Origin of the sequence: Paracoccus haeundaensis (assembly GCF_006239215.1) — a bacterium.
GTDB lineage: Bacteria > Pseudomonadota > Alphaproteobacteria > Rhodobacterales > Rhodobacteraceae > Paracoccus > Paracoccus marcusii.
On the sequence record NZ_VDDC01000036.1, the window covers coordinates 1 to 40941 of the forward strand.

Here is a 40941-nt window from a genome sequence, read left to right on the forward strand (position 1 = left end):
CATAACACCCGCACAGAAACTGAAAATGGCTGCGTGAGTTCTACGACCAAACCCCGTTAAAACGGGGAGGATTACCCATTCGCCAGCACTAGTTGTGACAAGAGGTGTACAGCAAGCATAGAGCAGGCGCAGCGAAAGTCGGCTTTCCGTTCTCCGTATCGGCCTTTGAGGTGACGGGTACACGAGTCCTGCAACTGCAGCGGACTTCCGGAAGGTCCCGCACAAATGACGGATGGGGGCTATCGTGAACCGCCCGCTATGCGAATCCTTTCGGTCGTTCGCTGTAGGTGCAGCGTTACTGGCCCTCTGTTCCTAGGGATCGCTGCAAACGGTGGAATGCAGTTTGTAATTTGTGCAGCATAGTCGCTACTTTATCAATTTAAGAGCGGACACTTGCTCCGCTAAGTCATTCGCAATCCGACAATACGCAGCAAAGACGTCGGACCCCGTCGAGACTACCCCTAGTTCCTCAGAAACGCATCGAGCACATACACCCCTGCCTCGCTCAATGCAGTGGCGCTTGTGCGATATGGTGACTGCTCCGAGTTCAGCTCCCCGTAGATTGCGGACAATTCGACATAGCGGTCATGGTTGATCCGGTTCGACGCTGGCAGAGCCGATATGTCCACAATCGCGATGTTGGCAGCGCGGGCGGCTCTTTCCACCCTGGGATCGGCGACGTCCAGCGCGCCAACCCGGGCCCGGTGGCTGGAGAGCCGAGATGACAAATCCAAGGCTCGATCGTCCTGCGAGACCAGAAGGGTCATCGTTCGGGCCATCGGACCGATCACGGCGATCTGCGCCCGGAAAACATCGGGGTCAATGTCCGGGGCCGCCATGACGACAGACAACTGGTCCAGAACATCATCTTGTCCTTCCAGCTTTAATTGTCGCAGAGCCTCCATGGTCAGTAGCCCCCCCATCGAATGTGCAACGACCTGGACTGGGGCGCCCTCGGCGTCGTCGACCAGCGCGGACAGCGTTCGCGCCAGCCCGTCACGCGAGAAAGCCACCGCATCTTTGTCAGCCAGATAAGCAAAAGGGGACCCCGCAGACGGCCACGAAAACAGCACCGGCACTCCATCAGCCCGGGAATCGACGGAAAGCTGCACCAATCGATAGAGTGCCTCGGGGAAGTTGTGATTGAAGCCGTGAACAAAGACGACAACACCTGATCCCTTGCGCGGGTCATTGGACACCGCTGTTCGGAATTCGTCTTCCCTCATGATAGTGCTGTCCACCGTGGCAAAACTGGTGGCCGGGTCAGTCTGATCTCGTGGCCACTCTATCCGCCCCGTTTTATGTCCGGGGGGTGTCGAGACCGAGAAGGCGGCATAGCTGGCACCAAGTGATGGGACATATCCAAAGTCTGTACTGCCTGCCGTACGGGGGGCACGCGTGGTTGCGACGTAGACCTGCGTGATCTTTGCATCTTCAACTATCGCCGAGGTCGGGCGAAGCACCTCGTTCGTTGGACGTGCGCCGCAGGCGGAAACTGTCAGAATTAACAGTGCAACAGCGACGGATCGCATCTGATGTCCGGGAACAGAACGAAAAGGTCTATTGGACCATCCTATCATTCTGGCAACTCCTCTTTGGCATTGCGACGGCTGTCGACACCCCTGCTACCCGTGCTTATTGACAGGAACACTCAACGAGATGTCTCCCTTCGCGCTAAGTGCTTTCTGCCTAAACCCTAACATCCTCGATAAATTCTGGCGGGGACATCCGCGTGTCATGATGACGCACGACGGCGGCAGAAATACGAGATTTTTCTTGTATGAAACTGACGCAACCTAAGGTTACCTTTTCGTGAAGAGGGCTCGATGATCTCGCCGGGCTTGCGGTCACAACGACAAAGGGTGCGCGATGTGCTTTGCCTGTTTTGAGGGTGTCAACGAGCCGGGAACACAGAGTTTTTGTCACTGCGGACGACCAGAGACGCAGACGGCGATGCGCCGGATCGAGGCCGACATATCTCGTCGACAGATGATCGGCGGCATGGCGGCCGTGGTTGGGATGTTCGCGGGTTTCGGCCTTGCACCGCGGGAGCTTCGCGCCCAGACCCCGGCCCGCCCTCTGCTACTGACCAACCTCAGGTTGTTCGATGGAGAGACCTTGTCGATGCGCCAGGGTGTCGACATCCTGATCGAAGGCGGGCGCATCGCCGGGCTTCCGGCGGCCGGTCAGGGCCCTGAGGACGCCGAACGCATTGATTGCGGCGGGCGCAGTGTGATCCCCGGACTGATCGATGCGCATTGGCATGCCACGCTGGCATCGGTCAGTCAGGTCGTTGCCTTGACGCAGGATATCGGGCTGGTCCATCTGCTGGCCGGCCAGCAGGCCGGTGCCACGCTACAGCGCGGTTTCACCACCGTGCGTGATGTGGGCGGACCTGCCTTTGGCCTGAAGGCCGCAATTGACCGGGGTGTGGTCGAAGGCCCCCGCATCTTCCCGTCGGGCGCAATGATTTCTCAGACCTCAGGGCATGGCGATTTCCGCTTTCCCAACCAACTGCCGCTGATGCCGTCGGACAAGGCGGATTACGCCATGCAGAACGGCATGACGGCCATCGCCGACGGGCCCGCCGATGTGCTGCGCCGGACGCGCGAACAGCTGATGAAAGGTGCTAGCCAGATCAAGATCATGGCGGGCGGCGGGGTCGCATCTCCCTCTGATCCAATCGACTCCACGCAGTTCCTGGAAGAGGAGATGCGCGCGGCCGTCCAGGCGGCGGACGACTGGAACACATATGTCTGCGCCCATGTCTATACCTCGCGCGGAATTCAGCGCTGCATCCGCGCCGGCGTGAAGTCCATCGAACACGGTCAGCTGGCTGACGAGGAGACAGTCCGAATGATGGCCGATAACGGCGTCTGGTGGTCGCTGCAGCCCTTCCTAGCCGACGAGGATTCGAACCAGTACGCCGATCCCGCAGCAATTGCCGCCCAGAAGATGGTGGCCGAGGGCACGATGCGTGCATTTGACCTCGCGCGGACGCACAGCGTGAACTGGGCCTTCGGCAGCGACGTGCTGTTCGGCGGCGCGGAAAAGCAGGGGCGGCATCTGACCAAACTCGCGCGCTTCATGTCGCCGCTGGAGGCGCTGCATCGTGCAACCGGCGCGGCGGGGCAGCTGCTGGCCATGTCGGGACCACGTGCCCCCTATGACGGGCGCCTTGGCGTGATCGCGCCCGGAGCCTTTGCCGACCTGCTGGTCGTCGAAGGCGATCCGGAGGCTAGCCTCGACTGGCTGGAGGACACCGGCAATCTGCGGCTGATCGTCAAGAACGGCCGCATCCACAAGAACAGCCTGTGAAAGGAAGATGACGATGCGTTTGACCAAGCTGCTGGCGGCGATGGCCGTGATCGTTCTGCCTGTCCTGCCCGCCGCCGCGCAGGACAGTGCCTGGCAGGGCCAGGCGACGGCCTATGTCTGGGGCGCGGGCCTCGGCGGCGATGTCACGCCCTTCACCGGCGCCCCAACCGTCGAGGTCGACAAGTCCCTGTCGGACGTCCTCGACAATCTGGACGGCGCCTTCTTCCTGTCTGGCTATGCCCGCCGCGACCGCTTCGTGTTGATGGGTGACCTCAGTATCGCGTCGGCCAGCGAAGAGGGGATGGTGCCGCCAGGCATTCCGGCGCGCGCCAAGATCCGCCAAAGCTCGCTGACCCTGCTGGGTGGCTACAGGGCAGTCGATCTGCAGGAAATGCACATGGACGTCCTGGCGGGCGCACGACTGTGGCAGATCGAAGGGACAGCCGACGTCTTTGGTGGCGCGGTCACGCGCAGCGGCGACAAGTCCTTTGCTGACCCGGTCGTGGCCGTTCGTGTGAACTACACCCTGTCGCCGCGCTGGAGCGCCCTATTTTATGCCGATTATGGTGGATTTGACGTCGGAGGCTCACATGACACCAGCCAGATCGTCGCTACTGCCAACTATCAAGTAACCGATCAGCTTTATCTTTCCGGCGGCTATCGGCAGCTGAATGTGGATTATCGTGATGGCGGTACCCGGATCGACATGACGATGGCGGGGCCGATCATTGGAGCAACCTTGCGGTTCTAGGTTCCCGCGACCGCTAGCGTCTGATGTTGCGCGGTTAGCGACGGAGGCTGAGTTGCTGCGATAGGCCGAGCGCTCATGCTGCGACTGCATTAGCTGCAGGTGGCATGAGTGTCGTCTATAGGCTCTTCGCGTTGATGCTGCCTGGCAGTCGAGAAGCTGCTTTTCAGAGATATGGTGATCGCGGGCACCGCGATCGCTGATTTAACGGACAGCCGCGCCTCCGCTTCGCTCTGGCACTGCTGGCGATCTTTCATTTTTTTTCCGCCTGCCATCCGGCCGGCAATCCGAACACGGGCTCTGGTGCCGCTGCGCGTCAGCCTCCACGGAGAAATCCGGTTCCTCCCACCCGCGGGGCGCGCGGGTCCCTCCCAATTTCACCGCTCCGGCCCCGTGTGTCAGATCACCGTCCGGCCGCAGGTCGGGCTGCGCCCACCCTGCTTTGCCCTTCGAATGACATCAGGTCATCCAAAGTGAAACGTAGGGATGGCTTCGCCACTGGCGGAACAGGAAGGAGCGGGCGGGGAAGCTGGCCCACCAAAAAGGCATAGCCGTGATACAAACGGCAATTTTGCTTGGTATTCACGAAAGGAAAAATGGTGCACCCGGAGCGATTCGAACGCCCGACCCCCAGATTCGTAGTCTGGTGCTCTATCCAGCTGAGCTACGGGTGCAACATGCGGTGGGAATTAGCGGCCACGCCGGGGGGATGCAAGGGCGAAAAGACAAAAAGATGACTCCTTTTTGGCAAATCGTCCGTTATCGTGCCGCAGCATCGGCGCGGGCAGACAGATCGGCCATCCCGCGGGGGATGTGGATGCAGAACTGGCTGCCCTCGGCATCGCTGCGCAGCAGGATCAGCCGGCCCCCGTGCCCACGCACCAGATCGGCCGCGATCGTCAGGCCCAAGCCCGTGCCGCCGCGGCGCGTGCTGCCCGTGAAGGGCTTGAACAGGTACTCGCGGGCCTTGTCCGGCAGGCCCGGTCCCGAATCGCAGACCTTGATCCACCAATCGCTCTCTGCCTCGCCGGCGCCGATCTCGACCGTGCCAGGGCCGCCGGTCGCCTCGATCGCCTGGCGGGCATTGCGGGCCAGGTTGGCCAGCACCCGGTACAGCTGGTCGCGATCGGCGCGGATCACCAAGCTGGGGGGAATGTCGGTCAGGAACTCGACCCGCCCTGCCGCCTCCCCTGCCAGGGTCTCGGCCTCGATCACCTCGGCAGCCAGCTGCGCCAGGTTGAAGCGTGACAGCGTCGGCGCAGGCTCCTCGGCCTTGCCGAAGGCCAGCGTCGTCTCGCACAGGTTCACGGCGCGGGTGATCGAATTGACCAGCTTGGGCGCGGCGCGACGAACCTTGGGGTCGGCGCTGTCCTCCAGACGGTCGGCAAAGATCTGCGCCGTGGTCAGGATGTTGCGCAGGTCGTGGCTGATCTTTGCGATCGCTTGACCCAGCTGTGCCATGCGCTCCTTCTGCTTGAGGGAGGACGTCACGGTCTGCTGCATCGACTGCAGGGCGGTCTCGGCCTCGCGCAGTTCCGCTAGGCGCGCGTCTGGGATGATGATGTGACGGCTGTCCTCGGGCGCGCTGGCATAGGCGGACATGTGGGTGATCACGCGACGAATCGGCACCAGGATCATCCGTTGGGCGGCTGTGAACAGCAGCACTGCCGTCAGGATCGAGAACGCGGCCGACACCGCCAGCAGGCGCAGGCCGTAGTCGATCATCGCCTGACGCAGCGGCGCGGTTTCCATGGTGATCTCAATCAGCTGGCCTGCCTGGTTCACCGGTGCGCCGATGACGCGGATCACACGATTCTGTCGGTCGGCCAGCGCCCGCAGCGAATCGCCGATCGTGTGTAGCACGCCTTCGGACCGCAGATCATACGTCGCGGCGATCGGGCCCGGGATGGGCGACGACAGGACCAGCTGGCGCACGTCGTTGCGCCGCAGCACGACGTTGAACACGCCGGCCGTCTGCAGCAGCTCGGCCTCCAGATCCAGAGCGATCGATTCGTCGGTGGCGAGCAGGGCCAGACTGGCGATCTGCGCCCGTTCCAGCCGGCTCTCCAGATAGTCCAGCCGAAAGCCCGCCAAGGATGGCAGCAGGATGAACAGCTCTGCCAGGATGACGAACATGGTTGTCAGCGCGGCGAATCGGCCAGAGATCGTGTTCAGTCGCATCGTGTCCGGGTTATGGTGTCGCGGGCCGGACTTGTCAGCCAAGCGATTGCGGGTTTGCACATCAAACGAATGTGATCGTGACCCGGTTCCCGGACCGATTGGCCCGTGATTTACCGGTTTGGATGGTTGACGTGGGCCTGCGGGTCCACTATCCAGCGGGCTTCGAACAACCGGCGTCGTGGCGCAGGGCAGTCTTCTGCAATCTGCCCCGTCCCGATCCGCCCCGCAAGAACCGACCCGGAGACTGATCATGAAGCGCACCTTCCAACCGTCGAACCTCGTTCGTGCGCGCCGTCACGGCTTCCGCGCCCGCATGGCCACCAAAGGCGGCCGTCTGGTGCTGAACCGCCGCCGCGCCAAGGGCCGCAAGCGTCTGTCGGCCTGATCATTCGTGATCCTGCCGGCGGTCACGACCGCCACGTAAAGGCTTTCGACATGCCGCCTCTGCCCCATCCTGCTGAAGTTCAGCCAAGGGATGTCGGCACGGCGGCATTTCGCATGCCGCCCGTCCTGCAGAAACGCGCCGATTTCCTGGCCGCCGCCCGTGCGCGGCGTCAGGGAATGCCGGGCTTCCTGCTGCAGGCCCGCAGGCGGGACGATGACGGCCCGGCACGGATCGGATTCACCTGCTCCAAGAAGATCGGCAATGCCGTGGCCCGCAACCGCGCCAAGCGGCGCCTGCGCGAGGTCGCCCGCCTTGGGCTGGGCGATCTGGGCCAGGCCGGATGGGACTATGTCCTGGTCGGTCGCCCCGAAGCGACCATCGGCCGACCCTTTGCCGATCTGCAGGGCGATTTCGCCCGCGCCATGGCCAAGATCCACGCATGAGCCCGCTGGCGCGCCTTGTCGCGCTGCCGGTGCGCGGCTATCGGCTGCTGGCCTCTCCTTGGGTCGGGCATGGCTGCCGGTTCCAGCCGACCTGTTCGGCCTATGCGCTGGATGCGCTGGCCCGCCACGGCGCCCTGCGCGGCAGCTGGCTGGCCCTGCGGCGCATCGGGCGCTGTCATCCCTGGGGCGGGCACGGCTATGACCCGGTGCCCGGCGCCGATCCCGACCATGAAAGGGCCCGCGATGCTGGACGACGCTGACACCACCGAGATCCACCCCCTGTTCGCGGGCGCCCCCCAGGGGACCGAGTTCCGCAAGCTGCGCAAGCGGCTGGTCCGCGAGACCCGCGCCGCGATCGAGGATTACGCGATGGTCCGCCCCGGCGACCGTTGGCTGGTGTGCCTGTCGGGCGGCAAGGACAGCTATACCCTGCTGGCGATCCTGCACGAGCTGCAGTGGCGCGGGCTGCTGCCGGTCGAGCTGCTGGCCTGCAACCTGGACCAGGGACAGCCCAACTTTCCGGCCACGGTGCTGCCCGAGTTCCTCAAGGCGCGCGGCGTGCCGCACCGGATCGAATACCAGGACACCTATTCCATCGTGAAGGAGAAGGTCCCGGCCGGCCGCACCTATTGCGCGCTGTGTTCGCGTCTGCGCCGCGGGAACCTGTACCGCATCGCGCGCGAGGAGGGCTGTTCCGCCGTCGTGCTGGGCCATCACCGCGACGACATGCTGGAGACGTTCTTCATGAACCTGTTCCATGGCGGCCGCCTGGCCACCATGCCGCCGAAGCTGTTGAACGAGGATGGCGACCTGACCGTCCTGCGCCCGCTGGCCTATGTGGCCGAGGACGATTGCGACCGCTTTTCGCGGGCGATGAACTATCCCATCATCCCCTGCGATCTGTGCGGAAGCCAGGAAGGGCTGCAGCGCGTCCAGGTGAAACGCATGCTGGACGAATGGGAGGCGCGGACGCCCGGACGACGGCAGGTGATGTTCCGGTCGCTGATGAATGTCCGGCCGTCGCACCTGCTGGATACTGAACTATTCGATTTTTCCGCGATTTTCCCGCCCGAACAGGGTGATAAGCCCGCCCTTCCCCCGATCCTGCGCGATCCGGCCGGGGAACATTAACGGTACGACAAGCAATTTGATCTATTCCTGACCCCGGTGATTCCGTGAAAGGTCCGGTATGTCAAAGAATGCGAACCGCTTGTTCTCGCCCCTCCGCAGGCTGCTTGGCGGCGCCAAGCGGGGTCAGGACCTGTCCCGCAGCCTGCTGCTGATGCGGCTGGAGAACACCGAAGCCCTGGGCAACATCCTGGACAAGGCAGCGATGGGGCACCTGATGGTGCAGCTGTCGATGACCTTGGGTGGCGCGGTGCGTCCCTATGATCCGGTGCAGGTGCTGGCGCCCGGCCTGTTCGCCTTCGTGCTGCGCGACCGGACCGACCGCGACGCGCTGCAGGTCGCGCGCAGGCTGCACCAGCAGGGACAGACGCCTGTCGCCCTGTCGGGCCAGCAGGTCACCCCGGTGATGACCGGCGTTCTGATCCACGCCACGACCCCCGACCTGCCCTCGATCACCGCGCTGGTCGACAATGCCCGCCAGCGGATGAACCTGGTCGAGGATTGCGCCTTGGGCCAGCTGCGCCTCTATCCCTACGACCCTGCCCTGTCCGGGCCGGGCCTGATCGCGACCGTCAGCGACGCGGTGGTCGCGGCGCAGATGGAGGCATGGTTCCAGCCGCAGGTGTGCTGCAATTCCGGCCAGATCACCGGGTTCGAGGCGCTGGCCCGCTGGAACCACCCGACCCGCGGCATCCTCGCCCCGGGGGTGTTCCTGCCGCACATGTCGCCTGCCGATCACAACACCCTGACACTGTTCATGCTGGCGCAGTCCATGGCCGCGCTGAAGACCTGGGACAAGGCCGGGTTCGACGTGCCGACCGTGTCGATCAACATCTCGAACTGCGAACTGTCGGACCGCGGTTTTGCGGACTGCCTGCTGTGGGAGCTGGATCGCCACGAGATCTCTCCACGCCGCCTGGTGGTCGAGGTACTGGAAAGCGTCGGCCCCGTCACCAGCAGCGGAGAGACCCGCGAGAACCTGCGCAAGCTGGCCGAGGCAGGCTGCCAGATCGACCTGGACGATTTCGGCACCGGCTATGCCAGCCTGGACGCGATCCGACAGTTCGGGATCAATCGCATCAAGATCGACCGCAGTTTCGTCACGGCCTGCGACATCGACAACGGCCAACAGCGGATGATCCTGGCGATCCTGGCCCTGGCCGAGCGGTTGGGCATCGCGGCCCTGGCCGAAGGGGTTGAAACCCGCGAGGAATACGCGTTCCTGGCGCAGATGGGCTGCGACGAAGTCCAGGGCTATGCTATTGCCCGGCCCATGCCGCTGACGAAAAGCCTGGCCTTCCTGGCCAGCCACGCGGACGCCGCGGCGCGCCTTCCCACGATCGGCCTGCGCGGCTGACACCCGCCCCATGGACCCGCGCCCCGCGGTCGCACGCGCGGGGCGTTTCGGCGAATTCCCTTGCATTCCTGCGTCAAATGGCAAATCCGCTTGACCTTTGGGGGTGCGTTCTGTTGAACCGCCCAGACTGACGCGATGACGGTGGTGACGGAATGGAAGACAACAACCGCAATTTGATCCTGGCAACGGTCCTGTCGTTTCTGGTGATCCTGGTATGGTATACGGTCTTCGCCCCCGAACCCGTCTCCGACCAGCCCTCGGGGCAGCCGCTGACGGAACAGGTCGTGGGCGACCAGCCGCTGGCCACCCCCGGAACGGGAGCGGCCACGACGGCCCCCGCCGACCTGGCGGCCGAGCCGGATGCCGTAGAACCCGCCGGCCGGGTCGCGATCCAGTCGTCGGCGCTGTCGGGGTCCATCTCGCTGGCCGGTGGTCGCATCGACGACCTTCTGCTGACCCGCTATCAGGAAACCCGCGACGAGGGGTCTCCGGACGTGCGGCTGCTGACGCCGTCCAGCGCGACGGCCGATGACAGCATCCCCGTCGACAGCGCCCAGTACAAACCCTATTATGCCGTCTATGGCTGGACCCCCGGTCCGGGCGTGGATGCAAGCTTGGTTCCGAACCCCGCGACCGTCTGGACGCTGGAATCGGGCGAGACGCTGTCCCCTGGTCAGCCGGTGACGCTGGCATGGGACAACGGCGCGGGCCAGATCTTCCGCCGGACCTTCGCGCTGGACGACAACTACCTGTTCACCGTCGGCCAGAGCCTGCAGAACAACGGCGATGCCGCGTTCTCGGCCGCGCCCTACGGCATCATCGCGCGCCATGGCCGCCCCGACACCCAGAACAACTTCATCCTGCACGAGGGCGTGGTCGGCATGGTCGACGGCACCCTGGTCGAGATGAAATACGACGACGTCGCCGAACTGGACCCGATCGACCGCGAAGGCCGGGCCGAGGTCTATAACGTCACCGGCAACGGCTGGATCGGCTTCACCGACAAGTACTGGATGTCTTCGCTGGCCCCCGCGCCCGGCCAGGCCTTCACCGCGGTCGTGAAATACGCCGACGGCGCCGACATCTATCAGACCGAGGCCCGCTTCCCGATGCAGACGGTGGAGCCCGGCACCCAGCTGAGCGCGGACAGCTACCTGTTCGCCGGCGCCAAGGTCTGGGAGGTCATCCGCGGCTATGAGGAGACCCCCGGCATCCAGCGCTTCGTCGATTCGATCGACTGGGGCTGGTTCTATTTCCTGACCAAGCCGATCTTCCAGCTGCTGCACTGGCTGCACGGCATCATCGGCAACATGGGCTGGGCGATCATCGCGCTGACCTTCGTGCTGAAGACGCTGGTCTTCCCGCTGGCCCGCAAGTCCTACATCTCGATGGCGAAGATGAAGGAACTGCAGCCGCAGATGGAAGAGATCAAGAACCGCACCGGCGACGACCGGATGAAGTTCCAGAAGGAAGTGATGGAGCTGTATAAGCGGGAAAAGGTGAACCCGGCCGCGGGCTGCCTGCCGATCCTGCTGCAGATCCCGATCTTCTTCTCGCTCTACAAGGTGATCTTCGTCACTATCGAACTGCGCCATGCGCCGTGGTTCGGCTGGATCCAGGATCTGTCCGCGCCCGACCCGTCCAGCCTGCTGAACCTCTATGGCCTGCTGCCCTACGGCGTCCCGGCGCAGGGGACCTTGCTGCACTCCGTCACGCTGCCCGCGCTGGCGATCGCCCTGGGCATCAGCATGTGGATGCAGCAGCGTCTGAACCCGGCCCCCACGGACGCCGCGCAGAAGATGATCTTTGCTTGGATGCCGTGGATCTTCATGTTCATGCTGGGCGGCTTCGCCTCGGGTCTGGTGCTGTACTGGATCACCAACAACGTGATCACGATCCTGCAGCAGTACACGATCATGTCGATGCACGGCCACCGTCCGGACCTGTTCGGCAACATCAAGTCGTCGATGCCCACGCGCAAGCGTCCCGGCAACAAGCCCGGCGCAGGAAAGTGACCGCGCATCTGGCCCTGATCCGCCGCCATCCGATCAAGTCGGTCGGCGGAGAGGGGCTGGAGCAGGTCACCCTGCAGGCCGGCCGTCGCCTGCCCGGCGATCGTGAATGGGCGGTGCTGACGGAGGCCGGGGAACGCCACGCCTTGGCCCGCCAGACCGACGGGCAGCCGGATCGCTGGCTGCCCAAATCCTGTTTCCTGCGCGGCGTCGTCTCGGCCGATCTGCAGGCCATCGTCGGCGGGTGGCGGGATGGCATGCTGCACCTGTCCCATCCGCGCGCTGGCACGCTGGTGCTGGACCCTGCCACGCAGGGACAGCAGTTGATCGACTGGTTGCGCCCTCTTTGGCCGACCGATGCCCCTGCCCCCACCCGGCTGGTGCATGGTGCGGCCGTCTGGACCGACCAGAAGCGGCCCCTTGTGTCCATCCTGTCCCTGTCCAGCCTCGCCCATCTGGAAGCCCAGTGCGGCCAGGCCTTCGGCACGCATCGGTGGCGCGGCAACCTGTGGGTCGATGGTTGGGCGCCCTTTGCGGAACGCGACCTGATCGGCCGCACCATCCGCATCGGCGCGGCAGAACTGCGGGTTACCGACCATGTCGGCCGCTGCGACGCCACCAGCGCGGATACCGACAGCGGGACGCGCGACATCGACATGGTCCAGACGCTGGACCGGCTTTACGGCCACACCGATTTCGGCATCTTCGCCGAGGTTGTCACCGGCGGTCCGGTCCGCCTGCAAGATCAGGTCCACGCATGAAAGTCGCCTTTCCCACCGCCCCCGATCCCGAAGCCTCCAAGGCAGAGCAGGCTCGCCTGCTGTTCGCGGGGCCGGTCGATTTCGTCAAGGGCGTCGTCCACATGGACGGCCTGCCGCCACCGAACCGTCCCGAAGTCTGCTTTGCGGGCCGATCGAACGTGGGCAAGTCCAGCCTGATCAACGCGTTGACCGGCCGCAAGGGGCTGGCCCGCGCGTCGAACACGCCGGGCCGCACGCAAGAGATCAACTATTTCGCCCTGGGCGAGCACTCCTATCTGGTCGACCTTCCGGGCTATGGCTTTGCCAAGGCCCCCGTTGCCGTCGTCGCGAAATGGCAGGCGCTGCTGAAATCCTACCTGGCCGGGCGTCAGACCCTACGCCGCGCGTTCTGCCTGATCGATTCGCGCCATGGCGTGAAGGATGTCGACCACGAGATCATGACCCTGCTGGACCGGTCCGCGGTGCCGTTCCAGGTGGTGATGACCAAGACCGACAAGCTGGGCCCGAACGCCCTGGCCCCGGTCCTGGATCAGGTGCGCGAAGCGTTGCAGAAACACCCTGCCGCCTATCCGGAACTGGTCGTCACCAGCTCCGAAAAGAACCAGGGCATCGCCACGCTGCGCGCGATCATCGCCGGGCTGGACTGATCGGCGCATGCGTCCTAGGGTCCGCCCCGTCAGATCGGGGCCCCAAGGATGAGAACACAGAACATGAACCGTGACTGGATCGCCACCGCACGCACCCTATCCGAAGCTCTGCCCTACCTGCAGCGCTATTCCGGGGCGGTCGTCGTGGTCAAGTTCGGCGGAAACGCCATGGGCGACGACGAGGCGATGGCCGAATTCGCCCGCGACGTCGTGCTGATGAAGCAGGTCGGCATGAACCCGGTCGTCTGCCATGGTGGCGGGCCGATGATCAACGATCTGCTGGGTCGCCTTGGCATCGAGAGCCGCTTTGTCCGCGGCAAGCGCGTCACCACCAAGGAGACCGTCGAGGTGGTCGAAATGGTGCTGTCCGGCCTGGTCAACAAGCGCATCGTTCAGGCGATCAATGACGCAGGGGGCCGCGCAGTCGGCATCTCGGGCAAGGACGACGACATGATGGTGTGCGAGGCCGACGACCCGGAACTGGGTTTCGTCGGTCGCCCGGTCGAGATGAACGTCCAGATCATTCGCGACCTGTACACCGCCGGGATGATCCCGGTCATCGCCCCCGTCGCCACCGGCATGGAGGATAACGAGACCTTCAACGTCAACGGCGACACCGCGGCGGGGGCCATCGCCGGCGCGCTCAAGGCCGACCGCCTGCTGCTTTTGACCGATGTCGCGGGCGTCAAGGACGCGACCGGCCAGGTGGTCACGCAGCTGCATCCCGACCAGGTCCGTGCGATGATCGCCGACGGCCAGATCGCCGGCGGCATGATCCCCAAGACCGAGACCGCGCTGAAGGCGTTGGACGACGGGGTGCGTGCGGTGGTGATCCTGGACGGACGCGTGCCCAACGCCTGCCTGCTGGAGCTGTTCACCGAACACGGCGCCGGATCGCTGATCCGGACCACCGAACCGCGCGTGACCCCGCGCGGCCTGCGTCAGGTCGCCAGCAGCCTGTGATCGGGGCATGGCGAAGGGCGCTTGCCCCTTCGCCAGCGCCTGTGGCAGGCTGCCGAAACCGACAGCATGGCACAAAGAGGCAGCATTTTCATGACCCCACTTGGACACAGACGCCTGATCCTGACGCGTCATGCGAAATCGGCCTGGGACGATCCCACCCTGGACGATCACGACCGGCCGCTGAACGACCGCGGCCGCCGGTCCGCGCGCGCCCTGGGCGACTGGCTGGCCAGCCGCGGGTATGAACCCGAGGAGGTCCTGTGTTCGTCCTCGGCCCGCACACAGGAAACCTGGGCCGTCATCGCCGGTGCCCCCCTCGAGGTACGGCCGCTGATGCGGATCGAGCCAGGCCTGTATCAGGCGGGCGCGGAAAAGATGATGGCGGTGCTCAAGACGGCGACGATGCCGACGGTGATGATGTTGGGCCACAACCCGGGCATTTCGGAATTCGCATCGATACTGCCCGCGCGCCTGCCGATGGACCCGGATTTCCGCCGCTATCCGACCGGCGCGACGCTGGTGGTGGATTTCCAGATCGACAGCTGGGCTGATCTGCAGCGGGGTCAGGGCAGCGTGATGGATTTCGTGCGCCTGGACGGGCGCATCTGAGGATGTCCGGCGGGGGCGCCGCGCCCCCGCCGTCGATCAATGACCCAGGATCTGGCTGAGAAACAGCTTGGTCCGCTCGGATTTCGGGTTGTTGAAGAAGTCGGTGGGGTTGTTCTGCTCGACGATCTGACCCTGATCCATGAAAATCACCCGGTTCGCCACGGCCTGCGCAAAGCCCATCTCGTGGGTGACGCAGATCATGGTCATCCCCTCCTCGGCCAGCTCGATCATAGTGTCCAGGACCTCCTTGATCATCTCGGGGTCCAGGGCGCTGGTCGGCTCGTCGAACAGCATGATCTTGGGCTGCATGCACAGCGACCGGGCGATGGCCACGCGCTGCTGCTGGCCGCCCGACAGCTGGCCCGGATATTTCCCGGCCTGTTCGGGGATCTTGACCTTTTCCAGGAACCGCATCGCGGTCGCTTCGGCCTGCTTGCGCGGTACCTTGCGCACCCAGATGGGCGCCAGGGTGCAGTTCTCCAGCACGGTCAGGTGCGGAAACAGGTTGAAGTGCTGAAAGACCATGCCGACTTCGGAACGGACCTTGTCGATGTTCTTGATGTCGCTGGTCAGTTCGACCCCGTCGACGACGATATGGCCCGCCTGATGCTCCTCCAGCCGGTTGATACAGCGGATCAAGGTGGATTTCCCCGACCCCGACGGACCGGCAATGACGATCCGTTCCCCCTTGTGCACGGTCAGGTCGATATCGCGCAGGACGTGGAACGTGCCGTACCACTTGTTCATGTTGCGGATGTCGATGGCGACCTCGTCGCTGACGGTCATCTGGCTGCGGTCGATGCGGCGTTCGATGTGTTCCATAACCAGGGTCCTTACCTGTGGTCGCGTTGCAGGCGGCGTTCCAGATACATCGAGTATCGCGACATGCCGAAGCAGATGAGAAAGAAGATGGCGCCGACGAAGATGAACGGCTCCCAATAGATGCCCTTCCATTCGACATTGGCGCGCACCGCGTCCGACATGGATTTCAGCGGATCATAGAGCCCCACGAAGGTCACCAGCGTCGTGTCCTTGAACATGCCGATGAAGGTCGACACGATCCCCGGGATCGAGATCTTCAGCGCCTGCGGCAGCACGATCAGGCGCTGCGCTTTCCAGTAGTCCAGGCCCAGGGCATCAGCGGCCTCGTACTGCCCCTTGGGCAGTGCGGCCAGACCGCCGCGGATCACCTCGGCCATGTAGGCGGCGGCGAAGATGGTCACCATGATGATGACGCGCAGGATGATGTCGAAATTGGTGCCTGGCGGCAGGAAGTAATTCAGCAGCAGCGAAGCCACGAACAGCAGCGTGATCAGCGGCACGCCGCGGATGAACTCGATGAAGATCACCGCCAGCGACTTGATCAGGAACATGTCCGACTGACGCGCCAGCGCCAGAACGATGCCCAGGGGCAGTGACAGCGCGATGCCCGCCACGCCGATGGTCAGCGACAGCAGGAAGCCGCCGAAACGGTCCGACCGCACCGCGTCGATCGACAGCGGCAGCAGCGCCTCGGCATCGCGGGCCGCGTCGCCTGCCAGCACCAGCCAGAACAACACCGTCACCAGGATCGCCACGACCGTCGCCAGCATCGGCGACACGCGCGACAGCGCCCGCCAGGCAAGCCAGCCCAGCAGGGGCCCGACCAGCACGAAGATCGGCCCCCACAGGGTGCCGCCCCACAGGAACCATACGCCCAGCAGCGGATAGACCAGCGAGAAGGGCAGCATCCAGCTGATGTTGCGCTCTGATGCGACCAGTCCCGCGACAAGCACCGCGGCCGCAAAGATCAGCCAGCCCGCCGGTGCGCCCAGCACGACCATCGCCCACAGCGTGACGACGGCGGTGATGCCCAGCACCACGCGGCGGATCGACAGCGAGGCCGAGAACAGCACCGGCGCCAGCGCGACCATCAGCAGGCCGAAGGTCATCGTGGGCCGCCAGTACAGCTCGACCGGATAGAAGCCGAAGACGTACTGGTTCCAGCGTTCGCGGATCACCGCGAAACAGGCGCCGCGGGCGTCTTCGCCCCAGGTGGCCGCGATGATCGCGCGGCATTCGTTCAGGCTGGAGGCGTTCCAGACCGAATGGGCGAACCAGTCCCAGAAGGTCGAGACCAGGAACCAGATGATCAGCGCCCCCAGAAGGGTCAGCACCGTGTTGACCGGCCCCGAGAAGAGGTTCGTCCGCAGCCAGCGGATAGCCCCCGATTCGCGGACCGGCGGCGCGGCCGAGGGCAGCATGGTGTCGCGCACGAAGGGCACGGTCTGGGCGTGGGTGTCGCTCATCTCACCGCTCCTTCAGTTTGACGCGGGCGTTGAAGACGTTCATCCCCGCGGAAATGATCAGGCTGAGGGCCAGATAGGTCAGCATCATCAGCACGATGGCCTCCAGCTCGCGGCCGGTCTGGTTCAGCGTCGTCCCCCCCAGGGTGCCGCGCAGGTCCATGTAACCCACGGCGATCGCCAGCGAGCTGTTCTTGGTCAGGTTCAGGTACTGAGAGATCAGCGGCGGAATGATCACGCGCAGCGCCTGCGGCAGGATCACCAGGCTCATGGTGCGGTTCGGGCGCAGGCCCAGGGCGAATGCCGCCTCGGACTGGCCGCGGCTGACGGCCAGAATGCCGGCGCGCACGATCTCGGCGATGAAGGCGGCGGTGTACAGCGTCAGCGCCAGCCACAGCGCGACCAGCGAGTTCGACACGTTCAGCCCACCGGTGAAGTTGAAGCCCTGCAGCGTGGGCGGCTCCAGATGCAGGCCGAAATACCAGATCAGCAGCAGCGACGGCACGATCATCACCGCCAGCGACATCCACCAGGTGGTGGGCCGGCTGCCGGTGCGGTCCTGCACGTCCTGCGCCCAGGACGCGATCATGCGGCGTGCGAACCACCCCCCGACCAGCACCACGACAAAGGCGATGGTGGCCCAGTTGAAGGTGATGCGCGCGCCCAGGTCCAGGCTGCCCGGATCGTTCGTCATCGCCAGCGTGGGCAGCGCGGTATAGCGGTTCGTCAGCGCTACGTGGTCAAAGAGGATCATCCCCGATGTCGCGGCCTCGCCCCGGAAGGCGTTGGGCGGCGGCAGGATCTCGGTGAAGATCGCATAGACGATCAGGATCCACAGCAGCAGCGGCATGTTGCGGAAGATCTCGACAAAGACGGTCATCAGCCGGGCGAACAGCCAGTTCTTGGACAGACGCGCCACGCCCACGATCACGCCCAGGACCGTCGCCGCGATGCAGCCCAGCACCGCCACGATCAGCGTGTTCAGCAGGCCCACGACCGATGCGCGCAGGTGCGAATCGTCGGCGGTATAGGGGATCGGGGTCTGCGGGATGTCATATCCCGCGCGCTGGAACAGGAACCCGAAATCGAAGCTTTTGCCCATCAGGGCCAGGTTGCGGATCGTGTTGTCGACCAGCCACCAGGCGGCGGCCATGACCAGAATGAACACGATGACCTGAAATGTCAGGGACCGATACCGCTGGTCGTTGACCAGCATGCTCAGCCGGAACGGCGGCGTCGCCGTTGCCCGGATGTCCGTCATCTTTCTTACCCCTGTCGCCTGCCATCGGCTTTGCGCCGTTTTTCGCTTGGGCAGGATTATCTTTGATGGAGGGTCGGGGCCGGGCCCGTCATGGGTCCGACCCCCGGTCGTGTCAGCCGATCAGCGGAACGGCGGTGCGTAGAGCAGGCCGCCCTGGGTCCACTGCGCGTTCAGGCCGCGGGCCAAGCCGATCGGGGTCTGCTCGCCGATGTTGGCGGCAAAGATCTCGCCATAGTTGCCGCCCGCCAGGATGGCGCGACGCGCCCATTCGGCGTCCAGGCCCATCATCGCGCCCAGCTCGTCCGTGGTGCCCAGAAGGCGCTGGACCTCGGGGTTCTCGGACGACCGGACCAGCTCCTCGATGTTGCGCGAGGTCACGCCGTATTCCTCGGCGGCGATCAGCGCGTTCAGTGTCCAGCGGGCAATGTCGCCCCAGTTGCTGTCGCCATGGCGCACGGCCGGCCCAAGCGGTTCCTTGGAGATGATCTCGGGCAGGATGATGTGGGTTTCCGGGTCGGCAAAGGCCGCACGGGTGGCCGCAAGGCCCGACGCGTCGGTGGTATAGGCGTCGCAGGCGCCGGCCATGTACTGCTGCTCGCCCTCGGCATTGCTGTCGATGTTGACCGGCGTGTAGGTCATGTTGTTGGCGCGGAAATAGTCGGCCAGGTTCAGCTCGGTCGTAGTGCCGGTCTGGATGCAGATCGTCGCGCCGTCCAGTTCCTTGGCCGAGGTGACGCCCAGATCGGACCGGACCATGAAGCCCTGGCCGTCGTAATAGTTCACCCCGATGAAATCCAGCTTCAGGTCGGTATCGCGCGAATAGGTCCAGGTCGAGTTGCGGGCCAGGACGTCCACCTCGCCCGACGACAGCGCGGTAAAGCGCGTCTGGCCGGTGGTCGGCACGAACTTGACCTTGGCGGGATCGCCCAGGACGGCTGCGGCCAGCGCGCGGCAGAACGCGACGTCAAAGCCGGTCCAGTTGCCGCTGGCGTCGGGCGCCGCGAATCCGACCAGGCCGGTGTTGACGCCGCAGTTCAGCTCGCCGCGCTCCTTGACTTGGGCCAGCGTCGACCCCTCCTGGGCCATGCCCATGCCTGCCAGCAGGGTCGCCGCGGCCGCCGTCCCCAGGAAAACCGATTTTTTCATAGTTACCTCTGTGTTGGAGCGCCCGCGGCCGATCGGTCCGCGAACGCTGATGCGGACCCTTCGGGGGGTCCTTGTCGGCATAGCACGACAGCGGCTGCCGTCCTATTAGGCGGTATTGTGCCGATACAAGTTGCCGCGTCAAGAACCCCGTCCGGTCGCGCAAGCGCTTTCAACCCCGGCGGGACAGGCTCCACAGCCGTTCTGCCGAAAGTATGGACAGGCGCCGGCCCTCGGCCGCCTCGGCCGCCTCTTCGTCCGCGCCCCATCGTTCGGCTTGGAAATCCTCGTCGATGCGGGACAGGCGGTGCGCCTCGGCTCCGTCGATGCGACCCTCGATCACCGCCAAGCCCAGGATCAGCGATCCTGGAATCGTGACCAGATCGTGCAGCGCGGTCAGCCCCCATTGGTCCTGCGCCCGTACCCGCGCATGCAGGCGGTCCAGCGCACCCTGGTCCTGATCGATGGGAATCACCCCCTGTGTGACCCGCAGCGGCGCGTCCAGATGCCGGGCAGACCAGTCGATCAGCGGATCCCATTCGCGCGCCTGCAGGTCGATCAGCGACTGCGGATCGGTTGCCCGATAGGACAGCAGATCGGTGCCACCATAATTTGCAAGCATGGCCGCGACCGCATCGAATTGCGGGGCCACCTTCTCTACGGCAGAGTTCACGGCGCGGGTCAGCGGCATGGTCTGCGGCGCGATCACCTCGCCCTGGGCCAGCCATTCGTCGGCCACGGCGCGGGCCAGCGCCTCGGTCGGCAGGACCAGCGCATGCTTTCCGGGCGTCCGCAGGACGCGGCTGTCCAGCATGATCTCGAACCCGCCATCCGCGGGTCGCAGGTCCGCATCGGTCCAGAACCTGCGCGCCTTCCATTCGCTCATGCCGCCCACTCCTCGATGGCCGTTGTCAGTCCGGTGAAATCGTCCAGGATCCGGATCGCCCCGGCATCCTGCAGCGCATGCGCGGGGTGATAGCCCCAGCTGACGCCGAAACCGGCCAGCCCGGCCGCCCGCGCCATCTCCATGTCAAAGCTGGTATCGCCGACCATGACGGCGCGCCCGGCCCCGGTCCCCGTCTCGGCCAGGGCCGCGTGCAGCATCGAGGGATGTGGCTTGGAGGGATGCCCGTCCGCCGTCTGCAGGCTAAGGAACCGCCCCTGCAGACCGTGCGCCGCGATCATCGCATCCAGGCCCCGGCGCGACTTGCCCGTCGCCACCCCCAGCAGCAGGTCGTCGCGGTCGGCCAGCCGGTCCAGGCATTCCATCGCGCCCGGATACAGCGGCGCGGCACTGTCCAGCCGCGCGCGCATAAAGCTTTCCTTGTAGCCCGCCACGATCCGCGCCTGCATGTCCGCATCAACGTCGGGCGCCAGCTGGGCGACCGCCACGGGCAGCGACAGCCCGACGATGGACAGGACCTGCGATTTCGGCAGCGGCGTCAGGCCGACCTGGTCGAAGGCAAAGCCCATCGCGTGGGTGATGTGGTTCTGGCTGTCGACCAGCGTACCGTCGACGTCAAAGACGACCAGCCTCATGCATCATCCGCAAACGGATCGTCGGGCACGTCGTTCTCGTGCCAGCCGACGGATTTCCAGGTCCTGCCCATATGGTCGGGCAAGGGCGCGGTGATGGTCATGCGTTTCTTGGTGATCGGATGATCGAAGGTGATCGAGCGCGCGTGCAAGTGCAGCTTCTTGCTGATCTCTCCGCCCAGCTGGGCGCCCCAGCCATCGCCCAGATTCTCTTGCCCCGATCCGCCGTACTTGCCGTCGCCCACGATGGGATGGCCCAGTTCGGCCATATGCGCACGCAGCTGATGGGTGCGGCCCGTGATCGGCACCAGCGCGCACCAGCTGGCCCGCGTGGCCAGCGCGTCCAGCACGGCGTAATCGGTCGTGGCGCGTTTCGCGCCCTCGGTCGCGTCGATGTCGCGGGGGTGGACGGCGATCATCTTCTCGTTGTCGCCGCCCCGGCCCTGCCCGCCCTTGACCAGGCCATAGCGGATCGTGCCCATCCGCGGATGCGGCACGCCCGCGACCGCCGCCCAATAGATCTTGCGCGTGGTGCGCGACCGGAACGCCTCGGACAGGGCCCGCGCCACGCGGTCGGTCCGCGCCAACAGCAGAACGCCCGACGTGTCCTTGTCCAGCCGGTGCACCAGCTTGGGACGCTCCTTGAACCCGAACAGCAGCGCGGTGGTCAGGCCGTCGACATGACGCCCCCCCAGCCCGCTGCCGCCCTGGCTGGGCAGACCCGGCGGCTTGTTCAGCGCGATGATATGCTCGTCCTTCCACAGGACGGCGGCCTGGATCATCTCGGCATCGCTGTCGGTCACGCGCGGCCCAAGCGGGCGTTCGGACCGTTCGGCCGCGGGGCCGGGTTCGGGCAGCGGCGGCACGCGGACCTCCTGGCCCGGCGCGATGCGGGTGGCGGCCTTTACACGCCCCCCGTCGATGCGCAGCTCTCCCTTGCGGCACATCTTCTCGATGGCCACCTGCGACAGCTGCGGAAAGCGCTTCTTCAGCCAACGATCCAGCCGCATCTCTGCGTCGTCGTCGCCGACAATGATGGTCTGCACGGCACTCATGCCCAAATCCCTCGTCCCAAGGCCAGTCCGGCCATCACGGCCGCCAGCGACAGCAGGACCGAAAGCCCCACATAGGCCAGCGCCATGACGCCCTGACCCCGTTCCCACAACGTCAGCACATCCAGCGAAAAGGCCGAAAACGTCGTGAATCCCCCCAGCACGCCGGTCAGCAGGAACGGCGCCCAGGTATTGCCCAGCCTGTGCGCCAGCAATGCGGCCAGCAGCCCCATCGCAAAGCTGCCCGCCACATTGACCAGCAGCGTCGCCGACCATGCCAGCGGCATGACGCGATAGATGGCATAGCGGCAGGTCGCCCCGAGGGCCCCGCCAATGGCGACTTGCAGAAAGGGGTTCATGCGCGCGTCTGTGTGGCCCCGCGCGCGCAAAGTCAACCGCCGCGCTTCAGGCGCTGGCTGACGAACCAGTCCAGGCGGCGTTTCAGCTCGCGTTCAAACCCGCGTTCGACGGGCGTGTAGAGGACCGGGCGCTTCAGCCCGTCGGGGAAATAGTTCTGGCCGCTGAACCCGTCCTCGGCATCGTGGTCATAGGCATAGCCCCCGCCGTATCCCTGCTCCTTCATCATCTTGGTGGGCGCGTTCAGGATATGGGCGGGGGGCATCAAGCTGCCGGTGCGCCGGGCCTCGGCCCGCGCGTTCTTGTAGGCCGCGTATCCAGCATTCGATTTCGGCGCCAGCGCCAGATAGATGACCGCCTGGCCAAGGGCCAGTTCCCCCTCGGGCGAACCAAGCCGCTCGTACAGCGCCCAGGCATCCAGGCAGTGCCGGGCGGCGGCAGGATCGGCCAGGCCGATATCCTCGATCGCCATGCGCGTGATACGCCGCGCCAGATAGCGCGGGTCCTCTCCACCCTCCAGCATGCGCGCCAGCCAATACAGCGCGGCGTCCGGGTCACTGCCCCGCACCGACTTGTGCAGGGCCGAGATCAGGTTGAAATGCTCCTCGCCCGACTTGTCGTACTTGGGCGCTCGCTTGTTCAGACGTTTCGCCAGGGCGTCGGGATCGACCTTGCCCTCGACCTTCCAGGCGGCCACCTGCTCGATCAGGTTCAGCGCGGCACGACCGTCGCCATCGGCCATCTCCAGCAGGGTGTCGCGCGCCTGCGCCGTCAGGGGCAGCTTGCGTCCCAGCTCGCGTTCCGCGCGTTGCGCCAGCAGTTCCAGATCCGCCAGCGTCAGACGCTCCAGCACGACGACCTGGGCCCGCGACATGACCGCGGCGTTCAGCTCAAAGGACGGGTTCTCTGTCGTGGCGCCGACCAGAAGGATCGTGCCGTCCTCCATATGCGGCAGAAAGCTGTCCTGCTGCGCCTTGTTGAACCGGTGGATCTCGTCGACGAACAGCAGCGTGGCGCGACCCTGGCTGCGCCGCAGGCGGGCGGCGTCAAAGACCTTCCGCAGGTCTGGCACACCGGTAAAGATGGCGCTGATCTGCACGAATGCCAGATCGGTCTCGTCCGCCAGCAGGCGGGCGATGGTCGTCTTGCCGACGCCCGGCGGGCCCCACAGGATCAGCGACGACAGGCTGCCCGATGCCAGCATGCTGCCAAGCGGCCCGTCGGGGCTTAGCACCTTCGCCTGACCGATGACCTCGGACAGGCGGGCGGGTCGGATGCGGTCGGCCAGTGGCCTTGCCCCCGTCCCGGACGGGGGGTCTGCCTGCGGTGCGGTATCGAACAGATCTGCCATGACGCGCCCATTCTAGGCATGTCCGGGCCGGCGCGACAGCCCTGTTCGCAGGGCCATCGACGGTCAGTGCATCTTGGTGGCCAGGTCGATCGCCACGCACTGGAACTCGCCGTCGTCGATGAACAGCGGACGCCCCAGGGCGACGGCGGACAGGCCGCAGCGGCCGTACCAGCGCGGCCAGTTCGACCCGGTCAGCGCGATCAGCTTGGTCGCGCCCATGTCACGGGCCGATCCGGTCATCGCCTCGACCATCGTGAAGTGCACCTTGCGCCGGTACATCTGTGGGATGGAGTGGCTGACGAACACGCGCGAACATTCCCACACATGCGGGTCGACGGGCGCCTTCTCGAACAGCAGGTCCTGGGGAATGCTGCCGCCCAGGATCCCCTCCTGCGCGTCGCGGATCATGTAGGAATAGATGCCACAGCGCGCGGTCGTCGGGGTCAGGCGGATTCCGGCCAGAACCTCGGTCCGGTCATGGATGGCGATCCAGCGGCTTTGTGGGGTGTCGTACTGGTCGAACTCCATATCCTCGGATTCGGGCAAATCCCAGTTCTTCTGGATAATGAAGCTCTGCTTGCGGGCGCGAAACAGGTTGGCAAACAATTCGCCGTGGTTGTGAAGATTTGAAAAAGAAAGTGTTGTCGTCTGCATCTGATACTCCTGGGGTGTGAGGGCACCCTTCCTCGCCTCGCGGACCCCTTGGGCGACACATCTACAGCAAACGGTATTCCTTGGCCCTCTGCAGCGCCTCGGCGGTCGTCCGCGCCTTCAGGCGTTCCCGGACAGAAATCAACCTTGCCTTGAACGCGCTTTCGGTAATGCCAAGCTTGGCAGCCGCTGCTGCATGACGATCCCCCTCCGCAATGCATCGAAGGGCTTCTTTCTGAGCCTTTGTCAGGCTCGCAGGCGGCTCGGTCATGTCGTGAAGCCGCCGTACCGTGGTCGAGATCTCCTCGATCTCGGCATCGGAAAGTTCGCGATCAGCGCGCGCGAAGGACGCGATGGTGCGCGATGCGATCGGACCGTGGGACACGGTCAGACCGAAGATCAGCCCGTGATCTGCGGCATCCTTGAGGATGTTGAACGGGTCTGGGATCGGCAGCGCGGACCACCGGCAGGCGCCGGTCGTCGAGAACCCCCAGGCGATTGTCGGATCGCGCAGGGCATAGCCGTTCTGGGAATAGAATTCCGACCATTTTTCGTCATAGGTCTGAAACTGCATCAGCGGTGCAGCGAAACGGATATGCAGCCCCACGAAATAGCCAGACAGGGCATGCTTGCCCAGCTTTCGGAGATCTGCATTTATGTCTGCACGAGATGACATGGCTTTTTGGATATGTTGAAATGATTGAGGTCAAGGTTCAAACAAGTTGTGACCCATCGAAGTTTCGATTTGGTTAACGTCCTCGGCTTCGCGATAAAATACATCACCCTCCCTCGCGGAATCGGCGCTACGCTCACCAACATTCCGTCCGTGGATGATACATACGCGAAGCCACTCGCGGAAGGTGAAGAATTTTTCGTTCCTCTACGTCAACGCGTTTTGGCTGTGCTAAATTAGCAAACCCCGCCGCAATCTCTTGCGACGGGGTTTAAATCACTGGCCCATCCGGGCTGCGCGATCAGTCTTCGGCAGTGAATTCCGATTCCAGGCGCGCACGGTCGGTGGCACCCTTGGCGCTGGTGTCGCGGTCGACCAGTTCGATGATCGCCATCGGCGCCATGTCGCCATAGCGGAAACCGGCCTTCATGATGCGGACATAGCCGCCCTGACGGTCCTTGTAACGCTCACCCAGAACGTCGAACAGCTTGGCGACATGCATGTCCTGCTTCAGCTGGGCGTTCGCCTGGCGGCGGGCGTGCAGATCGCCGCGCTTGGCCAGCGTGATCAGCTTTTCGACGATCGGACGCAGTTCCTTGGCTTTCGGCAGGGTGGTCTTGATCTGCTCGTGCTCGATGAGCGAGCCAGACATGTTGGCGAACAGCGCCTTGCGGTGTTCGTGGGTACGGTTGAGGCGGCGATAGCCACGGGCGTGACGCATGATGATCTCCTACAGCGTGTTTTGCTTTGTCCGGCGGCCCATGCGTGCGGGCCGCTCTCCTTGGGGCAGATGCCCGGTGGTCAGCGGGGGTCACCCCCCGCCGTGATCTCAGAACTGGTCGTCGAAACGCTTGGCCAGATCCTCGATGTTTTCCGGCGGCCAGTCGACCACGTCCATGCCCAGATGCAGGCCCATGCCCGACAGCACTTCCTTGATCTCGTTCAAGGACTTGCGGCCGAAGTTCGGGGTCCGCAGCATCTCTGCCTCGGTCTTCTGGATCAGGTCGCCGATATAGACGATGTTGTCGTTCTTCAGGCAGTTCGCCGAGCGGACCGACAGCTCCAGCTCGTCGACCTTCTTCAGCAGGCGCGGATCGAATTCCAGGCCATCGTCGCTGTCCTGGCGGTTCGCGGCTTCCGGCTCGTCGAAGTTCACGAACACCGACAGCTGGTCCTGCACGATGCGCGCGGCATAGGCCACGGCGTCTTCCGGCGTCAGCGACCCGTCCGTCTCGATCTTCATCGTCAGCTTGTCATAGTCGAGCACCTGGCCCTCACGGGTCGGCTGGACCTCATAGCTGACGCGCTTGACCGGAGAAAAGATCGCGTCGATCGGGATCAGGCCGATGGGCGCATCCTCGGGGCGGTTCTTGTCGGCGGCAACATAGCCCTTGCCCGTCTGCACGGTCAGTTCCATGTTCAGCTCGGCGCCGTCATCCAAGTGGCAGATGACGTGGTCGCGGTTCAGCACGGTGATGCCGGCCGTCTCCTGGATGTCGCTGGCCTTGACCTCGCCCGGACCCTTTGCGGACAGCGTCAGGCGCTTGGGGCCCTCGACGTCCATCTTCAGCGTGACGCCCTTCAGGTTCAGCACGATGTCGGTCACGTCCTCGCGGACGCCGGCGACGCTGCTGAACTCGTGCAGGACGTTGTCGATCTGCACGGCCGTGATGGCACCGCCCTGCAGCGACGACATCAGCACCCGGCGCAGCGCGTTGCCAAGCGTCAGGCCGAAGCCCCGCTCCAGCGGCTCGGCGACCAGGGTGGCCGTGCGGGTCGCGTCGGCGCCCGGCTTGACGACCAGCTGGGTCGGCTTGATCAGTTCGGCCCAATTCTTGTGGATCATGGATTTTCCTCCATACTTGCTTCCTGCCCATGACCGTGGCCGGAAACGCCCGAGGTGAAATGCGAAAGTCCGGCCCATGCGCGGACGCACGGGCCGGTCAATGATGATCCAGGATCAGACGCGACGGCGCTTGGGCGGGCGGCAGCCGTTATGCGCGATCGGCGTCACGTCACGGATGGCCGTGATGTTGAAGCCGGCAGCGGCCAGCGCGCGCAGAGCCGATTCGCGGCCCGAACCGGGGCCCTGGACTTCGACGTCCAACGTGCGGACGCCATGTTCCTGCGCCTTGCGGCCGGCATCTTCGGCAGCCATCTGGGCGGCGTAGGGGGTCGATTTGCGCGAACCCTTGAAGCCCATCGTGCCGGCCGAGGACCAGGCGATGGCGTTGCCCTGGACGTCCGAGATCAGGATCTTGGTGTTGTTGAAGCTGGAGTTCACATGCGCAACGCCGGTGGCGATGTTCTTGCGTTCCTTGCGCTTCATGCGGGTCTTGTCACGTGCCATGTCGCTTGCCCCTTATTTCTTCTTGCCGGCGATCGGCTTGGCCGGGCCCTTGCGGGTGCGCGCATTGGTATGCGTGCGCTGACCGCGGACCGGAAGGCCGCGACGGTGGCGAAGACCGCGATACGAGCCCAGGTCCATCATGCGCTTGATGTTCATCTGGACTTCGCGGCGCAGGTCGCCCTCGACGGTCAGGTTGGCATCGATGTATTCGCGGATGGCCAGGACTTCTGCGTCCGACAGATCGTTGATGCGGCGCGACGTGTCGATGCCGGTCGCTTCACAGATCTGAGCGGCGTACAGGTCGCCGATGCCGTGGATATAGGTCAGAGCGATGGGGACGCGTTTCCCCGTCGGAATGTTGACGCCAGCAATACGAGCCACGCGTTTTCCTTTTCAGTTGCGGTTCCGTAACGCCGGAACCTTTTTTCACAACGCAAGGCCCGAAAGCTGTGCCTCCGGGCCAAATCGATGGTCCACCCGCGATCCGGGTGATTCTCTTGCGAGATGACGTGAACTAGCGGCAGATCGCCGCGTCGTCAAGCAGGCAGCTTTGCCGCGATCTGGGCGGCGACCTGCTCCATCGGTGCCATGCCGTCGACGGTCTGCAGGTTGCCCTTGGCGTAGTAGTATCCCAAGAGCGGCGCGGTCTTCTTGTAGTATTCGCGCAGGCGGTCCGCAAAGACCTCGGGGGTGTCGTCGCGGCGCACCGGCTGGCCGGCGGCACGCGATTCCTCGGCGCGCTTGACGATCCGTCCGACCAGGGCCTCGTCGTCGACCTGCAGTTCGATCACCGCGTCCAGTGCCATGCCGGATTCGGCCAGAAGGCGCCCCAGGGCATCCGCCTGCGCCAGCGTCCGGGGGAAGCCGTCGAAGATGAAGCCCTTGCCGCCCTTCTCAAGCTGCTCGCGGATCAGGCCGATGACGATCTCGTCCGTGACCAGTTCGCCCCGGTCCATGACCTCGGCGACGCGACGGCCCATCTCGGTCCCCGACGACCGGGCGGCACGTAGCATGTCCCCGGTGGACAGCTGGACAAGGCCCTTGTCGGCCACAAGGCGGCCGGCTTGGGTTCCTTTGCCGGCACCCGGCGGCCCCAACAGGATGATGTTGATGGTCATGGCGTCTGTCCCCCTCAGGTGGCCATTGATGCGGCCTTGTCGTGTCGTCGGTACGGTCGCGCCCTCAGCGGCGCGACGGCAGGCGGCGCGGCTTGGCGGAACCCGGCTTGCGCTTGCCGCGCAGCTGGGATTTCTCGATCAGCCCCTCGTACTGGTGCGCCAGCAGATGGCTCTGAACCTGGTTGATCGTGTCCATCGTCACCGACACCACGATCAGGACCGAGGTTCCGCCCAGATAGACCGGGATCGAGAACTGGTCGCGCAGGATCTCTGGCATCAGGCAGACCAGCGCCAGATAGGCAGAGCCGATCACCAACAGGCGGTTCACCACGTAATCCAGATAGTCTTGGGTCCGCTTGCCCGGACGGATGCCCGGAATGAAGCCGCCCTGGTTCTTCAGATTCTCGGCCACGTCATCGGTCTTGAACGAGACGTTCTGCGTGTAGAAATACGTGAAGAACACGATCATCGCCGCGAAGAACAGCAGGTACAGCGGCTGGCCGGGCCCGAAATAGGCCAGGATCACCGACATGATCGGACCAGTCTCGTTTCCGGAAAAGGTCGAGATGGTGATCGGCAGCAGCAGCAGCGAGCTGGCGAAGATCGCCGGGATCACGCCCGCGGGATTGACCTTGACCGGCAGGTGGCTGGTCTGACCGTCATAGACCTTCATGCCGACCTGGCGCCGGGGATACTGGATGCGGATCTTGCGCAGCGCGCGTTCCATGAACACCACGAAGGCGATGATCGCCACCAGCATCACGATCACGAACAGGATCACCGGGGTCGAGATGGCGCCCGTTCGGCCCTGCTGGAAGAAGGTGGCCAGCGCGGCCGGGATTTCGGCCAGGATGCCCACGAAAATGATCAGCGAGATGCCGTTGCCGACGCCGCGTGCGGTGATCTGTTCGCCCAGCCACATCAGGAACATGGTTCCGCCGACCAGGGTGATGACCACCGATGCCTGGAAGAACAGGCCGGGTTCATGCGCCAAGCCGCCTGCCTCCAGGCTGCGTGCCAGGCCGTATGCTTGGAACAGCGCCAGCGCTACGGTGCCGTAGCGGGTGTACTGGTTGATCTTCTTGCGGCCGGTCTCGCCTTCCTTCTTCAGCTGCTCCAGCGACGGGACCATCGAGGTCAGCAGCTGCACGATGATCGAGGCCGAAATGTAGGGCATGATGCCCAGGGCAAAGACACCCATCCGGCCAAGCGCGCCGCCGGTGAACATGGACAGCATGCCGCCGATGCCCGTCGAGGCCTGCTCCATGAAGTTGCGCAGCGCCGCGCCGTCGATGCCGGGCACCGGAATATAGGTGCCGATGCGGTACATGATCAGCACGCCGATCGTGAACCAGATCCGCTGGCGAAGTTCCGTGGCCTTGCCGAGCTGCCCCCAGGAGAGGTTCGCGGCCATCTGTTCTGCGGCTGACGCCATGCTGTTTATGTCCCGTGTCATGACAGCGCCGCCGACCCGTTTTCGCGGGGACCGGCGGCGCCTGAAAACCTAGATGCTATCTATGGGGCAGGAAAGCCCCCTTCAACAGCTTATTCGGCCGCCGCGTCGCGCGCTGCCGGCAGGTTGACCTTGCCGCCCGCCTTCTCGACCGCGTCGATCGCGGCTTTCGAGGCACCGGTGACGGTGATGGTCATGCCCGACTTCAGCTCGCCGGTGGCCAGCAGACGGATGCCGTCCAGCTTGCGGCGGACCAGACCCGATGCGACCAGCGCGTCTTCGGTCAGCTCTGCCTTGCCGTCGATCTTGCCCGCATCGATGAAGCCCTGGATCTGGCCCAGGTTCACGACGGCGAACGACTTTGCGTTCGGCTTGCTGAAGCCACGCTTGGGCAGGCGGCGGTACAGCGGCATCTGGCCGCCTTCGTATCCGCCCAGGGCAACGCCCGAACGCGACTTCTGGCCCTTGATACCCCGGCCGGCGGTCTTGCCCTTGCCCGAGCCCGGACCACGCGCAACGCGCTTCTTCGAGCGGTTCGCGCCATCATTGTCGCGGATTTCATGCAGTTTCATGTCGCTTCTCCTTGCCGGACACTCCCTCGAAGCGAAACAGGGGGCCACGGCTTTTCTTGCTTGTTGAATCACTGTGCCATTGAGCACCGGGGCCCTATACGCGCAATGCCCGCATCTTTCAAGCGATCCCGCCACAGGGGCGTTGCCAATCACGCCCGACACCATCTTGTGTCTTGAGTGGCGCGCCCCCCTGCCCCACGCATGGGCCATCCCCGATACTACCGGAAGTTGCCATGCCCCGCCTTGCCCTGATCCCCGTCCTCGCCCTGCTCTCCGCCCTGCCGGTCGCGCCCGTCGCCGCGCAGGAGGCAGAGCCGACCTTCTGCACCGCCCGTATCAACGACCGCGATGTCGTCATGGGCTATGACAAGGCCGAGGCGCGGCTGTCGGACACCTATTCGCGCCGCGAACAGCTGGCCACCCGCATCGGGCGCCACGACTGCCCCAGCTATGTCGTCCTGCGCAGCCTGACGCCCGAACTGACGGACGAGGAACGCCTGCCCTTCTGCCTCCGCTTCGACAAGGCCAGCGAATCGGTGATGGGCTATGACCTGGGGGCGCGGGATGCCTGGGGCGTGTGCCACAGCCAGACCCGCGCTGTCTGCCGCCGCGTGAACCAGACGACCGCCGCCGCGGGGGCATTGTCGGGTGCCGCGGCCAGACGGTCCGTGCAGGGGCTGCAGGCGCTGCCCGATGCGTCCGGGGCCGTGATCCTCAGCGGCGCGGGCACGGCGGTGTCCGGGGCCCTGGCCTCGCTTGGCGGTGCGGCGGCGGCGGTCGCGGCCTCTCCGGTGCTGCTGACCGGGGCTGCGGTATCGGTCGTGGCGGTGGGCGGCACGCTCTATGCCTGCCGCGAATAGCCCTGAAACGCAAAACGCCCCGCAATCGCGGGGCGTTTCACTATCCTGACCGTGGGGATCAGGCCTTTTCTTCGATGATCGCCACCAGGTGCGGGATCTTGTTGACCATGCCGCGCACGGAGGGGGTATCCTCCAGCTCGCGGGTGCGGTTCATCTTGTTCAGGCCCAGGCCCTTCAGGGTGGCCAGCTGGTCCTTGGGGCGGCGGATCGGCGATCCGATCTGCTTGACGACGATGGTTGCCATGCGTCTCGCTCCTTACGCTTCGACAGCGGCGTCAGCCGGCTTGTCGTTCGAGGGCAGGATGTCGGCCACTTTCTTGCCGCGACGGGTCGCGACGCTGCGGGGGCTCGACTCTTTCTTCAGACCGTCCAGGGTGGCGCGGATCATGTTGTAGGGGTTCTGCGATCCCTGCGACTTGGCCACGACGTCCTGCACGCCCAGCATCTCGAAAACGGCGCGCATCGGGCCGCCTGCGATGATGCCGGTACCGGCGACGGCCGTGCGCATGATGACCTTGCCGGCGCCATGACGACCTTCGATGTCGTGGTGCAGGGTACGGCCGTCACGCAGAGGGACGCGGATCAGGCCGCGCTTGGCCTGCTCGGTCGCCTTGCGGATCGCCTCGGGGACCTCTTTGGCCTTGCCCTTGCCGAAACCGACGCGGCCGCGCTGGTCACCGACGACGACGAGTGCCGCAAAGCCAAAGCGCTTGCCGCCCTTGACCGTCTTGGACACGCGGTTGATGGCAACCAGGCGGTCCTGGAATTCCGGGTTCTCTTCGCGGTCGTTGCGACCGCCCCGGCGGTTGTTGTCACGTTCTGCCATGAGGCATTCCTTGTACGCGGGCGCGCGCGGCGCCGGTTGTGTCGATCCCGGTGAACGGATGTTCCCGGATCATCGGGACGGCGCCGCCACTGGGGCAAGCGCCGTCCGCAGGATCAGAACTTCAGACCACCTTCACGGGCGGCGTCGGCCAGAGCCTTGACCTTGCCGTGGAAGATGAAGCCGCCGCGATCGAACACGACTTCTTCCACGCCAGCGGCTTTCGCACGCTCGGCGATGGTCGAACCGATCTTGGCCGCAGCCTCGACGTTGTTCTTGCCGATCAGGCCCAGGTCCTTTTCCAGCGTGCTGGCCGAAGCCAGGGTCACGCCCTTCAGGTCGTCGATCACCTGCACGAAGATGTTCTTCGAGGACCGGTGGATCGACATCCGCGGACGGCCGTTCGACATCGCCCGCAGCTTGTTCCGAACGCGCAGGCGGCGCTTCTGGAACAGCTCTTGCTTTTTCAGTGCCATTTCATGCGCCCCTTACTTCTTCTTGCCTTCCTTGCGGAACACGAACTCGCCCTTGTAGCGGATACCCTTGCCCTTGTAGGGCTCGGGCTTGCGCCACTCGCGGATGTTCGCTGCGACCTGGCCAACAAGCTGCTGGTCAATGCCTTCCACAACGATTTCGGTCTGCTTCGGAGACGACACCGTGACGCCTTCCGGCACCTCGAAGATCACGTCATGCGAGTAGCCCAGAGCCAACTTCAGGTCCTTGCCCTGCATGTTGGCGCGGTAACCCACACCCTGGATCTCCAGCTCCTTCTTGAACCCGGTGGACACGCCCACGGTCAGGTTCTCGATCATCGAGCGGGTCATCCCCCACTGCTGGCGCGCACGCTTGGACGTTCCGCGCGGCTTGACCGCGACGGAGCCGTCTTCCAGCACCAGATCCACATCATCGGTCGCCGTGAAATGACGGGTGCCCTTCGGCCCCTTCACTTCGATGGTCTGACCCTTGATCTCGGCCGTCACGCCCTTGGGCAGTTCGACCGGCTTCTTACCAATACGAGACATTCTGCCCTCCTTAGAACACGGTGCAGAGGACTTCGCCGCCAACATTGGCATTGCGAGCCGCTGCATCCGACATGACGCCCTTGGGAGTCGAGACGATCGAGACGCCCAGACCCTGACGGACCTGCGGGATTTCCTTGGACCCGGCATAGACCCGGCGACCCGGCTTCGACACGCGCGACAGTTCCCGGATGACCGGGGTTCCGTCGTGGTACTTCAGCCCGATTTCCAGCTCTTTGTGGCCCTCGGTGGTGGTCACTTCCTCGTAGCCGCGGATGTAACCTTCGTTCTTCAGCACGTCCAGAACCCAGGCACGCAGCTTGGAGGCGGGGGTGCGGACGGTCGATTTGCCGCGCATCTGCGCATTGCGGATGCGGGTCAGCATATCGCCGAGAGGATCGTTCATCATGGTATGTGCCCCCTTACCAGCTGGACTTGACCAGGCCGGGGATCTGACCGTGCGAGCCGAGCTCGCGCAGCATGATCCGCGACAGTTTCAGTTTGCGGTAATACGCATGCGGACGACCGGTCAGTTGGCACCGGTTGTGCAGGCGCGTCGCCGACGAGTTGCGCGGCAGTTCGGCCAGCTTCAGCGTGGCCTTGAACCGCTCTTCCATCGGGCGGGACTGGTCCTTGATGACCTCGTTCAGTTCAGCACGCTTTGCAGCGTATTGCTTGACCAGACGTGCGCGCTTGTTCTCGCGCTCGATCATGGATTTCTTTGCCATATCTTCTTTCCCTCCGCGATCAGCTGGTGAACGGCATGTTGAAATGCTTCAACAGCGACTTCGCTTCCGCGTCGGTCGTCGCGGTGGTGCAGATGATGATGTCCATCCCCAGAACTTCGTCGACCTTGTCGAAGTTGATTTCCGGGAAAACGATGTGCTCTTTCAGGCCCATCGCATAGTTGCCGCGGCCGTCGAACGACGTCGGCTTCACGCCGCGGAAGTCGCGGACGCGGGGCAGCGCGATGTTGATCAGGCGGTCCAGGAATTCGTACATGCGGTCGCCGCGCAGGGTAACCTTGCAGCCAAGCGGCATCTCCTCACGCACGCGGAAGCCGGCGATCGACTTCTTGGCATAGGTGATGATGGCCTTCTGACCGGCGATCAGCGACAGCTCGTCGGCCGCCTGCTTGACCTTCTTGGTGTCCTTGACGGCTTCGCCGACACCCATGTTCAGGACGATCTTGTCCAGACGCGGGATCTGCATGTCGTTCTTGTAGCTGAACTCTTCCTTCAGCGCGGCCTTGATGGTGTCGGTGAACACCGCGCGCAGGCGGGGCGTGTACTTGGCGTCGTCCAGCATCAGATCACGTCTCCCGTGGTCTTGGCAAAGCGGACCTTGCCGCCGTCTTCCATGCGGAAGCCGACGCGGGTTGCCTTGCCGTTCTTGTCCATCAGCGACAGGTTCGACAGGTCGATCGGCATGGCCTTCGACACGCGGCCGCCCTGGCTGTTCTGGGACTGCTTGGTGTGGCGGATGGCGACGTTCACGCCGTCCACGATGGCCTTGTTGTCCTTGGGCATGACAGCGGTGATCTCACCCTGCTTGCCCTTGTCCTTGCCGGCCAGCACGACGACCTTGTCGCCCTTCTTCAGCTTGGCAGCCATCACAGCACCTCCGGTGCAAGCGAGATGATCTTCATGAAGTTCTTCGCACGCAGCTCGCGCACGACCGGCCCGAAGATACGGGTGCCGACCGGTTCGCCCTGGTTGTTCAGGATGACGGCTGCATTGCGGTCGAAGCGGATCGAGGTTCCGTCTTCGCGATTCACTTCCTTGGCGGTGCGAACGACGACGGCCTTGCGGACGTCACCCTTCTTCACCCGGCCCCGGGGGATGGCTTCCTTCACGGACACGACAATGATGTCGCCCACCGACGCATAGCGACGGTGCGAACCACCCAGGACCTTGATGCACTGAACCCGGCGAGCGCCCGAGTTATCAGCAACATCCAGATTGGTCTGCATCTGGATCATTTGGTTTCTCCCGACCTTTGGGGACCGCCGACTGCGGCCCCAGGGTTTCGATCATTTCTGATCTGTAATGATGGACTTCAGGCGTTGACCGCTTCGTCCGTCAGGACAGTCCAGCGTTTCGTCTTCGAGATCGGGGCGCATTCGACGATGCGAACGGTGTCCCCGATCTTGAACTGGTTCTGCGCGTCATGCGCGCGGTATTTCTTCGACGAGCGCACGATCTTGTGCAGCACGGGATGCTTGAAGCGGCGCTCGACCAGGACGGTGATCGTCTGTTCGTTCTTGTCGCTGGTGACGCGGCCTTGCAGGATACGTTTGGGCATGGGCCGGGCTCCTTAGTTCGAGGCCGCGGCTTCGGCCGCTTTCTGGTTCAGAATCGTCTTCACGCGGGCCACGTCGCGACGGACGGTGCGCATGCGTGCGGTGCTTTCCAGCTGACCGGTCGCCTGCTGAAAGCGCAGGTTGAAGGCCTCTTTCTTCAGCGCAACCAGCTGATCCTTCAGCTGGTCGGGCGTCTTCGACTTCAGTTCGGTGGCGTCCATGACGCGTCTTCCTTTCAACATCACCGGAGAGCCCCTGTCGCCAGGGCCACCCTGATTCCGGTGGAGTTTCGTGATGAAGGCCTGCGCATACAGGCTGAACGCCCGTTTGGCAAGCCCGTTTGCGGGAAAAGGCAGGGGCCCCGCCGATCGCTCGGCGGGGCCCCCTTTCGCGCTGGCCCGGCGGGCCGACGCTTACCAGTCTTCGCGTGCGACGATGCGGGTCAGGACCGGCAGCTTCATCGCGCCGAGGCGCAGGGCCTCGCGGGCGATGGTGTCGTTCACGCCGTCGATCTCGAACATGATCCGGCCGGGATGCACCCGGGCCGCCCAGAAGTCGACGGAACCCTTGCCCTTACCCATCCGGACCTCGGTGGGCTTGGACGACACCGGAACGTCCGGGAAAATCCGGATCCAGACCCGGCCCTGACGCTTCATGTGACGGGTGATCGCGCGGCGGGCCGCCTCGATCTGGCGCGCGGTTACGCGCTCCGGTTCGGTTGCCTTCAGGGCGAACGAGCCAAAGTTCAGGTCGAAACCGCCCTTTGCCTCGCCGTGGATACGGCCCTTGTGCTGTTTGCGGAACTTGGTCCGTTTCGGTTGCAGCATTGTTTTCTACTCCTTACCGGGCGTCGCGGCGCGGACCACGGGGGGCCGGACCTTCCTGGGCCTCGGCAGCGCGGCGATCATGGGCCTGGGGATCATGTTCCATGATCTCGCCCTTGAAGATCCACACCTTCACGCCGATGATCCCGTACGGGGTCGTGGCTTCGCAGAGTGCATAGTCGATGTCGGCCCGCAGGGTATGCAGGGGCACGCGGCCCTCGCGATACCATTCGGTCCGTGCGATCTCGGCACCGCCCAGACGGCCGGCGACGTTCACGCGGATGCCCAGGGCACCCATGCGCATCGCGTTCTGGACCGAACGCTTCATCGCACGGCGGAACGACACGCGACGCTCCAGCTGCTGAGCGATCGACTCGGCGACAAGCTGCGCATCGACGTCGGGCTTGCGCACTTCGACGATGTTCAAGTGCAGTTCGCTGTCGGTGAAGTTCGCCAGCTTCTTGCGCAGGGTCTCGATGTCCGCACCCTTCTTGCCAATGATGACACCGGGACGCGCTGCGTGAATGGTCACGCGGCACTTCTTGTGGGGGCGCTCGATGATGACGCGGCTGATGCCGGCCTGCTTGGCTTCGGTGCGGATGAAGTCCCGGATCTTCAGGTCTTCAAGCAGCAGATTGCCATAGTCCTTGTCGTCGGCGTACCAGCGGCTGTCCCAGGTGCGGTTGACCTGGAGGCGCATGCCGATCGGATTGACCTTCTGACCCATTACGCTTGCTCCTCGACTTGGCGCACCTTGATGGTGATTTCCGAAAACGGCTTCATGATCTTGCCGAAGCGGCCACGTGCCCGCGGACGGCCACGCTTCATCACCAGGTTCTTGCCGACCCAGGCCTCGGCGACGACCAGGTTGTCGACGTCCAGACCGTGGTTGTTCTCGGCGTTCGCGATGGCGGACTGAAGGCACTTCTTCACGTCGCCGGCGATGCGCTTGTGCGAGAAGGTCAGGTCGGCCAGAGCCTTGTCGACCTTCTTGCCGCGGATCAGCTGAGCCACCAGGTTCAGCTTCTGCGGCGAGGTGCGAAGCATCTTCGTCTTGGCGAAGGCCTCGTTCTCCGCCACGCGGCGCGGATTGTTTTCCTTACCCATGACGATTACTTCCTCTTGGCTTTCTTGTCCGCGGCGTGCCCGTAATAGGTGCGCGTGGGCGAATATTCACCGAATTTCTGACCGATCATCTCTTCGCTGACGTTCACGGGGATGTGCTTGTGCCCGTTGTAGACGGCAAAGGTCAGGCCGACGAATTGCGGCAGGATGGTCGAGCGACGCGACCAGATCTTGATGACGTCGGATTTCCCCGACTCACGGGCCTTCTCGGCTTTCTTGAGCACATAGGCGTCAACAAAGGGGCCTTTCCAAACAGAACGTGCCATAGGTCAGCGCCCCTTCTTCTTCGCGTGACGCGAACGCAAGATGTACTTGTCGGTCGCCTTGTTGCTGCGGGTCTTCTTGCCCTTGGTGTCCTTACCCCAGGGCGTGACCGGCGTGCGGCCACCCGAGGTGCGGCCCTCACCACCACCATGCGGGTGGTCGATCGGGTTCATGGCGACACCGCGGACGCTCGGGCGGATGCCCTTGTGGCGGTTGCGGCCGGCCTTGCCGAGGTTCTGGTTCGAATGGTCGGCATTCGACACGGCGCCGATGGTCGCCATGCATTCCTGACGGACCAGGCGCAGTTCGCCCGAGGACAGGCGGATCTGGGCATAGCCGCCGTCACGACCGACGAACTGGGCATAGGTGCCCGCCGAACGCGCGATCTGGCCGCCCTTGCCGGGCTTCAGCTCGACGTTGTGGACGATCGTGCCGATGGGCATGCCGCTGAAGGGCATGGCGTTGCCCGGCTTCACGTCGACCTTGGAACCCGCGACGACCTTGTCGCCGATGGCCAGACGCTGCGGTGCCAGGATATAGGCCTGCTCGCCGTCTTCGTACTTGATCAGCGCGATGAAGGCGGTGCGGTTGGGATCGTACTCGATCCGCTCGACCGTGCCGGCCATGTCGAACTTGGTGCGCTTGAAATCGACGATGCGATACAGGCGTTTCGCGCCGCCGCCTTGGCGCCGCATGGTGATCCGTCCGGTGTTGTTCCGGCCGCCTTTCTTGGTCAGACCCTCGGTGAGGCTCTTGACCGGGCGACCTTTCCAAAGCTCCGAACGGTCGATCAGAACCAGCCCACGCTGGCCAGGCGTCGTCGGTTTGTACGACTTCAATGCCATCTTTCTGTCTTCCGTTGCTTTGGACCAGGGTGGTCCGTTTCAGTCAATTGCGGCGGCCCCGGAATGCCGGGGCCGCCAGATTGCGTCCGGTTATCAGAGACCGGTCGAAACGTCGATGGTGCTGCCGGCTTCCAGCGTCACATAGGCCTTCTTGACGTCGCTGCGACGACCCAGCTGGCCGCGGAAGCGCTTCTGCTTGCCCTTGGTGATGGTGGTGTTGACCGCCTTCACCTTGACGCCGAACAGGGCCTCGACGGCCTGCTTGATCTGCGGCTTGTTCGAGTCCTTGGCGACCTGGAACACGACGCCGTTGTTCTCGGACGTCATGGTGGCCTTCTCGGTGATGATCGGCTTGACGATCACGTCGTAATGTTCTGCTTTCGCGCTCATTTCAGACGAGCCTCCAGAGCTTCGACACCGGCGCGCGTGATGACCAGGGTATCACGCTTGAGGATGTCATACACGTTGGCACCCATCGACGGCAGGATGTCCACGCCTTCGATGTTGCGGGCGGCACGGGCGAAGTTCTCGTTCACTTCGGCACCGTCGATCACCAGCACGCGCTTCCAGCCGTTCTCACGGACGGCCTTGGCGACGGCTGCGGTCTTGGCATCGGCGAGGTTCAGATCCTCGATGATGACCAGTTCACCCGCGGTGGCCTTAGCCGACAGCGCGTGACGCAGACCCAGGGCACGGACCTTCTTGGGCAGATCGAAGGCGTGCGACCGCGGGGTCGGACCCTTGTAGACGCCGCCGTGACGGAAGGTCGGCGCCTTGCGGGAGCCGTGGCGTGCGCCGCCGGTGCCCTTCTGGCGATAGATCTTCTTGGTCGAGTAGCTGACGTCCGACTTGCCCAGCACCGAGTGGGTGCCGGCCTGTGCCTTGGCGCGCTGCCAACGCACGACGCGCTGCAGGATGTCGCCGCGCGGCTCCAGCCCGAAGATGTCGTCGGCCAGATCGATCGACCCGGCTGCGCCGGAATCCAGCTTGATCACATCAAGTTTCATCACTTGTCTCCTTCCGGCGCGTCGTCATTGGATGCCGGCTCTTCCGCGTTGGGATCGGCAGCGTCCTTGTCGGACTTGATCGAGGCTTCGGCCTCGGCCAGGGCGGCGGCTTCCTGCTCGGCGGCCAGACGGGCGGCCTCCTCGCGGGCGGCTTCTTCCTCGGCGGCGGCGGCGGCGGCGGCTTCTTCAGCCAGACGCGCGGCTTCGCGGGCGGCGGACCGCAGGGCGGCCGGATAGATCAGGTTCTCGGGCGTCGCCTTCTTGACGGCGTCCTTGACGGTGACCCAGCCACCCTTCGAGCCCGGAACCGAGCCCTTGACCATGATCAGGCCGCGCTCGGAATCCGTGCGGACGACCTGCAGGTTCTGCGTGGTAACGCGGACGGCACCCAGGTGACCTGCCATCTTCTTGCCCTTGAACACCTTGCCGGGGTCCTGGCACTGGCCGGTCGAACCGTGCGAACGGTGGCTGACGGACACGCCGTGCGACGCGCGCAGACCGCCGAAGTTGTGGCGCTTCATGGCGCCCGCAAAGCCCTTACCGATCGAGATGCCGGCGATGTCCACATACTGACCCGAGAAGTAGTGGTCAGCCGTGATCTCCTCACCAACGTTGATCAGGTTCTCTTCCGCAACGCGGAATTCCACGATCTTGCGCTTGGGCGCGACCGAGGCCTTGGCAAAGTGACCGCGCATCGCTGCGGTCGTGCGCTTTGCTTTCGCCTCGCCGGCGCCCAGCTGGACGGCGGTATAGCCATCGGTCGCGGCGGTGCGCTGCGCGATGACCTGCAGGCCGTCCAGTTGCAGGACGGTGACGGGAACCTGACGGCCGTCCTCGAGGAACAGACGGGTCATGCCCAGCTTCTTGGCGATGATACCAGTACGCAACATGATCTGCCTCCTCAGACTTTGATCTCGACGTCCACGCCGGCGGCGAGGTCGAGCTTCATGAGGGCGTCAACGGTCTGCGGGGTCGGATCGACGATGTCCAGCAAACGCTTGTGCGTGCGGATTTCCCACTGGTCGCGCGACTTCTTGTCGATGTGCGGACCGCGCAGGACGGTGAATTTCTCGATCTTGTTCGGCAGCGGGATCGGGCCGCGGACGGTCGCGCCGGTGCGCTTGGCCGTGTTGACGATTTCCTGGGTGCTGGCGTCCAGCACGCGGTAATCGAAGGCCTTCAGCCGGATCCGGATATTCTGGCTTTGCATAAAGACATCCCTCTTGCGGGGAGTTCCAGTCGAGAGGCTGACGGCGCACCACGCGGCGCCAGCATCGGACCGTACGAAAAAAACGCAGGCCGCCCACGATGAGGCGGCCACGCGCAAAACCGACGATTCTTCGCGAACCGGCAGCGTTGCGGTCCTATGCCGCAAATCGGTCTGCCCGTCAAGCGCCGCGGGCCGCATGAAAAAGGCCACCCCGAAGGGTGGCCTTTCCCGCAGCGTTCCTTGGCCCGTTCGGGCCCTGGATCACTTGATGATCTTGGAGACGACGCCTGCGCCGACGGTGCGGCCGC

At 64.5% G+C, this 40941-nt stretch carries 53 protein-coding genes and 1 tRNA gene; 13 read left to right on the forward strand and 41 right to left on the reverse strand.

All coding sequences use genetic code 11. The annotated features are described in order from the left end of the window. Positions 1–461: 461 nt before the first annotated feature. Complete coding sequence (locus tag FHD67_RS16200) at positions 462–1226, reverse strand: alpha/beta hydrolase (RefSeq protein ID WP_176695163.1); 765 nt, start codon at positions 1224–1226, stop codon at positions 462–464. Positions 1227–2001: 775 nt separating this feature from the next. Here FHD67_RS16200 and FHD67_RS16205 point away from each other — a divergent pair. Next, positions 2002–3318 carry a metal-dependent hydrolase family protein gene (locus FHD67_RS16205; RefSeq protein ID WP_246071326.1) on the forward strand — a complete coding sequence of 439 codons (1317 nt, stop codon included), beginning with the start codon at positions 2002–2004 and terminating at the stop codon, positions 3316–3318. A 13-nt stretch (positions 3319–3331) separates the two neighbouring features. After that, positions 3332–4069, forward strand: coding sequence for an outer membrane beta-barrel protein (locus tag FHD67_RS16210; protein ID WP_139599330.1), 738 nt, complete (start codon positions 3332–3334; stop codon positions 4067–4069). Between the two features lie 594 nt (positions 4070–4663). Here FHD67_RS16210 and FHD67_RS16215 read toward each other — a convergent pair. Both FHD67_RS16215 and FHD67_RS16220 read right to left on the reverse strand, forming a co-directional pair. After that, positions 4664–4740 (reverse strand) — tRNA-Arg (locus FHD67_RS16215). 85 nt (positions 4741–4825) lie between these two features. Further along, on the reverse strand, positions 4826–6247 hold the full coding sequence (locus tag FHD67_RS16220; RefSeq protein ID WP_046000117.1) for a sensor histidine kinase: 1422 nt from the start codon (positions 6245–6247) through the stop codon (positions 4826–4828). A 250-nt stretch (positions 6248–6497) separates the two neighbouring features. Here FHD67_RS16220 and rpmH point away from each other — a divergent pair, with 250 nt between their 5' ends. From rpmH to FHD67_RS16270, 10 genes are all read left to right on the forward strand, one after another. Then, a complete protein-coding gene (rpmH, locus tag FHD67_RS16225; RefSeq protein ID WP_042247969.1) occupies positions 6498–6632 on the forward strand; it encodes a 50S ribosomal protein L34 in 135 nt (44 codons plus the stop codon). Between the two features lie 50 nt (positions 6633–6682). Continuing rightward, positions 6683–7075, forward strand: coding sequence for a ribonuclease P protein component (gene rnpA, locus FHD67_RS16230; protein WP_046000116.1), 393 nt, complete (start codon positions 6683–6685; stop codon positions 7073–7075). Continuing rightward, positions 7072–7335, forward strand: a complete 264-nt coding sequence (gene yidD / locus FHD67_RS16235; RefSeq protein ID WP_045982129.1) for a membrane protein insertion efficiency factor YidD — start codon at positions 7072–7074, stop codon at positions 7333–7335. The genes rnpA and yidD overlap by 4 nt, the downstream gene beginning before the upstream one ends. Then, positions 7319–8206, forward strand: coding sequence for a tRNA 2-thiocytidine(32) synthetase TtcA (gene ttcA, locus FHD67_RS16240; RefSeq protein ID WP_046000115.1), 888 nt, complete (start codon positions 7319–7321; stop codon positions 8204–8206). The genes yidD and ttcA overlap by 17 nt, the downstream gene beginning before the upstream one ends. Before the next feature lie 58 nt (positions 8207–8264). Next, positions 8265–9560: an EAL domain-containing protein gene (locus FHD67_RS16245; RefSeq protein WP_139599332.1), complete on the forward strand. Its 1296-nt coding sequence runs from the start codon at positions 8265–8267 to the stop codon at positions 9558–9560. Positions 9561–9712: 152 nt separating this feature from the next. Beyond that, on the forward strand, positions 9713–11575 hold the full coding sequence (gene yidC / locus FHD67_RS16250; protein WP_139599333.1) for a membrane protein insertase YidC: 1863 nt from the start codon (positions 9713–9715) through the stop codon (positions 11573–11575). After that, a complete protein-coding gene (locus FHD67_RS16255) occupies positions 11572–12333 on the forward strand; it encodes an MOSC domain-containing protein (protein WP_139599335.1) in 762 nt (253 codons plus the stop codon). The genes yidC and FHD67_RS16255 overlap by 4 nt, the downstream gene beginning before the upstream one ends. Continuing rightward, a complete protein-coding gene (gene yihA / locus FHD67_RS16260) occupies positions 12330–12980 on the forward strand; it encodes a ribosome biogenesis GTP-binding protein YihA/YsxC (RefSeq protein WP_045982133.1) in 651 nt (216 codons plus the stop codon). Before FHD67_RS16255 ends, yihA begins: the two co-directional genes overlap by 4 nt. A gap of 63 nt (positions 12981–13043) precedes the next feature. Next, entirely contained in the window at positions 13044–13943 is a 900-nt protein-coding gene (gene argB, locus FHD67_RS16265; protein WP_045982134.1) for an acetylglutamate kinase, read from the forward strand. A gap of 90 nt (positions 13944–14033) precedes the next feature. Then, positions 14034–14552: a SixA phosphatase family protein gene (locus tag FHD67_RS16270; protein ID WP_139599336.1), complete on the forward strand. Its 519-nt coding sequence runs from the start codon at positions 14034–14036 to the stop codon at positions 14550–14552. Positions 14553–14588: 36 nt separating this feature from the next. Here FHD67_RS16270 and FHD67_RS16275 read toward each other — a convergent pair whose 3' ends face one another. From FHD67_RS16275 to rplO, 18 genes are all read right to left on the reverse strand, one after another. Next, on the reverse strand, positions 14589–15374 hold the full coding sequence (locus FHD67_RS16275; protein WP_045982136.1) for an amino acid ABC transporter ATP-binding protein: 786 nt from the start codon (positions 15372–15374) through the stop codon (positions 14589–14591). An 11-nt stretch (positions 15375–15385) separates the two neighbouring features. Next, complete coding sequence (locus FHD67_RS16280) at positions 15386–16840, reverse strand: amino acid ABC transporter permease (protein ID WP_139599338.1); 1455 nt, start codon at positions 16838–16840, stop codon at positions 15386–15388. A 1-nt stretch (position 16841) separates the two neighbouring features. Further along, on the reverse strand, positions 16842–18098 hold the full coding sequence (locus FHD67_RS16285) for an amino acid ABC transporter permease (RefSeq protein ID WP_245008363.1): 1257 nt from the start codon (positions 18096–18098) through the stop codon (positions 16842–16844). 120 nt (positions 18099–18218) lie between these two features. Further along, the gene (locus FHD67_RS16290; RefSeq protein ID WP_045982139.1) at positions 18219–19244 is read right to left on the reverse strand and encodes an amino acid ABC transporter substrate-binding protein; all 1026 of its coding nucleotides are present in this window, start codon (positions 19242–19244) and stop codon (positions 18219–18221) included. A gap of 169 nt (positions 19245–19413) precedes the next feature. Continuing rightward, positions 19414–20127: an ATP12 family chaperone protein gene (locus FHD67_RS16295; RefSeq protein WP_045982140.1), complete on the reverse strand. Its 714-nt coding sequence runs from the start codon at positions 20125–20127 to the stop codon at positions 19414–19416. After that, entirely contained in the window at positions 20124–20780 is a 657-nt protein-coding gene (locus FHD67_RS16300; protein WP_139599340.1) for an HAD-IA family hydrolase, read from the reverse strand. Before FHD67_RS16300 ends, FHD67_RS16295 begins: the two co-directional genes overlap by 4 nt. Further along, the gene (locus FHD67_RS16305; RefSeq protein WP_045982142.1) at positions 20777–21832 is read right to left on the reverse strand and encodes an RluA family pseudouridine synthase; all 1056 of its coding nucleotides are present in this window, start codon (positions 21830–21832) and stop codon (positions 20777–20779) included. The genes FHD67_RS16300 and FHD67_RS16305 overlap by 4 nt, the downstream gene beginning before the upstream one ends. Continuing rightward, on the reverse strand, positions 21829–22188 hold the full coding sequence (gene crcB / locus FHD67_RS16310) for a fluoride efflux transporter CrcB (RefSeq protein ID WP_139599342.1): 360 nt from the start codon (positions 22186–22188) through the stop codon (positions 21829–21831). Before crcB ends, FHD67_RS16305 begins: the two co-directional genes overlap by 4 nt. Before the next feature lie 32 nt (positions 22189–22220). Then, a complete protein-coding gene (locus FHD67_RS16315; protein WP_046000106.1) occupies positions 22221–23537 on the reverse strand; it encodes a replication-associated recombination protein A in 1317 nt (438 codons plus the stop codon). Between the two features lie 63 nt (positions 23538–23600). Beyond that, positions 23601–24191, reverse strand: a complete 591-nt coding sequence (locus tag FHD67_RS16320; protein ID WP_139599344.1) for an acyl-homoserine-lactone synthase — start codon at positions 24189–24191, stop codon at positions 23601–23603. Between the two features lie 61 nt (positions 24192–24252). Then, the gene (locus FHD67_RS16325; protein WP_045982146.1) at positions 24253–24864 is read right to left on the reverse strand and encodes a helix-turn-helix transcriptional regulator; all 612 of its coding nucleotides are present in this window, start codon (positions 24862–24864) and stop codon (positions 24253–24255) included. Between the two features lie 298 nt (positions 24865–25162). Then, entirely contained in the window at positions 25163–25582 is a 420-nt protein-coding gene (rplQ, locus tag FHD67_RS16330) for a 50S ribosomal protein L17 (protein ID WP_139599346.1), read from the reverse strand. A gap of 108 nt (positions 25583–25690) precedes the next feature. Next, complete coding sequence (locus FHD67_RS16335; protein ID WP_042247914.1) at positions 25691–26707, reverse strand: DNA-directed RNA polymerase subunit alpha; 1017 nt, start codon at positions 26705–26707, stop codon at positions 25691–25693. A 114-nt stretch (positions 26708–26821) separates the two neighbouring features. After that, positions 26822–27211 (reverse strand): 30S ribosomal protein S11, encoded by a 390-nt coding sequence (rpsK, locus tag FHD67_RS16340; protein ID WP_042247912.1) that lies wholly within the window; start codon positions 27209–27211, stop codon positions 26822–26824. A gap of 12 nt (positions 27212–27223) precedes the next feature. Continuing rightward, positions 27224–27592, reverse strand: a complete 369-nt coding sequence (rpsM, locus tag FHD67_RS16345; RefSeq protein WP_045982147.1) for a 30S ribosomal protein S13 — start codon at positions 27590–27592, stop codon at positions 27224–27226. A 155-nt stretch (positions 27593–27747) separates the two neighbouring features. Beyond that, complete coding sequence (locus FHD67_RS16350) at positions 27748–28323, reverse strand: adenylate kinase (protein WP_371706120.1); 576 nt, start codon at positions 28321–28323, stop codon at positions 27748–27750. A gap of 70 nt (positions 28324–28393) precedes the next feature. Further along, complete coding sequence (gene secY / locus FHD67_RS16355) at positions 28394–29764, reverse strand: preprotein translocase subunit SecY (protein ID WP_139599348.1); 1371 nt, start codon at positions 29762–29764, stop codon at positions 28394–28396. 110 nt (positions 29765–29874) lie between these two features. Continuing rightward, complete coding sequence (gene rplO, locus FHD67_RS16360) at positions 29875–30354, reverse strand: 50S ribosomal protein L15 (protein WP_045982150.1); 480 nt, start codon at positions 30352–30354, stop codon at positions 29875–29877. A 233-nt stretch (positions 30355–30587) separates the two neighbouring features. Here rplO and FHD67_RS16365 point away from each other — a divergent pair, with 233 nt between their 5' ends. Then, positions 30588–31214 (forward strand): hypothetical protein, encoded by a 627-nt coding sequence (locus FHD67_RS16365; RefSeq protein WP_139599350.1) that lies wholly within the window; start codon positions 30588–30590, stop codon positions 31212–31214. A 58-nt stretch (positions 31215–31272) separates the two neighbouring features. Here FHD67_RS16365 and rpmD read toward each other — a convergent pair whose 3' ends face one another. The 20 genes from rpmD to rpsJ all read right to left on the reverse strand — a co-directional run bounded on the left by rpmD (position 31273) and on the right by rpsJ (position 40633). Then, positions 31273–31458, reverse strand: coding sequence for a 50S ribosomal protein L30 (gene rpmD / locus FHD67_RS16370; RefSeq protein WP_046000102.1), 186 nt, complete (start codon positions 31456–31458; stop codon positions 31273–31275). Positions 31459–31470: 12 nt separating this feature from the next. After that, positions 31471–32040 carry a 30S ribosomal protein S5 gene (gene rpsE / locus FHD67_RS16375; protein ID WP_042247897.1) on the reverse strand — a complete coding sequence of 190 codons (570 nt, stop codon included), beginning with the start codon at positions 32038–32040 and terminating at the stop codon, positions 31471–31473. A gap of 113 nt (positions 32041–32153) precedes the next feature. Further along, positions 32154–32513, reverse strand: a complete 360-nt coding sequence (rplR, locus tag FHD67_RS16380; protein ID WP_045982153.1) for a 50S ribosomal protein L18 — start codon at positions 32511–32513, stop codon at positions 32154–32156. A 12-nt stretch (positions 32514–32525) separates the two neighbouring features. Beyond that, positions 32526–33059, reverse strand: coding sequence for a 50S ribosomal protein L6 (rplF, locus tag FHD67_RS16385; protein WP_045982154.1), 534 nt, complete (start codon positions 33057–33059; stop codon positions 32526–32528). A 10-nt stretch (positions 33060–33069) separates the two neighbouring features. Then, entirely contained in the window at positions 33070–33462 is a 393-nt protein-coding gene (gene rpsH, locus FHD67_RS16390) for a 30S ribosomal protein S8 (protein WP_045982167.1), read from the reverse strand. Positions 33463–33478: 16 nt separating this feature from the next. Further along, positions 33479–33784 (reverse strand): 30S ribosomal protein S14, encoded by a 306-nt coding sequence (gene rpsN, locus FHD67_RS16395; protein ID WP_042247889.1) that lies wholly within the window; start codon positions 33782–33784, stop codon positions 33479–33481. Positions 33785–33803: 19 nt separating this feature from the next. Then, positions 33804–34364, reverse strand: coding sequence for a 50S ribosomal protein L5 (rplE, locus tag FHD67_RS16400; protein WP_045982155.1), 561 nt, complete (start codon positions 34362–34364; stop codon positions 33804–33806). Then, positions 34364–34669, reverse strand: coding sequence for a 50S ribosomal protein L24 (rplX, locus tag FHD67_RS16405; RefSeq protein ID WP_045982156.1), 306 nt, complete (start codon positions 34667–34669; stop codon positions 34364–34366). Before rplX ends, rplE begins: the two co-directional genes overlap by 1 nt. Further along, positions 34669–35037 carry a 50S ribosomal protein L14 gene (rplN, locus tag FHD67_RS16410; RefSeq protein ID WP_022708219.1) on the reverse strand — a complete coding sequence of 123 codons (369 nt, stop codon included), beginning with the start codon at positions 35035–35037 and terminating at the stop codon, positions 34669–34671. Before rplN ends, rplX begins: the two co-directional genes overlap by 1 nt. Before the next feature lie 77 nt (positions 35038–35114). Then, on the reverse strand, positions 35115–35360 hold the full coding sequence (rpsQ, locus tag FHD67_RS16415) for a 30S ribosomal protein S17 (protein WP_045982157.1): 246 nt from the start codon (positions 35358–35360) through the stop codon (positions 35115–35117). A gap of 12 nt (positions 35361–35372) precedes the next feature. Beyond that, positions 35373–35579: a 50S ribosomal protein L29 gene (gene rpmC, locus FHD67_RS16420; RefSeq protein WP_045982158.1), complete on the reverse strand. Its 207-nt coding sequence runs from the start codon at positions 35577–35579 to the stop codon at positions 35373–35375. A 192-nt stretch (positions 35580–35771) separates the two neighbouring features. Beyond that, positions 35772–36185, reverse strand: a complete 414-nt coding sequence (gene rplP / locus FHD67_RS16425) for a 50S ribosomal protein L16 (RefSeq protein WP_045982159.1) — start codon at positions 36183–36185, stop codon at positions 35772–35774. Between the two features lie 13 nt (positions 36186–36198). Next, a complete protein-coding gene (gene rpsC / locus FHD67_RS16430; protein ID WP_045982160.1) occupies positions 36199–36909 on the reverse strand; it encodes a 30S ribosomal protein S3 in 711 nt (236 codons plus the stop codon). Further along, entirely contained in the window at positions 36909–37289 is a 381-nt protein-coding gene (rplV, locus tag FHD67_RS16435) for a 50S ribosomal protein L22 (protein WP_042247864.1), read from the reverse strand. The genes rpsC and rplV overlap by 1 nt, the downstream gene beginning before the upstream one ends. 5 nt (positions 37290–37294) lie before the next feature. After that, complete coding sequence (rpsS, locus tag FHD67_RS16440) at positions 37295–37573, reverse strand: 30S ribosomal protein S19 (protein ID WP_045982161.1); 279 nt, start codon at positions 37571–37573, stop codon at positions 37295–37297. Positions 37574–37576: 3 nt separating this feature from the next. Continuing rightward, positions 37577–38416 (reverse strand): 50S ribosomal protein L2, encoded by an 840-nt coding sequence (gene rplB / locus FHD67_RS16445; protein ID WP_046000099.1) that lies wholly within the window; start codon positions 38414–38416, stop codon positions 37577–37579. A 93-nt stretch (positions 38417–38509) separates the two neighbouring features. Beyond that, a complete protein-coding gene (locus FHD67_RS16450) occupies positions 38510–38806 on the reverse strand; it encodes a 50S ribosomal protein L23 (RefSeq protein ID WP_046000098.1) in 297 nt (98 codons plus the stop codon). Then, a complete protein-coding gene (gene rplD, locus FHD67_RS16455; RefSeq protein ID WP_045982164.1) occupies positions 38803–39423 on the reverse strand; it encodes a 50S ribosomal protein L4 in 621 nt (206 codons plus the stop codon). The genes FHD67_RS16450 and rplD overlap by 4 nt, the downstream gene beginning before the upstream one ends. Continuing rightward, positions 39423–40313, reverse strand: a complete 891-nt coding sequence (gene rplC / locus FHD67_RS16460) for a 50S ribosomal protein L3 (RefSeq protein WP_045982165.1) — start codon at positions 40311–40313, stop codon at positions 39423–39425. Before rplC ends, rplD begins: the two co-directional genes overlap by 1 nt. A gap of 11 nt (positions 40314–40324) precedes the next feature. After that, entirely contained in the window at positions 40325–40633 is a 309-nt protein-coding gene (gene rpsJ / locus FHD67_RS16465) for a 30S ribosomal protein S10 (RefSeq protein ID WP_042247848.1), read from the reverse strand. Between the last annotated feature and the right edge of the window lie 308 nt (positions 40634–40941).

Bases quoted from the DNA above. Each gene is read 5' to 3' on its own strand.
- rpsS (WP_045982161.1), bottom strand. From the start codon at position 37,573: ATGGCACGTTCTGTTTGGAAAGGCCCCTTTGTTGACGCCTATGTGCTC.
- rnpA (WP_046000116.1), top strand. From the start codon at position 6,683: ATGCCGCCTCTGCCCCATCCTGCTGAAGTTCAGCCAAGGGATGTCGGC.
- rpsK (WP_042247912.1), bottom strand. From the start codon at position 27,211: ATGGCACGTGACAAGACCCGCATGAAGCGCAAGGAACGCAAGAACATC.
- FHD67_RS16325 (WP_045982146.1), bottom strand. From the start codon at position 24,864: ATGTCATCTCGTGCAGACATAAATGCAGATCTCCGAAAGCTGGGCAAG.
- FHD67_RS16295 (WP_045982140.1), bottom strand. From the start codon at position 20,127: ATGAGCGAATGGAAGGCGCGCAGGTTCTGGACCGATGCGGACCTGCGA.
- rpsC (WP_045982160.1), bottom strand. From the start codon at position 36,909: ATGGGTCAGAAGGTCAATCCGATCGGCATGCGCCTCCAGGTCAACCGC.
- secY (WP_139599348.1), bottom strand. From the start codon at position 29,764: ATGGCGTCAGCCGCAGAACAGATGGCCGCGAACCTCTCCTGGGGGCAG.
- yidC (WP_139599333.1), top strand. From the start codon at position 9,713: ATGGAAGACAACAACCGCAATTTGATCCTGGCAACGGTCCTGTCGTTT.
- argB (WP_045982134.1), top strand. From the start codon at position 13,044: ATGAACCGTGACTGGATCGCCACCGCACGCACCCTATCCGAAGCTCTG.
- rplB (WP_046000099.1), bottom strand. From the start codon at position 38,416: ATGGCATTGAAGTCGTACAAACCGACGACGCCTGGCCAGCGTGGGCTG.
- rpsH (WP_045982167.1), bottom strand. From the start codon at position 33,462: ATGAACGATCCTCTCGGCGATATGCTGACCCGCATCCGCAATGCGCAG.
- rpsQ (WP_045982157.1), bottom strand. From the start codon at position 35,360: ATGCCCAAACGTATCCTGCAAGGCCGCGTCACCAGCGACAAGAACGAA.
- ttcA (WP_046000115.1), top strand. From the start codon at position 7,319: ATGCTGGACGACGCTGACACCACCGAGATCCACCCCCTGTTCGCGGGC.
- FHD67_RS16205 (WP_246071326.1), top strand. From the start codon at position 2,002: ATGGCGGCCGTGGTTGGGATGTTCGCGGGTTTCGGCCTTGCACCGCGG.
- rpsE (WP_042247897.1), bottom strand. From the start codon at position 32,040: ATGGCAGAACGTGACAACAACCGCCGGGGCGGTCGCAACGACCGCGAA.
- FHD67_RS16450 (WP_046000098.1), bottom strand. From the start codon at position 38,806: ATGAGCGCGAAAGCAGAACATTACGACGTGATCGTCAAGCCGATCATC.
- rplR (WP_045982153.1), bottom strand. From the start codon at position 32,513: ATGGCACTGAAAAAGCAAGAGCTGTTCCAGAAGCGCCGCCTGCGCGTT.
- rplV (WP_042247864.1), bottom strand. From the start codon at position 37,289: ATGGGTAAGGAAAACAATCCGCGCCGCGTGGCGGAGAACGAGGCCTTC.
- rplO (WP_045982150.1), bottom strand. From the start codon at position 30,354: ATGAAACTGCATGAAATCCGCGACAATGATGGCGCGAACCGCTCGAAG.
- FHD67_RS16300 (WP_139599340.1), bottom strand. From the start codon at position 20,780: ATGAGGCTGGTCGTCTTTGACGTCGACGGTACGCTGGTCGACAGCCAG.
- rplP (WP_045982159.1), bottom strand. From the start codon at position 36,185: ATGCTGCAACCGAAACGGACCAAGTTCCGCAAACAGCACAAGGGCCGT.
- FHD67_RS16305 (WP_045982142.1), bottom strand. From the start codon at position 21,832: ATGAGTGCCGTGCAGACCATCATTGTCGGCGACGACGACGCAGAGATG.
- rplQ (WP_139599346.1), bottom strand. From the start codon at position 25,582: ATGCGTCACGCCCGTGGCTATCGCCGCCTCAACCGTACCCACGAACAC.
- rplX (WP_045982156.1), bottom strand. From the start codon at position 34,669: ATGGCTGCCAAGCTGAAGAAGGGCGACAAGGTCGTCGTGCTGGCCGGC.
- yidD (WP_045982129.1), top strand. From the start codon at position 7,072: ATGAGCCCGCTGGCGCGCCTTGTCGCGCTGCCGGTGCGCGGCTATCGG.
- rpsJ (WP_042247848.1), bottom strand. From the start codon at position 40,633: ATGCAAAGCCAGAATATCCGGATCCGGCTGAAGGCCTTCGATTACCGC.
- FHD67_RS16365 (WP_139599350.1), top strand. From the start codon at position 30,588: ATGCCCCGCCTTGCCCTGATCCCCGTCCTCGCCCTGCTCTCCGCCCTG.
- rpmH (WP_042247969.1), top strand. From the start codon at position 6,498: ATGAAGCGCACCTTCCAACCGTCGAACCTCGTTCGTGCGCGCCGTCAC.
- rplF (WP_045982154.1), bottom strand. From the start codon at position 33,059: ATGTCTCGTATTGGTAAGAAGCCGGTCGAACTGCCCAAGGGCGTGACG.
- FHD67_RS16210 (WP_139599330.1), top strand. From the start codon at position 3,332: ATGCGTTTGACCAAGCTGCTGGCGGCGATGGCCGTGATCGTTCTGCCT.
- FHD67_RS16315 (WP_046000106.1), bottom strand. From the start codon at position 23,537: ATGGCAGATCTGTTCGATACCGCACCGCAGGCAGACCCCCCGTCCGGG.
- rpsN (WP_042247889.1), bottom strand. From the start codon at position 33,784: ATGGCAAAGAAATCCATGATCGAGCGCGAGAACAAGCGCGCACGTCTG.
- rpmD (WP_046000102.1), bottom strand. From the start codon at position 31,458: ATGGCAACCATCGTCGTCAAGCAGATCGGATCGCCGATCCGCCGCCCC.
- rplN (WP_022708219.1), bottom strand. From the start codon at position 35,037: ATGATCCAGATGCAGACCAATCTGGATGTTGCTGATAACTCGGGCGCT.
- FHD67_RS16335 (WP_042247914.1), bottom strand. From the start codon at position 26,707: ATGATCCACAAGAATTGGGCCGAACTGATCAAGCCGACCCAGCTGGTC.
- FHD67_RS16320 (WP_139599344.1), bottom strand. From the start codon at position 24,191: ATGCAGACGACAACACTTTCTTTTTCAAATCTTCACAACCACGGCGAA.
- FHD67_RS16280 (WP_139599338.1), bottom strand. From the start codon at position 16,840: ATGAGCGACACCCACGCCCAGACCGTGCCCTTCGTGCGCGACACCATG.
- FHD67_RS16290 (WP_045982139.1), bottom strand. From the start codon at position 19,244: ATGAAAAAATCGGTTTTCCTGGGGACGGCGGCCGCGGCGACCCTGCTG.
- rpmC (WP_045982158.1), bottom strand. From the start codon at position 35,579: ATGGACGCCACCGAACTGAAGTCGAAGACGCCCGACCAGCTGAAGGAT.
- rplD (WP_045982164.1), bottom strand. From the start codon at position 39,423: ATGAAACTTGATGTGATCAAGCTGGATTCCGGCGCAGCCGGGTCGATC.
- FHD67_RS16285 (WP_245008363.1), bottom strand. From the start codon at position 18,098: ATGACGGACATCCGGGCAACGGCGACGCCGCCGTTCCGGCTGAGCATG.
- yihA (WP_045982133.1), top strand. From the start codon at position 12,330: ATGAAAGTCGCCTTTCCCACCGCCCCCGATCCCGAAGCCTCCAAGGCA.
- FHD67_RS16200 (WP_176695163.1), bottom strand. From the start codon at position 1,226: ATGAGGGAAGACGAATTCCGAACAGCGGTGTCCAATGACCCGCGCAAG.
- FHD67_RS16220 (WP_046000117.1), bottom strand. From the start codon at position 6,247: ATGCGACTGAACACGATCTCTGGCCGATTCGCCGCGCTGACAACCATG.
- rplE (WP_045982155.1), bottom strand. From the start codon at position 34,364: ATGCTGGACGACGCCAAGTACACGCCCCGCCTGCGCGCGGTGTTCACC.
- rplC (WP_045982165.1), bottom strand. From the start codon at position 40,313: ATGTTGCGTACTGGTATCATCGCCAAGAAGCTGGGCATGACCCGTCTG.
- FHD67_RS16270 (WP_139599336.1), top strand. From the start codon at position 14,034: ATGACCCCACTTGGACACAGACGCCTGATCCTGACGCGTCATGCGAAA.
- FHD67_RS16275 (WP_045982136.1), bottom strand. From the start codon at position 15,374: ATGGAACACATCGAACGCCGCATCGACCGCAGCCAGATGACCGTCAGC.
- FHD67_RS16245 (WP_139599332.1), top strand. From the start codon at position 8,265: ATGTCAAAGAATGCGAACCGCTTGTTCTCGCCCCTCCGCAGGCTGCTT.
- crcB (WP_139599342.1), bottom strand. From the start codon at position 22,188: ATGAACCCCTTTCTGCAAGTCGCCATTGGCGGGGCCCTCGGGGCGACC.